Origin of the sequence: Streptomyces griseoflavus, assembly GCF_014649995.1 — a bacterium.
Lineage (GTDB): Bacteria > Actinomycetota > Actinomycetes > Streptomycetales > Streptomycetaceae > Streptomyces > Streptomyces griseoflavus.
On the sequence record NZ_BMUC01000001.1, the window covers coordinates 1 to 57671 of the forward strand.

Annotated in this window: 43 protein-coding genes, 1 other RNA gene and 2 pseudogenes (1 of these 46 running past the window's edge); 29 read left to right on the forward strand and 17 right to left on the reverse strand. The window is 73.5% G+C overall.

All coding sequences use genetic code 11. The features are described 5' to 3' along the window. Window positions 1–199: pseudogene (locus IE172_RS00005) on the reverse strand (ABC transporter permease); the annotation flags it as partial. Window positions 200–333: 134 nt separating this feature from the next. Here IE172_RS00005 and IE172_RS00010 point away from each other — a divergent pair. Beyond that, the gene (locus IE172_RS00010; protein WP_190094940.1) at window positions 334–978 is read left to right on the forward strand and encodes a TetR/AcrR family transcriptional regulator; all 645 of its coding nucleotides are present in this window, start codon (window positions 334–336) and stop codon (window positions 976–978) included. 54 nt (window positions 979–1032) lie between these two features. Here IE172_RS00010 and IE172_RS00015 read toward each other — a convergent pair whose 3' ends face one another. The 3 genes from IE172_RS00015 to IE172_RS00025 form a co-directional block, all read right to left on the reverse strand. Beyond that, window positions 1033–1962 carry an ADP-ribosylglycohydrolase family protein gene (locus IE172_RS00015; RefSeq protein ID WP_190094941.1) on the reverse strand — a complete coding sequence of 310 codons (930 nt, stop codon included), beginning with the start codon at window positions 1960–1962 and terminating at the stop codon, window positions 1033–1035. 42 nt (window positions 1963–2004) lie between these two features. Continuing rightward, window positions 2005–3630 carry a glycosyltransferase family 2 protein gene (locus IE172_RS00020; protein WP_190094942.1) on the reverse strand — a complete coding sequence of 542 codons (1626 nt, stop codon included), beginning with the start codon at window positions 3628–3630 and terminating at the stop codon, window positions 2005–2007. A gap of 72 nt (window positions 3631–3702) precedes the next feature. Further along, window positions 3703–4197 (reverse strand): MarR family winged helix-turn-helix transcriptional regulator, encoded by a 495-nt coding sequence (locus IE172_RS00025; protein ID WP_190094943.1) that lies wholly within the window; start codon window positions 4195–4197, stop codon window positions 3703–3705. A 126-nt stretch (window positions 4198–4323) separates the two neighbouring features. Between IE172_RS00025 and IE172_RS00030 the strand changes: the two genes are divergently transcribed. Then, window positions 4324–4737 carry an organic hydroperoxide resistance protein gene (locus IE172_RS00030; protein WP_190094944.1) on the forward strand — a complete coding sequence of 138 codons (414 nt, stop codon included), beginning with the start codon at window positions 4324–4326 and terminating at the stop codon, window positions 4735–4737. A 51-nt stretch (window positions 4738–4788) separates the two neighbouring features. Here the strand turns inward: IE172_RS00030 and IE172_RS00035 are convergent, their stop codons facing one another. The 8 genes from IE172_RS00035 to IE172_RS00070 all read right to left on the reverse strand — a co-directional run bounded on the left by IE172_RS00035 (window position 4789) and on the right by IE172_RS00070 (window position 18450). After that, window positions 4789–6348: a hypothetical protein gene (locus IE172_RS00035; protein WP_190094945.1), complete on the reverse strand. Its 1560-nt coding sequence runs from the start codon at window positions 6346–6348 to the stop codon at window positions 4789–4791. Window positions 6349–6446: 98 nt separating this feature from the next. Beyond that, the gene (locus tag IE172_RS00040) at window positions 6447–7712 is read right to left on the reverse strand and encodes a hypothetical protein (RefSeq protein WP_190094946.1); all 1266 of its coding nucleotides are present in this window, start codon (window positions 7710–7712) and stop codon (window positions 6447–6449) included. After that, complete coding sequence (locus IE172_RS00045; RefSeq protein ID WP_190094947.1) at window positions 7709–9922, reverse strand: bifunctional glycosyltransferase/CDP-glycerol:glycerophosphate glycerophosphotransferase; 2214 nt, start codon at window positions 9920–9922, stop codon at window positions 7709–7711. The genes IE172_RS00040 and IE172_RS00045 overlap by 4 nt, the downstream gene beginning before the upstream one ends. A gap of 1 nt (window position 9923) precedes the next feature. Further along, window positions 9924–12128 carry a bifunctional glycosyltransferase/CDP-glycerol:glycerophosphate glycerophosphotransferase gene (locus IE172_RS00050; RefSeq protein WP_190094948.1) on the reverse strand — a complete coding sequence of 735 codons (2205 nt, stop codon included), beginning with the start codon at window positions 12126–12128 and terminating at the stop codon, window positions 9924–9926. Between the two features lie 152 nt (window positions 12129–12280). Then, complete coding sequence (locus IE172_RS00055) at window positions 12281–14542, reverse strand: bifunctional glycosyltransferase/CDP-glycerol:glycerophosphate glycerophosphotransferase (RefSeq protein ID WP_190094949.1); 2262 nt, start codon at window positions 14540–14542, stop codon at window positions 12281–12283. Window positions 14543–14689: 147 nt separating this feature from the next. Further along, window positions 14690–15580, reverse strand: coding sequence for a carbohydrate ABC transporter permease (locus IE172_RS00060; RefSeq protein WP_190094950.1), 891 nt, complete (start codon window positions 15578–15580; stop codon window positions 14690–14692). Window positions 15581–15671: 91 nt separating this feature from the next. Further along, window positions 15672–17021, reverse strand: a complete 1350-nt coding sequence (locus tag IE172_RS00065) for a carbohydrate ABC transporter permease (protein WP_190094951.1) — start codon at window positions 17019–17021, stop codon at window positions 15672–15674. A gap of 7 nt (window positions 17022–17028) precedes the next feature. Further along, window positions 17029–18450, reverse strand: coding sequence for an ABC transporter substrate-binding protein (locus tag IE172_RS00070; protein ID WP_190094952.1), 1422 nt, complete (start codon window positions 18448–18450; stop codon window positions 17029–17031). Window positions 18451–18653: 203 nt separating this feature from the next. Between IE172_RS00070 and IE172_RS34255 the strand changes: the two genes are divergently transcribed. Further along, window positions 18654–19280, forward strand: coding sequence for a hypothetical protein (locus IE172_RS34255; RefSeq protein ID WP_229885722.1), 627 nt, complete (start codon window positions 18654–18656; stop codon window positions 19278–19280). A gap of 15 nt (window positions 19281–19295) precedes the next feature. Here IE172_RS34255 and IE172_RS00080 read toward each other — a convergent pair whose 3' ends face one another. Next, window positions 19296–23045: an FHA domain-containing protein gene (locus tag IE172_RS00080; protein WP_190095959.1), complete on the reverse strand. Its 3750-nt coding sequence runs from the start codon at window positions 23043–23045 to the stop codon at window positions 19296–19298. A 488-nt stretch (window positions 23046–23533) separates the two neighbouring features. Between IE172_RS00080 and IE172_RS00085 the strand changes: the two genes are divergently transcribed. The 4 genes from IE172_RS00085 (at window position 23534) to IE172_RS00100 (ending at window position 28705) form a co-directional block, all read left to right on the forward strand. Next, on the forward strand, window positions 23534–25207 hold the full coding sequence (locus tag IE172_RS00085) for a serine/threonine-protein kinase (protein ID WP_190094953.1): 1674 nt from the start codon (window positions 23534–23536) through the stop codon (window positions 25205–25207). 109 nt (window positions 25208–25316) lie between these two features. After that, window positions 25317–26561, forward strand: coding sequence for a serine/threonine-protein kinase (locus IE172_RS00090; RefSeq protein WP_190094954.1), 1245 nt, complete (start codon window positions 25317–25319; stop codon window positions 26559–26561). Window positions 26562–26667: 106 nt separating this feature from the next. Next, complete coding sequence (gene prfB / locus IE172_RS00095; RefSeq protein WP_190094955.1) at window positions 26668–27774, forward strand: peptide chain release factor 2; 1107 nt, start codon at window positions 26668–26670, stop codon at window positions 27772–27774. A gap of 307 nt (window positions 27775–28081) precedes the next feature. After that, window positions 28082–28705, forward strand: coding sequence for a hypothetical protein (locus IE172_RS00100; protein WP_190094956.1), 624 nt, complete (start codon window positions 28082–28084; stop codon window positions 28703–28705). A 99-nt stretch (window positions 28706–28804) separates the two neighbouring features. On the opposite strand, the gene IE172_RS00105 is transcribed toward IE172_RS00100, so the two are convergent. After that, window positions 28805–28996, reverse strand: a complete 192-nt coding sequence (locus IE172_RS00105) for a hypothetical protein (RefSeq protein WP_190094957.1) — start codon at window positions 28994–28996, stop codon at window positions 28805–28807. Window positions 28997–29323: 327 nt separating this feature from the next. Here IE172_RS00105 and ftsE point away from each other — a divergent pair, with 327 nt between their 5' ends. The 5 genes from ftsE (at window position 29324) to ssrA (ending at window position 33242) form a co-directional block, all read left to right on the forward strand. Beyond that, window positions 29324–30013: a cell division ATP-binding protein FtsE gene (gene ftsE, locus IE172_RS00110; protein WP_189561402.1), complete on the forward strand. Its 690-nt coding sequence runs from the start codon at window positions 29324–29326 to the stop codon at window positions 30011–30013. 29 nt (window positions 30014–30042) lie between these two features. Further along, on the forward strand, window positions 30043–30960 hold the full coding sequence (ftsX, locus tag IE172_RS00115; protein ID WP_190094958.1) for a permease-like cell division protein FtsX: 918 nt from the start codon (window positions 30043–30045) through the stop codon (window positions 30958–30960). A 67-nt stretch (window positions 30961–31027) separates the two neighbouring features. Continuing rightward, window positions 31028–32212 (forward strand): S41 family peptidase, encoded by a 1185-nt coding sequence (locus tag IE172_RS00120; protein WP_190094959.1) that lies wholly within the window; start codon window positions 31028–31030, stop codon window positions 32210–32212. A gap of 45 nt (window positions 32213–32257) precedes the next feature. Continuing rightward, the gene (gene smpB, locus IE172_RS00125; RefSeq protein WP_190094960.1) at window positions 32258–32737 is read left to right on the forward strand and encodes an SsrA-binding protein SmpB; all 480 of its coding nucleotides are present in this window, start codon (window positions 32258–32260) and stop codon (window positions 32735–32737) included. A gap of 102 nt (window positions 32738–32839) precedes the next feature. Further along, window positions 32840–33242, forward strand: a transfer-messenger RNA (tmRNA) gene (gene ssrA, locus IE172_RS00130). 73 nt (window positions 33243–33315) lie between these two features. On the opposite strand, the gene IE172_RS00135 is transcribed toward ssrA, so the two are convergent. Together IE172_RS00135 and IE172_RS00140 are read right to left on the reverse strand one after the other, a co-directional pair. Next, complete coding sequence (locus tag IE172_RS00135; protein ID WP_190094961.1) at window positions 33316–34326, reverse strand: LacI family DNA-binding transcriptional regulator; 1011 nt, start codon at window positions 34324–34326, stop codon at window positions 33316–33318. 97 nt (window positions 34327–34423) lie between these two features. Further along, window positions 34424–35740: an MFS transporter gene (locus IE172_RS00140; protein WP_190094962.1), complete on the reverse strand. Its 1317-nt coding sequence runs from the start codon at window positions 35738–35740 to the stop codon at window positions 34424–34426. An 83-nt stretch (window positions 35741–35823) separates the two neighbouring features. On the opposite strand from IE172_RS00140, the gene IE172_RS00145 reads away from it, so the two are divergent. The 13 genes from IE172_RS00145 (at window position 35824) to IE172_RS00205 (ending at window position 52896) form a co-directional block, all read left to right on the forward strand. Further along, window positions 35824–36792 carry a LysR family transcriptional regulator gene (locus tag IE172_RS00145; protein ID WP_190094963.1) on the forward strand — a complete coding sequence of 323 codons (969 nt, stop codon included), beginning with the start codon at window positions 35824–35826 and terminating at the stop codon, window positions 36790–36792. Window positions 36793–36971: 179 nt separating this feature from the next. Then, the gene (locus IE172_RS00150; RefSeq protein ID WP_190094964.1) at window positions 36972–38378 is read left to right on the forward strand and encodes a hypothetical protein; all 1407 of its coding nucleotides are present in this window, start codon (window positions 36972–36974) and stop codon (window positions 38376–38378) included. Then, entirely contained in the window at window positions 38378–40525 is a 2148-nt protein-coding gene (locus tag IE172_RS00155) for a bifunctional polysaccharide deacetylase/glycosyltransferase family 2 protein (protein ID WP_190094965.1), read from the forward strand. The genes IE172_RS00150 and IE172_RS00155 overlap by 1 nt, the downstream gene beginning before the upstream one ends. A 73-nt stretch (window positions 40526–40598) precedes the next feature. Continuing rightward, window positions 40599–41846 carry an acyltransferase family protein gene (locus IE172_RS00160; protein ID WP_190094966.1) on the forward strand — a complete coding sequence of 416 codons (1248 nt, stop codon included), beginning with the start codon at window positions 40599–40601 and terminating at the stop codon, window positions 41844–41846. A gap of 93 nt (window positions 41847–41939) precedes the next feature. Continuing rightward, window positions 41940–42830 (forward strand): hypothetical protein, encoded by an 891-nt coding sequence (locus IE172_RS00165; RefSeq protein ID WP_190094967.1) that lies wholly within the window; start codon window positions 41940–41942, stop codon window positions 42828–42830. 176 nt (window positions 42831–43006) lie between these two features. Next, the gene (locus IE172_RS00170; RefSeq protein WP_190094968.1) at window positions 43007–44365 is read left to right on the forward strand and encodes a nitrate/nitrite transporter; all 1359 of its coding nucleotides are present in this window, start codon (window positions 43007–43009) and stop codon (window positions 44363–44365) included. Between the two features lie 130 nt (window positions 44366–44495). Beyond that, complete coding sequence (locus IE172_RS00175; RefSeq protein ID WP_190094969.1) at window positions 44496–45650, forward strand: uroporphyrinogen-III synthase; 1155 nt, start codon at window positions 44496–44498, stop codon at window positions 45648–45650. 109 nt (window positions 45651–45759) lie between these two features. Next, entirely contained in the window at window positions 45760–46353 is a 594-nt protein-coding gene (locus tag IE172_RS00180) for a CGNR zinc finger domain-containing protein (RefSeq protein ID WP_190094970.1), read from the forward strand. 292 nt (window positions 46354–46645) lie between these two features. Continuing rightward, window positions 46646–47230, forward strand: a complete 585-nt coding sequence (locus IE172_RS00185) for a sigma-70 family RNA polymerase sigma factor (protein ID WP_004930798.1) — start codon at window positions 46646–46648, stop codon at window positions 47228–47230. A gap of 74 nt (window positions 47231–47304) precedes the next feature. Next, window positions 47305–48066 carry an anti-sigma factor family protein gene (locus IE172_RS00190; RefSeq protein ID WP_306432765.1) on the forward strand — a complete coding sequence of 254 codons (762 nt, stop codon included), beginning with the start codon at window positions 47305–47307 and terminating at the stop codon, window positions 48064–48066. Window positions 48067–48126: 60 nt separating this feature from the next. Further along, a complete protein-coding gene (locus tag IE172_RS00195) occupies window positions 48127–50424 on the forward strand; it encodes a HelD family protein (RefSeq protein WP_190094972.1) in 2298 nt (765 codons plus the stop codon). A gap of 380 nt (window positions 50425–50804) precedes the next feature. Next, complete coding sequence (locus IE172_RS00200) at window positions 50805–52214, forward strand: NAD-dependent malic enzyme (RefSeq protein WP_190094973.1); 1410 nt, start codon at window positions 50805–50807, stop codon at window positions 52212–52214. Window positions 52215–52614: 400 nt separating this feature from the next. Then, window positions 52615–52896 (forward strand): HU family DNA-binding protein, encoded by a 282-nt coding sequence (locus tag IE172_RS00205; protein ID WP_004987462.1) that lies wholly within the window; start codon window positions 52615–52617, stop codon window positions 52894–52896. Window positions 52897–53048: 152 nt separating this feature from the next. On the opposite strand, the gene murA is transcribed toward IE172_RS00205, so the two are convergent. Continuing rightward, window positions 53049–54395: a UDP-N-acetylglucosamine 1-carboxyvinyltransferase gene (gene murA / locus IE172_RS00210; RefSeq protein ID WP_190094974.1), complete on the reverse strand. Its 1347-nt coding sequence runs from the start codon at window positions 54393–54395 to the stop codon at window positions 53049–53051. Between the two features lie 255 nt (window positions 54396–54650). On the opposite strand from murA, the gene IE172_RS00215 reads away from it, so the two are divergent. From IE172_RS00215 to IE172_RS00225, 4 genes and pseudogenes are all read left to right on the forward strand, one after another. Next, window positions 54651–55223 carry a YqgE/AlgH family protein gene (locus tag IE172_RS00215; protein ID WP_190094975.1) on the forward strand — a complete coding sequence of 191 codons (573 nt, stop codon included), beginning with the start codon at window positions 54651–54653 and terminating at the stop codon, window positions 55221–55223. Window positions 55224–55253: 30 nt separating this feature from the next. Continuing rightward, window positions 55254–55547, forward strand: coding sequence for a DUF3039 domain-containing protein (locus IE172_RS00220; protein ID WP_190094976.1), 294 nt, complete (start codon window positions 55254–55256; stop codon window positions 55545–55547). A gap of 400 nt (window positions 55548–55947) precedes the next feature. After that, window positions 55948–56367: pseudogene (locus IE172_RS34260) on the forward strand (hypothetical protein); the annotation flags it as partial. Between the two features lies 1 nt (window position 56368). After that, window positions 56369–57671, forward strand: the 5' portion of a protein-coding gene (locus IE172_RS00225; protein ID WP_190094977.1) for a beta-N-acetylhexosaminidase. Its footprint extends 356 nt past the window's final position; 1303 of the gene's 1659 nt are visible here — the first part of the coding sequence; its start codon is at window positions 56369–56371; its stop codon lies off the right edge, out of view.

A 57671-nucleotide genomic window follows, 5' to 3' on the forward strand; every position in this document is an offset into this window, starting at 1 on the left:
TGTACTGGGCCGTGAGCTTGGCCTGGGAGAAGGCGAGGATGAAGTGCCGCCGGCCCCAGAGCTGACGGACGTACTCGGCGAGGGACGGCCGGGCGCCGCTGACGGTGAGGCCGTGCCGGGCGGCGAGGGCCGCGAGGTCGTCCTCGCCCGGTACCGGGCGGGCTGCTGCGGGAGGCGGTGTGTGGAGGGCCTGACTCACGTCCGCTGCTTTCGCTAGGGGAAGGGGAGGGCAACGGGGTTCGACGTCGGGACGGGACCGTATCGTCGTCACCGGAGAGTAGGTCGAATACACGTCGGAACGCAACCGTTTCGTCGTGACGGACGCGGCTGCCTATGCTGGTCCGCATGACGACGAACGCAGACGAGCCGCAGCCGCGTCCGCGTCCGCGCCGCCGGGCCCCCGCCGGGGCCGCCGTGCTGCGGGAGGACGTCACGGAGGCCATCCGGGCGGCCGTCTTCGAGGAGCTCGCCTCCGCCGGCTACGCGCGGATGTCGATCGAGGGCATCGCGCGCCGCGCGGGCGTCGGCAAGACCGCGGTGTACCGCCGCTGGCGCTCCAAACTGCACCTGGTCCTCGACCTGGTCTCCGCGATCGCCGTCCAGGGACTCCCCGCACCGGACACCGGCTCCCTCGAGGGCGACCTGCGCCTGCTGTACGAGGTCACCTCCCGCGCCCTGCGCCACCCCGTCGCCTCCCAGATCCTCCCCGACCTCCAGGCGGAGGCCGCCCGCAACCCCGACATCGCCGAGGCCCTCCGCAAGGCCCTGCGCGAGGGGCAGGACGGGGTCGCCAAGGGCATCGTCACGGCGGCGGAGACCCGTGGCGAACTCCGCCCCGGCATCGACCACGCCCTGGCCCTGGACCTCATCTCCGGCCCCCTGTACTGGCGCTCGGTCGTGATCCGCAGCCCCAAGCTCCCCAAGGGCTACCTGGAGTCCCTGACCCGGGCCACGGCGGCGGCGCTGAAGGCCCTCTGAACCGGAGCCGAACCGGCGCGGTGCCGCACCGTGGCCCGCCGGGCGCGGGCCGGTTCAGCGGCACAGGCGCCGGGTGAGAGCGGTCAGGTCGGCCGTGGACAGGACCCGTCCGGCGAAGCCCGGCAGCGGGACGTGCAGGGGCCGCGTCCAGCGGGCGGGTATCGCGTCGATGCCGTGCACCGCTCCCGCCAGGCCGCCCGTGACGGCCGCCACCGTGTCCGTGTCGCCGCCGAGATCGATCGCCGCGCGTACGGCGTCCTCGTAACCGTTCGTCGTGCGCAGCGCCCACACCGCCGAGCCGAGGCAGGGCCACACCGCGCCGTTGAACTCGGTGGCCAGGTCCGGGTGCCAGTCGGGTGCGAGGACGGTGGCGTACCGGTCGCGGTGTTCGGGGTGCACGGCGCCGAGCGTGCCGGCCACGGCGGCGAGCGGGTCCTCACCGGCCAGGGCCACGCGCACCAGTTCGTGGAAGACGGCCGTGCCCTCCCACGCCGCCCGGTCGCCGTGGGTCAGCGCGGCCAGCCGGCGGGCGGCGTCCATGGTGGCGTCACGGCCGAGCGGCGCGAAGTACACGGCGGAGGGCGCGGCCCGCATCAGCGCGCCGTTGCCCGCCGCGCGCTGATGCGTCCGGAAGTGCAGCGCGGCGGCCAGGTCCCAGGGGTCGCCGCCGCTCAGCACCGCCTCCGTCTGGAGGCCGATGTCCTTCGGTTCCGCGGCGGCCCACCGCCGGAAGCGGTGGAAGACGTCGGGGAGTTCCAGGCCGCCGCACTCCACCAGCGACTCGGCGACGAGTACCGCCATCTGCGTGTCGTCGGTCGCCTCCCCCGGGTCCCAGCCGCCGCCCCCGCACATCTCCCCGCCGTGCCCCGCCGCCGGGAAACGGGCGGAGAAGGCGCCTTCGGGGCCGAACTCGAAGGGCGCGCCCAGGGCGTCGCCGACGGCGGAACCGACGACGGCACCCAGCGCGCGCTGGAGGAAGGTCATCCGGGCAGGCTAACCGGCATGGCAGGGCGACCGCACCGGTCCTCAGGGCAGCAGGCGGCGCAGCCGGGCGCGGAGTATCGGGGCGAGGCCGCGGGCGCCGGCCGCCACGCGGAGGGCGAGGGAGCCGGAGTGGGTGGCGTAGGGGTGGACGAGGACGATGCCGTGGCGGGCGCTCGGCAGGGCGAGGCGGCGCAGCAGGCCGGGGCCGGCGAGGGCGTGGGCCGTGACCGGGCGGGTGGAGCCGTCCCGGAAGCGCAGCCGCAGCCGCAGGTCCCAGGCGCCGGAGGCGAGGTCCGCCAGCCGGTCCGGGCGCAGCGGGGTCTCCGCCGTCCAGGTGCCCGCGGACGACGCCCGCCACGGGACCGTGCGGCGCACGGCCACCCCGTCCCGGTCCCGGTGGCGCCACTCCAGCTCCACCTCCGTCGGGCCCGCCTGTGCCGTCCTGCCGTACAGCTCGTGCAGGCGCAGCCGCAGGCGGCCCGCGCGGGGGCGCAGTTCCGCGTCGACGGCGAGGGGGAGCCGGTGCGCGGGGCGGGTCAGCAAGGGCTCCAGGGTGATCCCCGGCAGGGCGGACGACCAGCAGGGCGTGCCGTCCGGCGCGCGGGCGTAGGGCGGGCGGAGCCGGGCCGGCCGGGCCGCCAGCTCCCGCAGCCGGGGCAGGTCGCGCGGCTCCGGGCCGGCCAGCACGACCCGCGCGATCAGCCGGCCCGGGGCGACCGGGTCGAGGGTCCAGTCGGCGGCGTCGTAGTCCGCGAGGAACGCCCGCGTGTGCGTCCACCACTCCCGCCGGTAGGCGGCGTCCCGCAGGGGCAGTTCGCGGGCGTACATGCGCAGCTCGTGGTCGAGGAACTTGGCCCGGACCCGGCGTGCCAGCAGTTTCTCCCCGGCGTCCAGCAGGACGGCGTGGGCGGTGCGGCAGGCGTGGGTGCGGGAGCGCCAGTTGTCGATGCCGGCGCGGGCCAGCGAGATCGACAGCTGCCGGGCGGAGCGGCGGACGTGCCAGACGTACACCCGGTCCGGGACCAGCGCGACGCGCGGGGCGGCGGCCCACACCCGCGCCGTGAAGACGATGTCCTCGTAGGGGAAGCGGCCCTCGGGGAAGCGGATGCCGTGGGCGCGCAGGAAGGCCGTGGCGTAGAGCTTGTTGACGCAGAGCGTGTCGTACGTCAGGCGCGGGCGCCGGGCGGGGTGGGCGAGGACGGCGGGGGCGGCGTACAGGCCGGGCTCCCACGGCACCTCACGGCCCGACGGCAGCTCCCGGCGTACGCACAGGCCGCCGGCGACCTCGGCGTCCGCCCCGGTGGCGGCGGTGAGCAGCGCGTCGACCGCGCCGGGCGGCAGGACGTCGTCGCTGTCCAGGAACATCACGTACGGCGCGGTCACCGCGTCGAGCCCGGTGTTGCGCGGGGTGCCGCAGCCGCCGCTGTTGACGGGGAGGCGGATCACCCGCAGCCGGGGCTCGCCGGCGGCCAGCCGGTCCAGCAGGCCGGCGCTGCCGTCCGTGGAGCAGTCGTCGACGGCGACGACCTCCCGCACGGCGGGGCCCTGCCCGAGCGCCGAGCGCACGGCGTCGGTCACGTGGAGGGCGTCGTCGTAGCCGATCACGACGACGGCGACGGCGGCGGTGACAGCGGTCGGGGAGTGCGGGGGGTGCTGTGGGGGGTGCATGACGTCCTCGGGCGCGGTACGGGCTGGTTCATACCCTTTGCCCGCCCGGGTGCGTCTCCTACCCGCCGCGTGTCACGCCCCGCTCGCCGCCGCCCTGTCCAGCGCGGTGGTCAGTTCGTGCAGGCGGGCGCTGAGGGAGCGCACCTCGTCGCCCTCGAAGCCGGTCGCGGCGAGGATGCGCCGCGGCACCTCCCGGGCCCGTTCGCGCAGCGCGGTGCCCTCCTCGGTGGGCCGGACCTCCACCGACCGCTCGTCGCGCGCGCTGCGCTCCCGGCTCACCAGTCCGGCCGTCTCCAGGCGCTTGAGCAGCGGGGAGAGCGTGCCGGAGTCCAGGCGCAGGTGTTCGCCGAGCTTCTTCACGGGCAGCGTCCCGTGCTCCCACAGCACCAGCATGACCAGGTACTGCGGGTAGGTGAGCCCGAGATCCTTCAGCACCACCCGGTAGACGCCGTTGAAGGCGCGGGAGGCGGCGTGCAGGCCGAAGCAGATCTGCTGGTCGAGGCGGAGCCAGTCGTCCGCGGCGCCCGGCAGCGGGGGCGTCGCGGGTGGGTTCGGAGTGGCGGTCATGGCTCCAGGGTAGCTCTCGCGGGCTATTTGGTTGCGCGCAATTTAATTGCGTGCTCTACTGGTGTGCGTCAGGCGGCCGGAACCCTTGCGGCTCCGGCCCGGCCACCACTCGAGAGGGGTCTCCCCATGGACGCGCTCTACACCGCCGTCGCCACCGCCACCCACGGCCGCGAGGGCCGCGCCGTCACCTCCGACGGGAAGCTGGACCTCGGTCTGAGCGCCCCCGTGGAGCTGGGCGGCAGCGGTCAGGGCACCAACCCCGAGCAGCTGTTCGCCGCCGGTTACGCGGCCTGCTTCGGCAGCGCCCTCGGCGTGGTCGGCCGGGCGGCGAAGGTCGACGTCAGCGACGCCGCGGTGACCGCCGAGGTCGTCCTCGGCAAGCAGGGCGAGGGCTTCGCGCTCGCGGTGACGCTCCGGGTCGAGCTGCCCGAGGGCATCGAGGAGGAGACCGGCCGCAAGCTGGTCGAGCAGGCCCACCAGGTCTGCCCCTACTCCAACGCCACCCGCGGCAACATCCCCGTCGACCTCGTCATCGAGTAGCCCCGCCGCCGGCTCCGCCCACGACGTCCTCCCCGCGCGGAGCCGCGCCGCTCACCCGCCGACCCGTGCCAGCACCTCCCCGGTCCGCCGGCTCCACGTCACCACCACCGCCTCCTCGGGCACCGGCTGCCAGGGCGTCAGCAGCAGCCAGCGCGCGTCGTACCGGCGGACGACCGCGGCCCGCTCGGCGCGGGTCGAAGCGGGGTCCAGGTAGGCCCGCACGTCCTCCGCCCGCCGCAGCCGCTCCCGTTCGTCCAGCGCCGGGTCCGGCCAGGCGGGCGCCGCGAGGTTCGGCCCGTACCCGGCGAGCGCGTGGACGGCGTGATAGCCGTCGGCGATCACCACCTCGCCCCGGCCGACATAGCGCGCGGCCCAGTCGTACGACGGCCAGTCGGGCGGCTGCTCGAAGCCCACCGGGTCCGCCGCGCGCGGCACCACCGCCCCGGCCTGCACGGTCAGGAACCCGGCGCAGGCCCCCGCGGCCGCCACCCCGCCGAGCAGCCGCCGCCACACCGGCCACGGCCGGGGCGCCGCCAGCTCCACCGCGAGCGCGAACTGGAGCGGCACCAGCGTGAGCCCCAGGATCCTGCCGTACGTGTAGTGCCCGCTGACCCAGCCGTACGCCACCACCAGGCAGTCCAGGACGAACATCAGCACCAGCGGATCGCGCCACGAGGTGCGCCGCGCCCGCAGCCACAGCACCGGCAGCCCCAGCAGCGCCAGCCCGAACTGACCGGCGAGGTCCAGGTACAGCCGCCGGTGCATCGCGTCCACACTGCCGTTCCCGGCCAGCGCGAAGACGTCGAAGTACGGCCAGCACGCCGCCACCGACAGCGCCACCGACCCCGTCAGCGCCCAGCGCCCGGCGACCGCCGCCGTCCACCCCCGCTGCCCTCCGGCGACCAGCGCCACCGCCCCCAGCGCCGCCGCGACCGCCGTGATCGGGTGCACCAGCAGGATCAGCCCGTACAGCGCGCCCAGCGCCGCGTACCCCGGCAGCGGACGCAGCCCGCCCGGTCCCACGTACCGCACGGCCGCCGCGTCCCGGGCCCGCGCCCCCGTCAGCGCCCAGGCCCAGAAGGCGAGCCCGATCGCGAACGCCGACGGGTAGGAGAGATTGCCCGTCATCGACATCAGGTTCAGGTAGCCGCTCCACCAGGCCCGCTCCAGCCCCCACAGCAGCGTCATCGCGGCCAGCGCCAGCACCGGCGCCCACGGGCGCGGCGACAGCACCCGCACGAACCGCCCGATCCCGGTGAGCAGCACCAGCAGGTTCAGCGGCCCGGTGAGCTTCAGCACCTCCCAGCCGCCCAGACCGGTCAGCCGGGCGAGGACCCCCTGCGCCAGGGCGAACGGCGAGTAGTACGGGCTGCCCGCGCCCGGCAGGTCCGCCATCGGATGCCGGGGGCGCAGCAGATCGTCCTTGAGGCGTTCGACGACCGCCGCGTGCTGGCCGGCGTCGCAGCACAGCGGCACCCTCCAGTACGCCAGTGACATCACGAGCCAGAACAGGAAGCCGAAGAGCTGGTACGGGGTGGGGCGCCAGGCCCCGCCGCCGCGCAGCGCCGTGGCACCGCTCACGGACCGCCGTACGAGGACTCCGGCGCTCATCGGGTGACGCGGAAAGAGGACATGCGGAACATCTGCCGTATGTTCCCCCAGGCGTCACACGCTTGACCTCTTGTCACCTTTTCGAGTGACCGCGGGGGTCAGTGCACGGGTTCCAGCGGGGCCCCTTGCGCCGGCACCACGAGCCGCCGCACCGCCGGCTCCAGCAGCAGCGGCACACCCAGCACCGGCAGCAGCCAGGCCAGCGTGATCAGCCGGTCGCCCCAGATGGCGATGTCCGGGTGCCCGGCCTGGTTGAGAATCCCCGTGCAGGCCGCGGCGACCAGGAACGCACCGAACGCCGGCCGCCGCCGCGCGCCCAGCACGCCCGCCGCCAGGGCGGCCACGAACAGCGGCTCCCACAGCTGCCGGCGCAGCCACTCCATCCAGAAGTTCCCCTGGAGCTGGAAGAACTCCGCCCAGGGACGCTCCCGGTCGGGGTGGGCGAAGTGATCGGTCAGCAGGTCCTGCACGCTCTCCGACACCGACGGATAGTGCAGCAGCCGGGCCAGCACCACCGTGCCCAGCATCCCCGCGCACCCCACCGCGGCGAGCGCCGGCACCCCCCGCCCCGCGGGCAGACCCTTCCGGCGGCGCCGTACCGCGACCGCCGCGCCCGCGGCCGCCAGGCACAGCCCGAGGAACAGCGCCTGCGAGTGCTTCACGGTGAACAGCGCGGCCAGCGAGGCGCACACCAGCACCGTGCCCGCCCGCGTCGCGCGCCCCCGGAGCACCAGCGCGCAGCCCCACAGCGCGGCCAGGGTGAGGGCCAGCAGCAGCCCCTCCGTCATCGGGCGCATCGCCGTCGTCCCGCACGGCAGGACATGGAAGAGCACCTGCCCGGTGAGCGCGAGCGGCACCGGCACCGACAGGGTGCGCAGCACCAGGAAGGCCAGCACCCCGCCCGCGCAGGTGATCACCACGCCCGCCGCCCACAGACCCCAGGTCGCCCCGAACAGGCTGACGAACGGCAGCAGGAACAGCGGGTAGCCGGGACGCACCTCGAAGATCCGCATGAACCGCTCGGACATGAACGGCACGGTGTGCCCGCCTGTCTGCCCGGCCGCCAGCCCGGCCTCGACCGCCCGCCACTCCTGTTCCCGGCACTCCCGCAGGACCCGCGGGGCGGGGTCCGGGGCGTGGAAGCGCACCACGTCCACGTTCTGGTCGCGGTGGGCGATCGCCGCCCGGCCCGCGCAGTAGTGGTCGATGGTGACGGCCGCCGCCTCCCGCTTGCCGGCGCCGCCCAGACTCAGCGCGTAGGAGAGGTAGTTCTTGCTGTCGGGGGTGTCCCGGCCGGAGACGTTCGCCAGTTGCAGCACCGCGAAGACCGCGGCCAGGACCAGCACCCAGGTGCGCGGCCTCACGACGTGGTCAGCCGGCCGCGGTCGGCCTGGGCGGGCAGCCGGGCGGGACCCGGCGGGTGCTCCGGCATCGGCTCGCCCAGCATCAGCGTGCGCACCACCCGCTCGGCGGCCCGGCCGTCGTCGAACTCGCAGTACCGCTCCCGGAACGCCGACCGCAGCCGGTCCGCCTCGCCGTCCCGCCACGTCCCGGAGTCGAACAGCCACGCCAGTTCCCGGTAGGAGCGCGCCACATGGCCGGGCGCCTCGGCGGTGATGTCGACGTAGGCGCCCCGGCTCGCCCGGAAGGCGTCCCAGTCGTCGGCGTGCAGCACGATCGGCCGGTCCAGGTTGGCGTAGTCGAACATCAGCGCCGAGTAGTCGGTGACCAGGACGTCGGCGGCGAGCAGCACCTCCTGCACCTCCGGCTCGTCCGTGGCGTCCACCAGCACGCCCCGCCGGTGCAGTTCGGCCAGGCCCAGCCCGCGCGCGGGCCCGTCGGCGAGCGAGGGGTGCAGCCGCACCACGAGGGTGCGGCCCTCGCCCAGGTCGGCGGCGAACCGGGCCAGGTCGATCCGTTCCACCAGGCCGTCCCTGCGGTAGTCGCGGCGGGTCGGCGCGTACAGCACCACCGTGTCGCCCTCCGGGATGCCGAGCCGGGCGCGGACCGCACGGCCGCTGTCCGGGCCGGCGCCGACCAGGACGTCGTTGCGGGGGCTGCCCGAGCGCAGGGAGGTGAAGTGACAGGGGAAGGCCCGCTCCCACACCAGCTCGGAGTGCCGGTTGGCGACCAGGCTGTGGTCCCAGCGGTCGGCGCGGCGCAGCATCTGCGGTACGTCGAAGCCGTGCCGGGCGCCGGGCTTGCCGAGCAGATCGGCGCCCATGAACTTCAGCGGGGTGCCCTGATGGGTGTGGACGTGCACGCTCCCCGGGCGTTTGACCAGCGCGCCCGACCAGTTGACGTTGTTGACGAAGTACGTGGCCCGCTCGACCGCCCTGCGGTAGCCGGGGGAGTCGAGGAGCACGTACTCGGTGTCCGGCGGCAGCCCGGCCGCCCTTTCCTCGTCGGCGACCACCCACACCCCCCTGATGTGCGGGGCGAGTTCGCGCGCCGCGCGGTGGATCGCGGCCGGGTCGCCCAGCACGCCCCGGTGGGAGAACGCCGAGTACACGGCGAGGTCAGGGTCCAGCGGGCGGCGCAGCGCCGCCCGGGTCCGCACGGCCCGCGCCGCCGCCGCGGTACGGGCCTGCCGGGCCCGCCGGCCCAGCTCCCGGCCGGCTCGCCCGGCCTGCCGCCGCAGCACGTAACCGGCGTAACTCCCCTGAAGGACCCGCAGTTCGGCCGGGACCCGGGCGCCCTCCGGCCGGTGCGCGTGGAACATCTCGGCCGTGCGGCGGAAGAACTCGCCCCGGTCGGACGGCGGCAGCCGGTCCGGCTTGGAGAGGATGTCGAGACAGTGCTCGCCCATCTTGCCGTGCAGGAACGGCCGCCAGTGCGCGAGCGCCGGGCGGGCGTCGACGAAGCGGAACACCCGCGCGTACTGCTCGTGGACGTCGAAGTGCTTGCGGCTGGTGGTGGACAGGATGCTGCCCTGGCGGCGCTGCCGGTAGTACAGGCAGATCCGGTCCAGGGTGGCGATGCGCTCCGCGCTGAGCAGCACCGGGAACGTCCAGGGCGTGTCCTCGTAGTAGCCGGACGGGAAGGTGAAGCCCTCCCGTTCGACGAAGTCGCGCCGGTAGGCCTTGTTCCACACCACCATCAGCAGGTCGAGGATCTCCGGACGCCCGGCGGCGGTGAAGGTGTCCCCGGCGTTGTCCGCCAGGATGTGGGCCAGCACGTTGCGGCGGGTGCCGCCCCACCAGTAGGTGCGGGCGTAGTCGAAGACCAGCACGTCCGGGTCGCCGGTCTCGTCGAGCCGGTCGGCCAGGGCCCGCAGCGCGCCCGGGGTGAGGGTGTCGTCGCTGTCCAGGAAGAGCAGGTAGTCACCGCTCGCGTGCGGCATGCCCGCGTTGCGGGCCCGGCCGAGGCCCACGTTCTCCGGCAGGTGCAGCACCCGGACCCGCTCGTCACGGGCCGCGTACGCGTCGAGGATCGCGCCGCAGCCGTCGGGGGAGCGGTCGTCGACGGCGATCACCTCGATGTCGCGGTACGACTGCCCGAGCACCGAGTCGAGACAGGCGTGCAGGTAGCCCTGCACCTTGTGGACGGGGACGACGACGCTGAAGCGGGGCACGTCAGCTCCTCACCGGGGTGGCGGCGGCCGCGGGGGCGGGGACGCGCTCCGCGAGCGGGATCACGGGCGGCAGCGCCTCGGGCGGCTCACCGAGCAGCACCCGGCGGACCACCCGTTCGGCGGCCCGCCCGTCGTCGAAGGCGCAGAAACGCTCCCGGAACCGGGCCCGCAGCGCCGCCGACTCCGCTCCCGCGTACGAGCCGTCGCGGAACACGCGGGCCAGCTCGTCCGGGGTGCGGGCGACCGGCCCCGGCGGCCCGTCCATCAGGTCGAAACAGACGCCCCGGGTCTCCCGGTAGACGTCCCAGTCGTCGGCATACACGACGATCGGCCGGTCCAGGACGGCGTAGTCGAACATGATCGACGAGTAGTCGGTGATCAGCGCGTCGGCGGCCAGGCACACGTCCTCGGAGGAGCGGTGCGCGGTGACGTCGACGACCCGGCCGCCGTACCCGCGCCCGCCCCGGTCGTAGAAGTAGTGGGCGCGCAGCAGCACCACGACGTCCTCCCCGGCCGCCGCGCAGAACGCCTCCAGGTCGAGGCCGGGCTCGAAGCCGGTGTGGTGGTCGCGGTGGGTCGGCGCGTACAGCACGGCCCTCGCGCCCTCGGGGACGCCCAGCTCCGCGCGGATCCGGGCCACGTCGTCGGCCGTGGCGGTCAGGTACACGTCGTTGCGCGGATAGCCGTACTCCAGCTGCTCGTAGGTGCCGGGGAAGGCCCGCTCCCACACCCGGGTGGAGTGGGGGTTGGAGGAGAGGTTGTAGTCCCAGCGGTCCACCCGGCCCAGCAGCTTGCCGAAGCTGCCGGTCGTCGCGGCCACCACCGGGTACGTGGACTGGTCGACGCCCATGGTCTTCAGGGGGGTGCCGTGCTGCGTCTGGAGGTGCACGCTGCCGGGGCGTTTGACGACGCCCTCCGCGAAGTTGGCGTTGTTGACCAGGTACTTCGCGCGGGCCAGCACCTCCCAGTAGCGGTGGCTGCCGATGACCGCGTACTCGACGCCCTCCGGCACGGTGTGCGCCTGGTCGGCCTCCACCAGGAACACCGAGCGGATGTGCGGGGCGAGTTCCCGCGCCTTCGCGTGGATCGCGGCCGGGTTGCAGGTGTAGCCGCGGCCCCAGTACGCGCAGTACACGGCGAGGTTCGCGTCCAGCGGGCGGCGCAGCTGCGCCCGGTACCACAGCCGGGTGCGCAGACCCCGGGGGCGCGGCACCGCCGCCACCGCCCGGGACACCCCGCGGCGGGCGGCGCGCAGGGCGGCGAACGCCGGGTACGAGCCGGCCGCCAGCAGCCGGTGCTGCACCCCCGGGCTGCCGCCGGGGGGCCGGTAACCGGCGGGGTGGTGCCGGCGGTACAGGGCGCTCGCCCGGCGGAAGAAGGCACGGCGGCCCGTCGTGAGCCGCCGGGGGTGGGCGGCCGTCTTCAGCACGGTGGCGAACAGCTGCTCGAACAGCGGTCCCGTACGGGCCGGGGGCACCTCCAGGTCGGCCGCGCGGGAGAGCACCAGCTCGACCTGGTCGAGCAGATCGGCGTGGTGCCCGCCGGGCAGGTTCAGCCGGCTGCCCTGACGGCGCGCCTGATGCCGTACGACCACCGCGCGGAGCACCGCCACACGCTCGGCGCCCAGCATCGCCAGTCCGGCCCAGCCGACGTCCGTGAAGTGCCCCCGGGGAAAGGCCAGGCACTGCTCGGCGGCGAAGGCGCGACGCCAGGCCGCGCTCCACGCCGGGAGGCGCACGCCGGTGTGGTGCGGGGCGCGCTCGGGCGCGAAGGCGCCGTCCGGGGTGTTCGCCAGCAGCGGCGCGGCCGGGTTGGTGGTCTCGCCCTCCCACCAGGGCACCCGCTCGTGTTCAAAGTGCAGCACGTCCACCTGCCCGGTCTCCGCCAGACGTGCGTCCAGGGCCCCCAGCGCGCCCGGGACCAGCACGTCGTCACCGTCGAGGAACAGCAGGTACGTCCCGGTCGCCGCCCGCATCCCCGCGTTGCGCGCCCCCGCCAAACCCTCCGACGGGGGCGCGTGCACGGGCGCCACCCGGGAGTCCCGCTCGGCGTGCCGGGCGGCCACCTCGGCCGCCGGGGAGTCGGGGGCGTCACAGACCGGGATCAGCTCGAAGTCACCGAAGGACTGGGCGAGGACGGAGTCCAGCGCCTGACCCAGCCGACCTGCGACCCCGTGGGACGGGACGATGATGCTGAAGCGGGGCATGCTGCTCTTTCCGTAGGGGATGGCGTGGCGCCGGCCGTCTCAGCGTGCGGGGCGCCGGCCGGGACGCCCCGCCGGCCGCCGGGTGGGCGGCCGGGCCGGGGTGGGCCGCGACGAGCCGAGGGACATGGGAACTCCCGAGGGGGGAACGACGGTCAGCCGCCGTCGGTGACGGTCAGCAGTCCGGCGGGCCGCCGCGCTGCCGGTGCCGGGAGCGACGGCACGTCGATCGCGGCGGCCGCCGGGGGCGCCGGGAGGCGCTCGTCCAGCGGCACGACCGGGGGCAGCGCGGTCTCCCCGAGCAGCACCCGGCGCACGACCCGTTCGGCGGCCCGTCCGTCGTCGTGCGGGCAGAAACGGTCACGGAACGTCGCGCGCAGCCGCGCGGAGCGGGCTCCGCACCAGTGCCCGGAGGCGAAGATGTCGATCAGCTCGTCCTCACCGCCCGCGACCGCGCCCGGCGGGAAGCACCGCGGATCGAAGTAGAGGCCGCGGGCCGCCTCGTACGCCTCCCAGTCGTCGGCGTGCAGGACGACCGGCCGGTTCAGGACCGCGTAGTCGCACATCAGCGGGGAGAAGTCGGTGACCAGGACGTCGGAGGCCAGGCACAGCGAGGCCACGTCCGGGTGCCCGCTCACGTCCAGCACCCGGTCGGAGGCGGCCTCGGCCGGCCCGTCGTGGGGGTGGTGGGCGCGGGCCAGGACGACGAACCGCGGGCCGAGCCGGCGCACCACGCGCTCCAGGTCGAGCAGCCGGGGCTGGGTGCGCAGGTAGTCGCGGCGGGCCGGCGCGTAGAGGATCGCCACCGAACCCCTCGGGATGCCCAGTGACTCCCGCAGCGCGGCGACGTCCGCGCCGGTCGCCGTGTGGAAGCGGTCGGCGCGCGGCCTGCCGTACTCCAGGGTGGTGTAGCCGCCGGGGTGGACGCGTTCCCAGGTCAGGGTGGAGTGGCGGTCGGCGGAGACGACGTAGTCCCACTGGTCGACCTCGCGCAGCAGCCGTGCGAAGTCGGTGCCCCGGGCCACCGCCGGACGCTCCTGGAGGTCCAGGCCCACGTGCCCGACGGGGGTGCCGGTCTGCACCCGCACCAGGATCTGGCCCGCGCGCTTGACCAGACCGGGCTCCGTGTCCGTGTCGGTGATCAGGTACGCGGACCGGGCGAGCGCGGTCCAGTGGGCGGCCGTGCCGGGGACGAGACGGCGGGTGCCCGGGGCGAGGGTGTGGTGGTGCTCGGGCCCGGCCGCCCAGGCGGTGCGGATGTGCGGGGCGAGTTCGCGCACCGCGGACTCCAGGGCGGCCGGGTCGCCACCGCGGCCGGCGCGGGCGGTGAACAGGGCGTGGTCGGCGCGCAGCGGGAGCATCCGCTGGCAGCGGTAGTGGGCGCGCAGGGCGGCGTGACGCAGGGCGCCGGGCAGCCGGCCGGCGCGCCGGGCGGCCCCGCGGTACAGGGCCGCCGCCAGTCTCAGGGTCCGGTAGGTGCGGTGCAGGCCCAACCGGACCAGCGTGTGGTGGACGCGGGCGCGCGCGGGGACGGGCGCGCCGGGGGCGCGGTGGCGCCGGTAGTGGGACCGGGCCCGGCGCAGGAACGCCGCCCGCGAACCGCGCGGCAGCCGGTCCCGCCGTGTGTACACCGTCACCAGGTGGTCGACCATGCGGCGGAACAGCACCGGGCGCCAGCGCTCCAGTTCGGGCCGCGCGTCGAGGAACGCGAAGACGCGGTCGTACTGGTCGAAGACGTCGAAGTGCCGGTCACTGGTGGTGCGCAGGATGCAGCCGGCCCGCCGCTGCCGGTAGTGCACGCACACCCGGTCGAGCGTGGCGATCGACTCCGCCGTCATCAGCGCCGGGTACGTCCACGGCGTGTCCTCGTAGTAGCCGGGCGGGAAGACGAGCCCCGCGCGGCGCACGAACTCCCGCCGGTAGGCCTTGTTCCAGGCCACCATCAGCAGGTTCAGCAGCCCCGGCCGGTCGGTCAGCCGGAACGGCGCCGGCCCGCGTTCGGTGAGCTCGGCGGCGACCCGGTTGCGCACCGCCTCGCCCGACCAGTACGTCCGCGCGTAGTCGTAGACCAGGACGTCCGGGTCGCCGGTCTCCTTCAGCCGGTCGGCGAGGGCGAGCAGCGCGTCCGGGGTGAGGGTGTCGTCGCCGTCGAGGAACAGCAGGTAGTCGCCGGTCGCCCGCTCGATCCCGGCGTTGCGGGCCCGCCCGAGCCCGGTGTTCTCCGGCAGGTGCACCACCCGTACACGAGGGTCACGGGCCGCGAACTCGTCGATCACCGCGCCGCAGGCGTCCGGCGAGCAGTCGTCGACGGCGATCAGTTCCAGATCGGGGTACGACTGCGACAGCACCGACTCCAGGCACTCGTGCAGATACGCCTGGACCTGGTACGCGGGGACAATGACACTGAACCTGGGCAAGGGGCATCCAACGGTCGGTGCGGGCGTTCTGCCCGGCAACGGCCGCTGGGCCGACTTGGTTACGCCCCCTGGGGCATCCGGGGGACGCCCGTCACACGAAGGGGCGGACCTTGCCGGTCCACCCCTTCAACTGTTGCTTCACATCTGCTACTTGACCGCTCCCGCCATCACACCGGACACGAACTGCCGCTGGAACGCGAAGAACACCACCAGCGGGATCACCATCGAGATGAACGCGCCCGGCGCCAGCACGTCGATGTTGTTGCCGAACTGCCGTACCTGCGTCTGCAGGGCGACCGTGATCGGCTGGCTTCCCGAGTCGGTGAAGATCAGCGCGACCAGCATGTCGTTCCACACCCACAGGAACTGGAAGATGCCGAGCGCGGCGACGGCGGGACCGGCGAGCGGCATCACGACCCGGACGAACAGACGCAGCTCACCCGCGCCGTCCAGCCGGGCCGCCTCCAGCAGCTCCCTCGGGATCTCCGCGAAGAAGTTCCGCAGCAGGAACACCGCGAACGGCAGCCCGAAACCGACGTGGAAGAGGATCACACCGGTCAGCGAGCCGAAGATGCCCAGGGAGCCGAAGAGTTCGGCGATCGGAATCAGCGCCACCTGCACCGGCACCACCAGCAGCCCCACGACCGCCAGGAACCACCAGTCGCGGCCCGGGAACTCCATCCAGGCGAAGGCGTAGCCCGCGAGCGAGCCGATCACCACGACCAGCACGGTCGCCGGGACGGTGATGTACACCGTGTTCAGCAGCGAGCCGGTGATGTCGTCGTTCCCCAGCAGCGTCTCGTAAGCGCCGAAGGTCAACTCCGACGGCTCGGTGAACACCGTCCACCAGCCGTCGGCGGCCATGTCCCGCGGGGTGCGCAGGCTGGCCAGCAGCAGCCCGACCGTCGGCACCAGCCAGAACAGGCCGACGACGATCAGGAAGACACGGACCAGGCCGCCGCTCACCACCCGGCTCAGCCTGGCGCCGAGCGGCTCCTTGGCGGCGACGGGCGCCGCGCCCGCTTTGGTGGCACTCATCGCCTGACCTCCCGCCGCAGCCGCCGCACGTCACCGCGTCCACCCGGGGGGCGACCCCCGGACCCCCAGCAGGGCCTCGGCCGACGTCGCTTCATCGCCTGACCTCCCGCCGCAGCCGCCTCACGTTGAACCACATCACCGGGATCACCAGGAGCAGCAGGAACACCGCGATGGCGCTGGCGATGCCCGGCTGGTCCGCCGAGAAGCCCTGGCGGTAGAGCTCCAGCGCCAGGACGTTGGCGTCGTCCTGGGAGGAGCCCGGGGCGATGATGAAGACCAGGTCGAACACCTTCAGCACGTTGATCATCAGGGTGACGGTGACCACCGCGAGGACCGGCGCCAGCAGGGGCACCGTGACCCGTCTGAACACCTGCCACTCGTTGGCGCCGTCCACCCGCGCGGCCTCCAGCAGCTCCCGGGGCATGCCCGCGAGCCCGGCCGCGATCAGCACCATCGCGAAGCCCGCCCACATCCAGATGTACGAGCCGATGATCGCGGGGGTGACCAGCGACGGGCCGAGCCAGTCCAGGCCGTTGTACGGTGCGTCGAAGTTGCCGGCCGGGAGCCGGAGTCGTGCCCCGTCGGCCTTCGACGACAGGGAGAACGTGCCGTCGTCGCCCGCCGTGGCCGTCTCCACCACCTTGCCGTCCTTGACGGCTTCGATCCGCATCCCCGGATAGCCGAGCTCGGCGGCGTCGACCTGGTTCAGCGTGCCGACGCCCTTGCCGCGGGTGAAGTCCTGCCAGGTGGTGCCGGTGATCCGGTCGCCGTCCGGCGTCGCCGCCGCCGCGGGTTTCGCGTCGTCCGGCATCAGGTCCGGGGCGACCCCGACCAGCGGCAGCGAGACGGTGTCACCGGCGCTCACCGTGCCCTTGGTGACGAACGCGCCCCCGCCGGCCGGCTCCAGCGGCGACTCACGGCCCGGGTGCGCCTTCGGGAACGCCGAGGACTGGGCGAAGGTGTCGTGCACCCCCACCCACACCGCGTTGGCGACGCCCTTGTCCGGGTCCTGGTCGTACACCAGGCGGAAGATGATCCCGGCGGCCAGCATGGAGATCGCCATCGGCATGAAGACGACCAGCTTGAACGCCGTTCCCCAGCGGACGCGTTCGGTCAGGACCGCGAAGACGAGACCGAGCGCGGTGGCGATCGTCGGCGCGAACACCACCCAGACGACGTTGTTCTTCAGGGCGGTGCGGATGCCGTCGTCGGTGAACAGCGCCCGGTAGTTGTCGAGTCCGGCGAAGCCGTCGCCGGACTGGTCGTAGAAGCTGCGGATGACGGAGTACCCGATCGGGTAGACCACGAGCGCACCGAGCAGCACCAGCGCGGGCAGCAGGAACAGCGCCGCGACCGCTCTGCGGGTGCCGGTGACGCTCTTGCGCGACCTGGGAGCCGCGGGGGCCGCCTTGACGGCCCCCGCGGCCTTGTCCGACGCCATCGCCGGATCAGTTCCCGTACGCCGCGGCCGCGTCGGCCTCCAGCTTCGCCTGGGTGCCCGCGACGTCCTCCGGGTTCTTCAGGAAGTCCTGCAGCGCCTTCCACTCGCCCTTGCCGGGCGTGCCGCCGAAGGCCTGCGGGGCCTGGTCGGACATGTCGAAGCGGAAGTCGTCACCGGCGTCGAGCAGCGCCTTGGCCATCTTCCGCTGGACCTCGTTGGGGTACGCCGAGTTGGGCACGTTCTTGTTGGGCGAGAGGTAGCCGCCGAGCTTCGCCTGGACGCTCGCCGCGTCCGGGGAGGCGAGGAAGGTCGCCAGCGCCTGCGCCGCCTCGGAGTCCTTCAGGATCACAGCCGCGTCGCCGCCGGACACCACGGGCGGGTCGTCACCGACCGCCGGGAACGGGAACACCTTCGCGTCCGTGCCCACCTCGGCCTCGGTCTCGCCGATGTTCACCTGCACGAAGTCGCCCTCGTAGACCATGCCGGCCTTGGGCTGGTCGCCGCCGGTGAAGGTCTGGGTCACGGACGCCGGGAACTCCGTCTGGAGGGCGCCGGACGCGCCGCCCGCGACGTAGTCCCGCTTGCCCCAGATCCCGGCGAGCGTGGTGAGCGCCTCCTTGACCGAGGGGTCCGTCCACTTGATCTCGTGCCGGGCGAGCTGGTCGTACTTCTCCGGTCCGGCCTGGGAGAGGTAGACGTTCTCGAACCAGTCGGTCAGCGTCCAGCCGTCGGCGCCGCCGACCGAGAAGGGGGTGACCCCGGAGTCGTACACCGTCTGCGCGGTGGTGAGCAGTTCCTCCCACGTCTGGGGCTCGGCCGCGCCGGCGTTCTCGAAGACCTGGGCGTTGTACCAGATCAGCGACTTGTTGGCGGCCTTGTAGTAGACGCCGTACTGCTTGCCGTCGACCTTGCCGATGTCCTGCCAGCCCTGCGTGTAGTTCTCGGCGAGCTCCTTGGACGCCTCGGTGCCGAGCGGCTTGGCCCAGCCCTTCTCCACCGCCTGCTTGATGGCGCCCGGCTGCGGCAGCAGGGCCACGTCCGGCGGGGCACCGCCCGCGATCTTGGATCCGAGGAAGTTGATGATCGGGTCCTGGGCGGGCACGAAGGTCACCTCGGCGCCGGTGCGCTTCTCGAACTCCGCGAGGACCTTCTTGAAGTTCTTCTGCTCGGTGCCGGTCCACACGGCGGCGACCTCCAGGGTCTCGCCGTCCAGCTTCGGCAGGGTGACGGTGGTGCCGGTGTCGCCTCCGGTCCTGCCGCCCTTGTCGTCGTCACCGCCGTCGTCGTCGCCTCCGCAGGCGGTGAGCGAGACCGCCAGCACCCCCGCGGCGAGCGCGGCGGCGGCTCTCACGGCCCCGCGGGAGCGGGGGGTCGTCAGGGGGGTGTCGGGCGACCTGCGTATGCGGATGGTCCTGCTCGTCCTGCGCATCACTACCCCGTTCTTCGTACTCCGTCGTACTTCGCCGAACGTTCGAGCGCTGTCCCGTGCGCTCTGGTCTACGCCCGGCGCATGGGGGTGGCAAGAGCGCGTCCCGTGTCAAGTCCGCGATCGTGACCGCGTCGTGACCGGGCGTCACGCGGGTGAGTACCCCGACTCATGACGCGCGCACGTCGAGCGGGAATGCTGGGGACATGCTCATCGGACGATCAGTCACCGCGGCCGCCCTCCTGGCGCTCACCACGGCGGCGTGCGGGACGCAGCCGGGCGGCGAGCGGACGGCACCGTCGCAGAGTCCTCCACCGTCGGCCGGCGCCCAGCCGTCCTCCGGCCCGTCCGCCGAGGCGTGGCCGGCGTGCGCGCAGCCGGCCGAGGCGCCCACCGTGCCGCCGTCCGCCACCGCCTCCGCGTCCCCGCCCGCCGGCCCGGACGGCCGGCCGGAGCAGCACGGGGACGGCGCGCCCCACTACGCCGAGAACCACGCCTACCGGATGCAGGCGTCGCTGACCCCGGAGAAGCGGGCCTGGGGAGCGGCGTCGGCGAAGCTCGTCCGCGCGGAGCTGGAGAAGGTGCGGGAGGCGGGCGGGGCCGGTGCGTACGGCGCCTTCCCCGAGGAGCGGGTCGTCGCGGCCCTCGCCCGGCTCGGCTGCGGCGAGGAGCACGGGGTCCACATCAGCGACGGCTTCTACAGCCTCCACACCGGGACGGTCTGTGTGTCCGGCCGGGTGACGCGGGACGAGCTGACCACCGAGGTGCACGGCGCGTACGCCGAACCGCAGCCCGGGACCGGACCGTGCGTGGAGAACCGGGGAGGCCACTGACCGGCCTCCCCGGGGTCACAGGAGGGAGGGGACCTCCGCGGCCGAGACCTGACGGGCCGCCCGCTCCAGGGCGCTGGCCAGCAGCGCCAGGTCGGTCGGGCCGTTGCCCAGCTCGCGGACCGGGCGGCGGGCCGGGGGGTCGCCCATGCGGTGCCACTCCAGGGGGACGACCGTCGGCCGCAGGGTCGCCGTCCGCGGGATGCGGCCGGTCACCCGGCCGCCCTGGAACGCCGTCTCCGGTCCGTCCGGGCCGGCCAGCCGGCCGCGGCCCGGTGCCGGGTCGTCGGGACCGCCGCCCGGCACGGGTGCCTCCAGCGCGACGCGCAGCGTCGCCTGCCGCGCGGGCTCGGTCTGCGCCGTCCGGGCACACGGGCCGGTGGCCGTCACCAGGTGCACGCCCAGCCGTTCCCCGTCCCGCGCCACCGCCTCCAGGGCCCGCATCACCGACCCGGCGGCGGGCCGCCCCGGTGAGCCGAGCGCGGGGGAGACCAGCGCGTCCAGGTCGTCCACGACCACCACCAGCCGGGGCAGCGCGGGCGGGGCCTGTGTCCTGCGCCGGTCCGCCGCCGGCCGCAGCCGCAGCGTCGACGAGGGCGGGCCGTCCAGGTCGCCGTTCTGCTCGCCGCCTCCCGCGCGGGAGGCGGCCGTCCGCTGGGCGACCATACGGTCCGACAACTCGCGGCCGGTGTGCCACTCCGCGAAGTCCGAGCGGCCCAGCAGCTCCCCGCGCCGCTTCAGCTCGGCGCTCAGGGACTGCGCGAACTCCCGCATCCGCACCGGGTCGTTGGCACACAGATGCGTCGTGACGTGCGGGACGTCCGTACACACCCGCAGGCCGTCGCCGTGCCCGGGGCCCGGCGCGGGGCCGCCCCTGCCCTCGACCAGCACGATGCCCAGCCGGTCGGGGCGCTCGGCGGCGGCCAGCGAGGCGACGACCGCCCGCAGCAGTTCCGTACGGCCGCTGCCGGGCGGGCCTTCGATCAGCAGGTGCGGTCCGTCGGCGGCGAGGTCGGCGACGACCGGGCCGCGCGGCCCGGCGCCCAGGACGGCGGTGACCCGGCCGCCGAGGGCCCGGGTGTCGTCGGCCGCGTCCGCCCAGCGGGCCATCAGCGAGGCCGGGGTGGCCCGGGCCAGGCCCAGCTCGTCGAGGAGCCGCGCCGACCGGGGCAGCGGAGCGGACACGCGCGCGTGCCGTTCGGCCGGGGCGCCGTCGGTGCGCAGCGGCGCCAGCGCCCGCGCGAACCGCTCGGCCCAGGCGGGGGAGACCGCGTCGACGGTGGCGAGGGTGCCGTGGCCGACGGGCCCCGGAGGCGTGCCGGAGCCGCTCCCGGCCACCCGCAGCAGTCTGAGCGCGGTCGCCACGTCACCGCTGAGCAGGGCGACCGCCCCGCACGCGCGGAACGGCGGCGTCACCGCGCAGGCTGCCTCGTACGTCTCCGTCACCGGCGACGCGGGGGAGGCGGCGGCCGTCTCGGCGAGGCACACGACGTGGATCGCGGCCCGTGGGCCCTCCAGGGCCAGCCGCGCCACCGCCTCGCGGGCGTCCGCGCCGCCGGGGTCACCGTCCACGACGAGCACGGTGTGGGGGCCGTCGCCCGGTGGTGCGGGCGCGGCCCGGTGGTCCCGGTCGGCCAGGCGGCGCAGCAGTTCGTCCGTGCGGGCCGTGGCCTGCTCGTGGTCGTGCGCCAGCAGCAGGCGGCAGTCCTGGCCGTGGCCCGGGCGCAGGTGGGGCAGCCAGCCCAGCCAGGACCACTCCGCGGTGCGCTCCGCCAGGGGGCGGGAGGGGTCCGCGGCGATCAGGACGATCTCCAGGCAGTCGGGGGAGTGCAGCGCGGCGAGCTGGGCCAGGACCGCGCGGGCCAGTCCGGCGAGACGGTCGCGCGGGCCGGCCAGTCCGAGCGCGCCCACCTCGCGCAGGTCCGACGTCACCGGCACGGCGGGCAGCAGGCCCGAGCCGTTCGGCGCGGCCCGGTCCGTGGTGCCGAGCCGCACCGTGAGCGTCTCGGGATGGCCCGGCCCGCGCTCCCACAGCCGGGGGCCGGGGCCGAGCGCGGTCAGCAGCAGGGTGGCGGGGTCCGGCCAGGTCTCGGGCTGGGCGGGGGCGGCGAGGGGCGGCTGCGGCGCGGGCCCGTCCGGCGACGGGGCGAACCCGCCCGGCGCGTCCGCCGTGGCCTCCCGCTCCTGCCGGCCTCCGGTCAGGCGGCGGGCCCAGGCCCCGATGCCGCCCCGCTTGCGCCCGCCGGGAGGCTGGGGGAGGTCGGTGCCGCGCAGGGGGGTGCCCTTGCGGGAGCCCTGGGCGTCGGTTCCGTGGAGGGTGTCGGGGCCGGAGCCGTCGTCGTACCGTCCGTCCCGCACCCGGCCGGTGGTGCTGCCGGTGGGGCCCTGGGGGGCGCGGGGGGAGCCGGGGTGCCCGCCGGGCGTGGTGCCGGCCGCGTGGTGGGGGCCGGCGTGGGGATCGACGCCGTGGCGCCCGTCCCGCACGGCGTCGGCCGGGTGGTCGGCAGTTTGGGAGGAGTCGTATGCGGGGGGCGTCGCGCCCGGTGCGCGGTGGTCCTCGCGTGGCCGGTCGGCCGTGCGGGGGGAGTCGTGGTGTGCCGCGGGGGGTGCTCCGGGTACGGGGGAGGCGCCGTCGCGCCCGCCGGGTGCTTCGCCGGAGGCCCGGAGTCCGGGGCCGGCGGGGTGAGAGGGGGAGGAGGGGGTGGTGCCGGAGCCGTCGGCGAGGGACCCGTGCCCCGCGTGGGTCCCGCCCGCGGCCGGACCCGGCTGCGAGACGCGCCGCCCCTTGGGCACCCGGGGCACATCGCCCCGCGCGGCCACCCGCAGCGTGCGCCCCCCGGGGCCGTCTCCGCGCCGGCCGGCCCCCGGTGTCCCGCCCTGCCCCGGCACCAGTGGCCCGGAACCCCGCGCGGCTCGCTCCCCGTCCGGCTCCCACCCGTCGGCGGCCCGGCTGCCGTCCCCCGCGGCCGGGCTCGCCGAGCCGTAGGCGTGGTGGGTCGGCCCCCGGGGCGGATCGGCCGGTGCCACGCGCGCGTCCGGGCCGCCGGACGTCCCGGGCCGCGCGGCGGACGCGTCCCCGGCCCCTTCACCCGCCCGCGGCCCCGGCACCCGGACGTGTCCCTCCCCGTCCGGTGTCGTCGCCGCCCGCGCGTCCGGTCCCGCCGCCGGTGTCAGGCGCAGCGCCGACTCGCCGATGCGCAGCAGGGCGCCCGGGGTCAGCCGGACCGGGCGGGGGCCCACGCGCCGCCCGTCCAGGGTCGTGCCGTTGGTGGAGCCGAGGTCGGCGACCGAGACGCGGCCGTCGGCGGCGACCGTCACCGCGCAGTGCAGCCGGGAGACGTCCGGGTCGTCGAGCGGTACGTCGGCGTCGGCGGAGCGGCCTATGCGGATCTCGCCGCCGTGCAGCAGGTGCACCCCGCCCGCGTCGGGTCCGGCGACGACGTGCAGCCGGGTCGGGGCCTCGTCCAGCTCGGGGTGCGGCTCGGGCTCGCCCGGGGCGCCCACCGCCAGCACCGCCCCGTCGATCAGCGGCGGCTCGCCCAGCGTGCAGCGCTGGGCGTCGAGCCGCAGGTCACCGGCGTACAGCACCGGCGCGCCCGTGGAGCCGGACGTGCCGTCGCCGCCGGAGACCGCCGAGGCCAGTGCGGAGGCCACCGCGGCCAGGGCCGTGCCCGCGGGCGCCGTGACCAGCACGTCGCAGCTCACGGCCCGCTCCCGCGCGGGGGAGGAGGGGCCCTGCGGGTCTACGACGGTCAGCCGGATCTGCATCGCCGTCAGCGGTCCCTTCTGCGCGGGCGCCCGCGACACGGGGGACGAAGCCGCCCCGCGGTCCCCCACCGCGGACTTCCCCCACCGCCACACGCGCACGTACGGCCAGTACTGCACGCATCCTCGCACCTGACACCGACAACGCGCCCGCCGCCCGACAGCGAATGATCTTGATTGGTCGGCTCTGCCCGCAAAAATGCCTGACCAGTGACCGGCCGATGATCGTCGCCGGGTCACTTGAGATCGGTCACGTCCGCGGTGCGGCAACCAACGGACCGGGTGGAGCGTCTTTCCCGCCGACCGTCGAACACCGGCGGAACCCGGTACGTAAGACCCATGCGGAGGGGCGACGGCCCGGCGACAGGAGAGGCGGCGGCGAAGACGACCGGCCGGTATCCCGTGCGGCGGCACTACAGTGGGTCGGAACATTCCGCAGCAGGGTGGACCACGGTGTACGCCAGCCAAGCAAGCAGCAGGGAGCGCATGACGTGCGGCCGGTAGGGAGCAAGTACCTGCTCGAGGAGCCGCTCGGTCGCGGCGCCACGGGCACCGTCTGGCGCGCCCGCCAGCGGGAGACCGCGGGCGCCGAGGCGGCCGTGCCGGGGCAGCCCGGCGAGACCGTCGCGATCAAGGTCCTCAAGGAGGAGCTCGCGAGCGACGCCGACGTCGTGATGCGGTTCCTGCGCGAGCGCTCGGTCCTGCTGCGGCTCACCCACCCCAACATCGTCCGGGTCCGCGACCTGGTGGTCGAGGGTGATCTGCTGGCCCTGGTCATGGACCTGGTCGAGGGCCCCGACCTGCACCGCCACCTCCGGGAGAACGGGCCGTTCACCCCGGTCGCCGCGGCGCTGCTGACCGCGCAGATCGCCGACGCGCTCGGCGCCAGCCACGCCGACGGCGTGGTGCACCGGGACCTGAAACCGGCCAACGTCCTGCTGAAGCAGACCGGCGGCGAGATGCACCCGATGCTGACCGACTTCGGCATCGCCCGCCTCGCCGACTCCCCGGGCCTGACCCGCACCCACGAGTTCGTCGGTACGCCCGCGTACATCGCGCCCGAGTCGGCCGAGGGCCGCCCGCAGACCTCCGCCGTCGACATCTACGGCGCCGGCATCCTGCTGTACGAGCTGGTCACCGGCCGCCCGCCGTTCTCCGGCGGCTCCGCCCTGGAGGTGCTGCACCAGCACCTGAGCGCCGAACCCCGCCGTCCCTCCACGGTCCCCGATCCGCTGTGGACGGTCATCGAGCGCTGTCTGCGCAAGAACCCCGACGAGCGGCCCGGCGCGGAGAACCTCGCGCGCGGCCTGCGCGTCGTGGCCGACGGCATCGGCGTGCACGCGAACTCCGCGCAGATCGGCGCCGCGGAGAACGTCGGCGCGCTGCTCGCCCCCGACCCGGCGCCCGCGCAGGTGCCGGACGCCCCCGGTGCCGCGGACCCCACGCAGATGCTGCCGCACGGCGCGGGCGGCTACGACCCCAACGGCGCCACCAGCGTCCTGCCGCAGACCGGCGGACCGGCCGGCGCCGCCGACCCCACGGCCGTCCTGCCGCCGGTGCCCCCCGGGCAGCCGGGGCAGTCCGGCGGTCCGGGCCCCGAGGACCCGCACCCCTGGCAGAACCAGCTCCGCGCGGCCCGCGACCGCAACGAGCAGACCCAGGTCCAGTACCTCGACCCCCACCAGGACCCGCTGCGCCGCCGCCCCCAGCGGCAGGTCGCCCGGCCGCAGCAGCAGCCCCCGCAGCAGCCGCCGCAGCGTCAGCCGCAGCCCGGCCCGGGATACGGCTACCCGCAGCAGCACCAGCCCCAGCCGCAGCGGTACGCGCCCCCGCCGGAGCCCCAGCGGCGGCAGCAGCCCCAGCCGCAGCGGTACGCGCCGCCGCCGGAGCCGCAGCGTCCCGCGCGGGAGCCCCGGGCACCCCGGCAGCGCAGCGCCAACCCGATGCGCATCCCCGGTCTCGGCTGCCTCAAGGGGTGCCTCTTCACGGTCGTCATCCTGTTCGTCGCGGGCTGGCTGATCTGGGAACTGAGCCCGCTCCAGGACTGGATCGGCACCGGCAAGGGCTACTGGGAACAGCTCAGCGACTGGTTCGGCTCGGTGACGGGCTGGATCGAGGACCTGGGCGGCCCCGACGAGCCCTCGGCACCCTCCGGGACGAACTGAGCGTGTCTGTTGATGTGTCGACATCCGGGGGTCGATTTCCGTATCCCCGGTGAAGCCCGGCTGCCCGGACGCGTAGCTTTGGCGACAACACGCGTCGGTAGGAGCAGTCTTGGCACGGAGAATCGGCAGCCGGTACACCGCCCATCAGATCCTCGGGCGGGGCAGCGCCGGCACGGTGTGGCTGGGCGAGGGCCCCGACGGGCCCGTCGCCATCAAGCTGCTGCGTGAGGATCTCTCCTCGGACCAGGAACTCGTCGGCCGTTTCGTGCAGGAGCGGACGGCGCTGCTGGGCCTGGAACACCCGCACGTCGTCTCCGTGCGCGACCTGGTCGTCGACGGCAACGATCTCGCGCTGGTCATGGACCTGGTCCGGGGCACGGACCTGCGCACCCGCCTCGACCGGGAGCGCCGGCTGGCCCCGGAGGCCGCGGTGGCGATCGTCGCCGACGTCGCGGACGGGCTGGCGGCGGCGCACGCGGCCGGGGTCGTCCACCGGGACGTGAAGCCGGAGAACGTGCTGCTGGACATGCAGGGTCCGCTCGGACCCGGCGGCTCGCACCGCGCCCTGCTCACCGACTTCGGCGTGGCGAAACTCATCGACACCCCGCGCCGCACCCGGGCCACGAAGATCATCGGCACGCCGGACTACCTGGCTCCGGAGATCGTCGAGGGCCTCCCGCCGCGCGCCTCGGTCGACATCTACGCCCTCGCCACGGTCCTGTACGAGCTGCTCGCCGGCTTCACCCCGTTCGGCGGCGGCCACCCGGGCGCCGTGCTGCGCCGCCACGTCACCGAGACGGTCGTCCCGCTGCCCGGCATCCCGGACGAGCTGTGGCAGCTCCTGGTGCAGTGCCTGGCGAAGGCCCCGGCGTCCCGGCTGCGCGCCTCCGAGCTGGGCGCGCGGCTGCGGGAGCTGCTGCCGCTGCTGGCGGGGATGCCCCCGCTGGACGTGGACGAGCCGGACACCGGGCCGGAGGAGGACGCGGGCGAGGCCGTCCCGGCGTCGGGCCCCTCCCGGTCCGCCGGCGAGCCCGTGCGGCGCCGGGGCGCGGTCCCGCTGGTGCCGGGTGCGAAGCCGTCCGACTCCAACCGTGACACGCACACCTCCATGAGGGTGCCCGCCCCCGACGAGCTGGCCGGCGGTGCCCGCGGCACGGCCCGCGCGCCCCGCGCGTCCGGCGCCCCCCGCCCCGGGTCGGCGCGCAACCGCGCGGTCACCCGCAGGCGCCGTCTGACCGTGGCCGTCGCGGCGGTGCTCCTGGCGGCGGCCGGCGCCGCCACCTGGCTCGCCGCTTCCGACGACACCGCCGCCCCACCCGAGGACACCCACACCTCCACCCCGGCCGTCCCCTGACACTGCCCCTCGGGGGCGCGGGGAACCGCGCGCCCACGGCCGCCCGGCAGGGGCTGGAGCGGCCGCCCGGCATGGCCCACCGCGGGAAACCGTTACGCTGGAGGGCGTGGCAGTCGTCGATGTATCCGAAGAGCTCAAGTCCCTCTCCTCGACCATGGAGTCGATCGAGGCCGTTCTGGACCTCGACAAACTGAGGGCAGACATCGCCGTGCTCGAGGAGCAGGCGGCCGCGCCGTCCCTCTGGGACAACCCGGACGAGGCGCAGAAGATCACCAGCAAGCTCTCCCACCTCCAGGCCGAGGTGCGGAAGGCCGAGACGCTGCGCGGCCGGATCGACGATCTCGCCGTGCTCTTCGAGATGGCCGAGGAGGAGGACGACCCGGACACCCGCGCGGAGGCCGAGTCGGAGCTCGAGCTCGTCAAGAAGGCGCTGGACGAGATGGAGGTCCGGACGCTGCTCAGCGGCGAGTACGACTCCCGCGAGGCGCTGGTCAACATCCGTGCGGAGGCGGGTGGCGTCGACGCCGCCGACTTCGCCGAGAAGCTCCAGCGCATGTACCTGCGCTGGGCCGAGCAGCACGGCTACAAGACCGAGCTGATCGAGACGTCGTACGCGGAGGAGGCCGGCATCAAGTCGACCACCTTCTCCGTCCAGGCGCCGTACGCCTACGGCACCCTCTCCGTCGAGCAGGGCACGCACCGCCTGGTGCGCATCTCGCCGTTCGACAACCAGGGCCGCCGCCAGACCTCCTTCGCGGGCGTCGAGATCCTGCCCGTGGTCGAGCAGACCGACCACATCGAGATCGACGAGTCCGAGCTGCGGGTGGACGTCTACCGCTCCTCCGGCCCCGGCGGCCAGGGCGTGAACACGACCGACTCCGCGGTGCGCCTCACCCACATCCCCACCGGCATCGTGGTCTCGTGCCAGAACGAGCGCTCGCAGATCCAGAACAAGGCCACGGCGATGAACGTCCTCCAGGCCAAGCTGCTGGAGCGCCGCCGTCAGGAGGAGCAGGCCAAGATGGACGCCCTCAAGGGCGACGGCGGCAACTCCTGGGGCAACCAGATGCGTTCGTACGTGCTGCACCCGTACCAGATGGTCAAGGACCTGCGCACGGAGCACGAAGTCGGCAACCCCGAGGCCGTGTTCAACGGTGAGATCGACGGCTTCCTGGAGGCCGGGATTCGCTGGCGCAAGCAGCAGGAGAAGTAACTCCCCGAGCGCACCGACGATTTGTCGACAAGGCAACTGCCGCCCACTGGGCGGCAGTTGCCTTTCCGTGTCGGGGATGCGCGGGTTTCACGTCACAGTTGCGGATTCTTCGTCCCGCAAAGCGCGCGTAGCCGGACATCGCGCACGCAACGGCCTTGACGTTCTTTTGGAAAGTGGGAAGGGTGAAGCGTGGCATGCGTATCTCCGGGGCGCATGTGAACCGGGGGGCTTTCACCACAGCAACCCCCGTCGATCACGGCCCCGTACGCCGCCTCACTGACGATGAGCTACTGGGGGTAGCAACCAGATGACCAAGAAGACGCGGATCCGTGTCGCTCGGATCGCGGCCGGCGCCGTGATCGCGGCCGGCGCCTCGCTGACGGCGGCCGGCGCCGCTTCGGCGCTCGAGTTCGGTGTGAGCGCCGAAGCGGGCGAAGGCGGCCTGAACGTCGGCGTCAACGCGGAGCTCGGGGACGAGGACCCGGAGAACCCGGAGAACCCGGAGATCCCGACGGAGCCGGAGGAGCCGACCGAGCCCGAGGAGCCGACCGAGCCCGAGGTTCCGACGGAGCCTGAGGAGCCCACCGAGCCCGAGGAGCCCACCGAGCCGGAGCAGCCCACCGAGCCCGAGGAGCCCGTCGAGGAGCCCACCGAGAAGCCGACCACCCCGGGTGGCGGCGGTGGTGACGACTCCGGCCCCTCCCCGGACGGCGGCGGCACCTCGCCGCAGGACGAGGGCTCCTCGGCCCTCACCGAGACCGGCGACGAGGCCCCGGCCACCTCGGTCCAGGGCAACGGCAAGGAGCTCGCCGAGACCGGTGCCGCCGAGATGACCTTCCTGGTCATCGGCGCCGCCACGATGATCGCCGGCGGTATCGGCTTCCGGGTGCTCCCGCGCCTGATGACCGGCCGCGGCGGTGCCGCCGCCTGACGGTGGCGGCACGCGTACGCACCGTACGCATGACGTAGGGCGAAGGGCCCGGAGCGCGACCGCGCTCCGGGCCCTTCGTCACATCCCTGCTCCCGGGTGTCAGGCGGTGTGCTGGGCGAGCAGCGCCACCGCCGCGATCAGCACCGCCAGCAGGGCGATCAGCGCCACCGGGTTCAGCCCGCCGAAGAAGTTGTCCTGCTGCAGCCGCTCGCGGTTCGCGCGGCACACCGGGCACCGGCCCTCGCTCACGGGCGCGGCGCAGTTCGCGCACACCAGCCGGTCGTACGTCATGCGCTCGCCCTCCTCGCACCTGTTCCAGTCACACAACGCCCACGGCCGCGTGAACGTTCCCCCCTTCCACTGTGCCAGGTTCCCGCGGAAGCCGCGCCGGGTCGCCGAGACAGGGGTGGCTCGGCCGGAATCGCGGCCGCGGCGCCGTGGGGGCCGGTCGCGCCCACGGGGCGGAGCCGCACATGTCACAGCCCCGCGCCCCCGGGGAGTTCTCGTCACCCGGCACAAAGGGCGCATCTCTTCCGCAACCCCCTCCGGTGACTGCGCTCGGCTCTCCGGGTCGCGTAAGGTCACGCTCATCTACCCCCGGCTACCCGTGGTGCATCCGTGATCCGATTCGACAACGTGTCCAAGGCCTACCCCAAGCAGAACCGCCCCGCACTCAGGGACGTCACCCTGGAAGTGGAGAAGGGCGAGTTCGTCTTCCTCGTGGGGTCCTCCGGCTCCGGAAAGTCCACCTTCCTGCGGCTGATCCTCCGCGAGGAGCGGGCCAGCCAGGGGCAGGTGCACGTCCTGGGCAAGGACCTCGCCCGTGTCTCCAACTGGAAGGTGCCGCAGATCCGGCGCCAGCTGGGGACCGTGTTCCAGGACTTCCGCCTGCTGCCGAACAAGACGGTCGCCGAGAACGTCGCCTTCGCGCAGGAGGTCATCGGCAAGTCGCGCGGCGAGATCCGCAAGTCCGTGCCGCAGGTGCTCGACCTCGTCGGGCTCGGCGGCAAGGAGGACCGCATGCCGGGCGAGCTCTCCGGCGGTGAGCAGCAGCGCGTCGCCATCGCCCGGGCCTTCGTCAACCGGCCCAAGCTGCTCATCTGCGACGAGCCCACCGGCAACCTCGACCCGCAGACCTCCGTCGGCATCATGAAGCTGCTCGACCGGATCAACCGGACGGGCACCACCGTGGTGATGGCGACGCACGACCAGAACATCGTGGACCAGATGCGCAAGCGCGTCATCGAGCTGGAGAAGGGCCGTCTCGTCCGCGACCAGGCACGCGGCGTCTACGGCTACCAGCACTGACGCTCCACGGAAAGGCTTGATCAGACGCCATGCGCGCCCAGTTCGTCCTGTCGGAGATCGGCGTAGGTCTCCGCCGCAACCTGACGATGACCTTCGCCGTCGTCGTCTCCGTCGCCCTGTCGCTCGCCCTGTTCGGCGGGTCGCTCCTGATGAGCGACCAGGTCAACACCATGAAGGGCTACTGGTACGACAAGGTCAACGTCTCCATCTTCCTGTGCAACAAGAGTGACGCCACGTCCGACCCCAACTGCGCCAAGGGCGCGGTGACCGACGACCAGAAGGGCCAGATCAAGGCCGACCTGGAGAAGATGTCGGTCGTCGACACGGTGTCCTACGAGTCGCAGGACGAGGCGTACAAGCACTACAAGGAGCAGTTCGGCGACTCGCCGCTGGCCAGCTCCCTCACGCCCGACCAGATGCAGGAGTCGTACCGCATCAAGCTGAAGGACCCGGAGAAGTACCAGGTCATCGCGACCGCCTTCGACGGGCGTGACGGCGTGCAGTCGGTGCAGGACCAGAAGGGCATCCTCGACAACCTGTTCGGGCTGCTGAACGGCATGAACTGGGCGGCCCGCGCGGTGATGGCCCTCATGCTGGTCGTCGCCCTGATGCTGATCGTGAACACCGTGCGCGTCTCCGCGTTCAGCCGCCGCCGGGAGACCGGCATCATGCGGCTGGTCGGCGCGTCCGGCTTCTACATCCAGGCGCCGTTCATCATGGAGGCCGCGGTCGCCGGACTCATCGGCGGCACCCTCGCCTGCGGATTCCTGCTGGTGGCGCGGTACTTCATCATCGACCACGGACTCGCCCTGTCCGAGAAGCTGAACCTGATCAACTTCATCGGCTGGGACGCCGTACTGACGAAACTCCCGCTGATCCTCGCGACGAGCCTGCTGATGCCGGCGTTGGCCGCGTTCTTCGCGCTGCGCAAGTATCTGAAGGTGTGACTCTTGCCAAGAGGGGCGCACGGTCAACGGCCCGTGCGCCCCTTCGCGTTGTCCTAGACTCACCGGCATGTCAGGTCGTGCCCTGTTCTGTCAGCCCCGCCGCATCGGCCGCGGGGTCGCCCTGACCTTGGTGTTCGCGAGCGTGCTGGTCGCCGGTGCGGCCACCGGCAGCCTGCCCGGCACCGACCGCGACACCGCGGCGGACAGTGCGCCGCAGGCCGCTCCCGTGGGCCACCACGCCGACGTCGCCCGGGCGGCCGAGCAGGCCGCCGCCGACGGCACGTCCCCCATGGAGGCCGCCGAGCGGGCCGTCAGCCGCAGCGGGGACCGCTGGGCCGCCGTCTACTCCCCGGGCGAGTACGAGGAGTTCGAGGACGCCCTGGACGGCCGCTACACCGGCGTCGGCCTGTGGGCCCGCGAGCGGGACGGCCGCATCGAGGTGACGAAGGTGGGCCGCGACACGCCCGCCGCCGAAGCGGGCATCCGTGCCGGGGACCGGCTGCGCAGTGTCGACGGGGAGCGGGTCGACGGCCGGCCCGTCACCGAGGTCGTCTCCTTGCTGCGCGGCGGCACCACGGGCGGCGACGGCGCCGGCACCACCGTCCGCCTCGGTCTGGAGCGCGGCACGCGCGCGTGGAGCGAGACCGTGCGGCGGGTTCGGCTCTCCCGCGACACCGTCACCGTCCGCGCCCTGGACGCCGACGTCACCGTCGTCGAGGTCGCCGCCTTCACCAGGGGCACCGGCGACGAGGTCCGCACCGCCGTGCGGCGGGCACCGGCCGACTCCGGGATCGTCCTCGACCTGCGGGGCAACTCCGGCGGACTGGTCGCCGAGGCGGTCACCGCGGCCTCCGCCTTCCTCGACGGCGGCCTGGTCGCCACCTACGACGTCGACGGCGAGCAGCGCGCCCTGCACGCCGAGCCGGGCGGCGACACCACCAGACCCCTGGTCGCGCTCGTCGACGGCGGCACGATGAGCGCGGCCGAGCTGCTCACCGGCGCCCTCCAGGACCGCGGGCGGGCGGTCGTCGTGGGCTCCCGCACCTTCGGCAAGGGCTCGGTCCAGATGCCGACCGAGCTGCCCGACGGCTCCGTCGCCGAGCTGACCGTCGGCCACTACCGCACCCCCTCCGGCCGGGGCGTCGACGGGCACGGCCTCACCCCCGACGTCGAGGCCGACGGGGACGCGCTCCGGCGGGCCGGGACGGTCCTCGGCGGACTCGGCGCGCAGGGCCCGTCCGGCGGCAGTTAATCGGCTTCCCGCCGACCCCCTCCGTAGTGCGAAAATGGCGGCACTATGGCTAAGGAAAAAGGGCGCAAGCTGATCGCGCAGAACAAGAAGGCGCGGCACGACTACCTCATCATCGACACCTACGAGGCGGGCCTGGTCCTCACCGGCACCGAGGTGAAGTCCCTGCGTCAGGGGCGGGCGTCCCTCGTGGACGGCTTCGTCCAGCTCAGTGACGACGAGGCGTGGCTGCACAACGTGCACGTGCCGGAGTACAGCCAGGGCACCTGGACCAACCACAGCGCGCGGCGCAAGCGCAAGCTGCTGCTGCACCGCGCGGAGATCGACAAGCTGGCGTCCAAGTCCCAGGAGACGGGGCACACCATCGTGCCGCTCGCCCTGTACTTCAAGGACGGCCGGGCGAAGGTGGAGATCGCGCTGGCCAAGGGCAAGAAGGAGTACGACAAGCGGCAGACGCTGCGGGAGAAGCAGGACCGGCGCGAGACCGACCGGGCGATCTCGGCGGCCCGCAGGAAGCAGCGGGCGTAGCCCCGCGCCGAGTGCCGGGGAATACGCTGGCACCGACCCGCGTTGGTCACGTACGATGGCGACAGCACTCCACAGCGGGTGCGCACCTTGAGAAAAAAACATGGGGATGATCGGTTTCGACAGCGGCTGTCGAAGCAGGGGAAGCGTGTCGAGGAAGCGGCCATGATCTCGTAAACCACAGGCCGAAAAAAACAATCGCCAATTCCAAGCGATCTGTCTCCCAGGGCGAGCTCGCCCTCGCTGCCTGATTTCAGGTAGCGAGCAGCGGCTCCCCTACTAAAGGGAGTGTCAGCCCGGGGATGTTCCCGACCCGGATCCTGGCATCAGCTAGGGGACTAAACCTTGATCCCGGTCACGGGGTGAAGAGGGAAACCTAACAGTGACTGAGCCCGTCGGAGACTTGTCGACGTGATCTCCGGGGCCGAGAAAAGCACAGTCGACTGCACACGGAGAAGCCCTGGTTCCGCACCGTTGGACGCGGGTTCGATTCCCGCCATCTCCACTCATCCCATGTGGGCACAGGCCCCGTCGCTCCGAGCGGCGGGGCCTGTGTCATGCGCGTCCGTCCGGCGCGGCGGTCACCGGCCTCCCCCGCGTGGTGCCGTGCTCGCCCGCTCCGTCAGGCGCGGCGGCAGCAGGGTGGCCCCCGGTACGGGAGCGCCGGACAGCCTCCGCATCAGCAGACGCACCGCGCGGGCGCCCAGCTCGGCCGACGGGACGTCGACCGAGGTGAGCGGCACCCGGGCCGACGCGGCCACCGGGGCCGGGCAGACGGCGGTGAGGGACAGATCGCCGGGGACGCGCAGCCCCAGCTGCTCGAAGGCGTCGACCAGCGGATCGAGGAGCGGCTCGTTGTGCACCACCACGGCGGTCAGCGCGGGCAGTTCGCGCAGCAGCCGTTCGGCGATCGCGCGGGCGTCGCCCCGGCCCGTCCCGCACGGGTGCACGGCGGAGACGAGCCCGCCCCGGTCCGCGGCCGCCGTGAACCCCTCCACGAGCCGCCGCGCGAACGCGGTCCGCCGCACGTACACCTCCGGCGGCGAACCGACCAGCGCCACCACCCGGTGCCCGAGCCGCGCCAGATGGTCCACGCACAGCTCACCGGCCGCCCGGAAGTCCAGATCGACGCAGGTCAGCCCGTCCGGTTCGGCGGGTACGCCGACCAGTACGGACGGCAGTGAGTGCGCGCGCAGCAACGGCAGCCGGGGGTCGTGGAGCTGTACGTCCGTCACGATCACCGCGTCCGCGAGACCCGCCTCGGCGACGCGCCCGATGCCCTCCTCGCCGTCGCCGTGGGTGAGCAGCAGCACGTCGTGGTCGTGGGCCCGGGCCGCGGCGGCCACCGACACCGCGAAGCGCGTCGTCACCGGCAGGTGGATGCCGGAGCGCATCGGGACGGCCAGGGCCAGCACCCGCGAGCGCCGTCCGGCCTGGGTGCGGCCGGCGTCCGCGCGGTAGCCCAGTTCGCGCACGGCCGCCTGGACCCGGCGCCGCGTCGCGTCGGAGATCGGACGCTTGCCGCTGAGCGCGTACGAGACCGTGCTGGGGGAGACCCCGGCGCGCCGGGCCACATCCGTGATCTTCACCATCGGGAGTCCTCGTCTGCACCGTCCGGGGGAGCGGGAGCGGTCGGCGCCGTGGTCGAAGCGCTTCGACGGGTGAAGGTAGGTGCGGGGCCTGTGGCCGTCAATGGGGTGAGCGTGAATCGGTGGAGCGATTCGACGGACCGAACGGGAGGAGGGTGCACAGGGCGAGGAGGAGGGCGGTCGCGGACGCCGCCACGGGCACCCCGAAACCGGCCGCCGCCGAGACGTGCTCCACGGTCCAGCCGCCCGCCGCGCTGCCGGCCGCGATCCCGCCGAGCAGACCGGTCACCGCGAGCGTCATGCCCTCGTTCAGCCGGCCCTCGGGGGTGGACGACTGCACCAGGGTCATCGTGGTGACCATCGTCGGGGCGGTCGCCATCCCGGCGACCAGGAGCGCCCCCGCCAGCACCCACAGCGAGCCGGTGAGGCCGGCCGCGAGCAGCGGCAGGGTCATCAGCGCGGCCATCGCGGCCAGACACCACGGCAGCAGGGACCGCGGGGACCCGGCCGGGCGCACCGCCCCGTACAGCAGTCCCGCCGCGCAGGAGCCGCCCGCCTGGAGCGCGAGCACGACGCCGGCCGCCGCGCGGTGCCCCTGCGCGTCCGCGAACGCGATGGTCACCACCTCCATGGAGCCGAACACCGCACCCGTCGCCAGGCACACACCCAGCAGCGGGCGCATCCCGGGCGCCCGGAACGGCGCCCGCCCGGTGGAGCGGCGTACGGCCGGCGGCTCGGTCGACCGCTGGGCGGTGAACAGGGCGACGCCCGTCAGCAGCAGCACGGCGCCCACCAGGGTGCCGGCTTCCGGGAAGAACGCCGTGCACAGGAAGGCCGCGAGGACGGGGCCGAGCATGAAGCACAGTTCGTCCGCGGCCTGTTCGAAGGAGTTGGCGGTGTGCAGCGCCTCGCGGTCCCCCTTCAGCAGGTGCGCCCAGCGGGCCCGGGACATGCCCCCGGTGTTGGGCGTGGTGGCGGTGGCGGCGTAGGAGGCGAACAGGGCCCAGTCGGGGGCGCCGTGACGGACGCAGAGCAGCAGGGCGAGCGAGCCGAGCACGGCGACCACCGCGGCGGGCAGGGCGACGCGGGCCTGCCCGTGGCGGTCGACCAGGCGCGCGGTCCACGGCGCGACCACCGCCGTCGCCGCCAGTCCCGTCGCGGTGACGGCGCCGGCCAGCGCGTACGAACCCCGCGTCCCGGCGATCATGATGACCGCGCTCACGCCGAACATGCCCATCGGCAGCCGGGCGATCAGGTTCCCCGCCGTGAAGGCGCGGGCACCGGGCAGGGCGAAGAGGCGGCCGTACGGGCCCCGCGGGCGGGGCGTGCCACGGGTGCGCGGGCCGAAGTCGACGGCGACCAGGGTGTCGGCGGTGACCGTGAGCAGGGGAGTGTCCCGGGAGGTGGGCTGAGGCATGACACCACCGTCGCCGCCGGCCGCACCGCCGGTCCAACACCTTCTCGGTGCCGATTCACGCGGCCGTGTTGTAAGTTCGCGTGATGTCCGCCCCCGCCCACCTCGACCCGCGCCTGCTCCGCGCCTTCGTGACCGTCGCCGACGAACTGCACTTCACCCGTGCCGCCGCGCGCCTCTACGTCGCCCAGCAGGCGCTCAGCCGGGACGTACGGCGGCTGGAACGGGAGCTGGGCAGCGAGCTGTTCGTGCGGACCACGCGCCGGGTGACGCTCACCGCCGACGGCGAACGGCTGCTGCCGTACGCCCGTGCGGCGCTCCAGGCGCAGGACGACCTGCTCGCCGCGGCCGGGCAGGCGCGCCCCCTGCTGGTCGACCTCAACTCCCCGGGCCTGCGGACGCCGCGCCGCGTGCTGCACCGGGCCCGTGAACTCGCCCCGGCGCACGAGCTGATGGCCCGCTACGAGAGCGGGCTCACCTGGGCCGCGGGGGAGCTGCTGGCGGGACGCCTCGACGCCTCGTTCGGGCGGTTCGCCGGACTCGCGCCCGCGCTGCGCTCCGGACTCGACCAGCAGCCGGTGCGGTACGAGCCGATGGCGGTCGTGCTGCCCGAGGACCACCCGCTGGCCCCCCTGCCCGAGGTGCCGCTGGCCGCGCTGTCCGGCGAGACGGTCTACGCCGGGGCCGGGAACCCCCGCACGCCGGAGTGGACCGACTTCGCCCGGCAGCTCTTCCACGGGCGGGACATCGCCCTGGCGCCGCCCGCGCCGCTGGCGGTCGGGGAGGAGGAGTTCCAGCGCGTGATGGCCAGAACGCGTCACCCGATCCTCGCCGTCGTGGACTTCCCGGCGATGCCGGCGACCGTGCTGCGGCCCCTCGTGCAGCCGGTTCCGCTGTCACCCGTGTCCCTGGTGTGGCGGAAAGGGCTGATCCATCCCGCTCTGTCGGCACTTCGGCGTGCCGCGGCCGTCGTCGGCGCGGAGGAGGGCTGGCTGCGGATGCCGGAGGAGGGATGGATTCCGGCCAGCGACTCTGTCGTCATGGCGTCCGCGTGATGTCTCGCCTTTGACACGAAGGGCCGCGTGGCAAACACAGAACCTCCTCGTGCGCTACATTCAATGCCCGAGCACAGTGTGATAAACGGGGCGCTCGGAGCGGGTGGGGGCCCGGTCCGACGGCGAGTGCTCAGGTCGTACGCGCACCCGGAACTGTCCCTGGGGGGAAGTGCGTGCGCGTGGAGAAGTGGCGAGAAGACGCCCAACCCGGAGAGCTCGAGGACGCAACGGCGGCCGAGGAACTCCGGGTCACTGACGAAGACGGGGGCTCCCCGGAGCCCGGGGCGATCGAGGACCGCTGGGCGCGCCTCGGGGCCTTCCCCGCCGTGACCGGCCGGCCCCCGTACGAGTCCGACCGGAACGCGGACCGCACGGTGTCCCTTCGGGGCGGCCGGGAAGGGGCGGCGCGCCACGGCGACCGCGCGGACACCGACGGTCCTCCCGACCCGCGCCGCGAGCCCGCGGACGCGGCACCGGACCGTGCCGGCGCGCCGCGTGCCGCCGGCGCCGACGCCCCGCGCGACCGGGACCGCCGCTTCCGCCTCGGCGAGCGGCCCACGACCGCCCCGCGCGAGCGGCGGCCCGAACCGCGTGACGGCCGCGCGGACGCCGGGGCACCCGCCGCGTTCCGCGAGGAGCGGCCCGCCGCCCCCCGCACCGGTGACCGGACGGCCGTACTCCGCGGGGGCGAGGACCCGGAGCGGACCACGATGCTGCGCAGTCCCGCCGCCGCGAAGAGCGGCTGGCCGGTGCCGTCCGCGCCGGCCGCCACCGGTGCCTCCGTGCGGGACCCGTGGCAGGAGGAACCCGCCGGTGAGCCCGTCGCGGTCACCCACGATCCGCACGAGGTGACCGTCCAGCTCGACGCCGTGCAGTTCGGCGCCGACGGCGTCCTGCGCACCGCCACCGCCAAGCCGGGCGGAAGCCAGGAGAGCGCCGACGGGCCCGTGTTCGTCGACGAGTCCGGCCGCCGCAGCCGCAGGTACCGCCGTATCGGCCTGGCCGTCGGTCTCGCCTGCGCCGGCTACGCCGCCGTCATCGTCGCCACCCTGGTGTCCGGCAACTCCGACGCCCCCTGGCTGCCCGTCCCCGGACAGCAGCAGGAGCGGCCCGCGGGGAAGGTCGAGACGTCCCCGCGGCCCGACGGGACGGACACGGCGCCCGGCTCCGGCACCGGCCTCCTCCCCGGGGACTCCCCGAGCGACGGCGCCACCGGCCTCCCCGAACCCGGCGCGAGCGTTCCCGCGCCCGGCGCGACCGCGGGCCGGGACGAGCCCGGCGCGAGTGCCGACCCGGAACCGACCGCGACCCGCAGGAGCCGGCAGCCGGGCAGCGCAACCGGCACCACCCCCGCGCCGCAGGCCTCCGAGCAGCCGGCGACCACCCCGCCGCCGGCCTCGCCCCCGCCGGCCGACGACCCCGCCCCCGTGACCAGCGCCCCGGCGGGTGACGGCGGAGCCGCCCCCGCCGCGGACCCCGTCGCCGCGCCCGCCGCCGACCGGCCGGTCGCCGCCGAGAACGCCGGCGCCGAGCCGGCACCCACCGCCACGTCCGCCGCAGCACCGTCCCCGGAGTACGTCCTCTGATGGCATCCCGAACCCGCCGTCGCCGCGTTCCCCTGCGGCTGCTGCTCCCGGTGCTGTTCCTCGTCGCCCTGATGGCGATGCTGATGCTGCGCGGCTACGTGCACAGCGAGATCCTCGCCGACCACCGCGTCCAGTCGCCCGTCGCCGCCGACCGGGTGCCGGAGAAGGTCCTGGAGGGCGGCCCGGTCATCGACACCAGGGGCGGCCGCGCGGAGACCCTGCGCGTGCCGGACCGCCACGTCGTCCTCACCTTCGACGACGGCCCCGACCCGGTCTGGACGCCCCAGGTCCTCGACGTGCTGAAGAAGCACGACGCGCACGCCGTCTTCTTCGTCACCGGGACGATGGCCTCCCGCTACCCCGACCTCGTCCGCCGCATCGTCGACGAGGGCCACGAGATCGGCCTGCACACCTTCAACCACCCCGACCTCTCCCTGCAGTCGAAGGACCGCATCGACTGGGAGCTGTCCCAGAACCAGCTCGCCATCACGGGCGCCGCGGGCATCCGCACCTCCCTGTTCCGGCCGCCGTACTCCTCCCAGGCCGGCGCCATGGACAACGCCTCCTGGCCGGTCGCCCAGTACATCGGCGACCGCGGCTACATCACCGTCGTCAACACCCACGACAGCGAGGACTGGCGCAAGCCCGGCGTCGACGAGATCATCCGGCGCTCCACGCCCGAGGACGGCGAGGGCGGAATCGTCCTGATGCACGACTCCGGCGGCGAACGCCACCAGACCGTCCGTGCCCTCGACCGGATGCTGCCCGAACTGAAGGACAAGGGCTACGCGTTCGACAACCTCACCGAGGCCCTCGCCGCGCCCAGCGCGCACTCCCCGGTGACCGGCGTCGAGCTGTGGAAGGGCAAGGCCTGGGTCTTCCTCGTCCAGATCTCCGACAACATCACGGCCGTCCTGGTCGCCGGCCTCGCGGTCATCGGGTTCCTGGTCATCGCCCGCTTCGGGCTGATGCTCGTCCTGTCCGCCGTCCACGCCCGCAAGGTGCGCCGCAAGGGCTTCGCCTGGGGGCCGCCGGTCACCGAACCGGTGACGGTGCTGGTGCCGGCGTACAACGAGGCCAAGTGCATCGAGGACACGGTGCGTTCCCTGGTGGCGAGCGACCACCCCATCGAGATCATCGTCATCGACGACGGCTCCAGCGACGGCACCGCGCGGATCGTGGAGTCCCTGGGCCTGCCGGGCGTCCGGGTGGTGCGCCAGCTCAACGCGGGCAAGCCCGCCGCCCTCAACCGGGGTGTGGCCAACGCCCGTTACGACATCATCGTGATGATGGACGGCGACACGGTCTTCGAGCCGACCACCGTCCGCGAACTGGTGCAGCCCTTCGGCGACCCGCGCGTCGGCGCCGTCGCGGGCAACGCCAAGGTCGGCAACAAGGACAAGCTGATCGGCGCCTGGCAGCACATCGAGTACGTGATGGGCTTCAACCTCGACCGCCGCATGTACGACGTCCTGCGGTGCATGCCCACCATCCCCGGAGCCGTCGGCGCCTTCCGCCGGGCCGCGCTGGAGCGGGTCGGCGGCATGAGCGACGACACGCTCGCCGAGGACACCGACATCACCATGGCCATCCACCGCGACGGCTGGAAGGTCGTCTACGCGGAGAACGCCCGCGCGTGGACCGAGGCCCCCGAGTCGGTGCAGCAGCTGTGGTCCCAGCGCTACCGCTGGTCCTACGGCACCATGCAGGCGATCTGGAAGCACCGCCGCGCGGTGATCGAGCGCGGCCCCTCGGGCCGCTTCGGCCGGGTCGGACTGCCGCTGGTCTCGCTGTTCATGGTGCTCGCCCCGCTGCTGGCCCCGCTCATCGACGTGTTCCTGATCTACGGCCTGATCTTCGGCCCGACCGGCCCGACGATCCTCGCCTGGTTCGCGGTCCTCGCCCTCCAGGCCGCCTGCGCGGCCTACTCCTTCTTCCTCGACAAGGAGAAACTCACCCCGCTCCTGTCGCTGCCGCTGCAGCAGATCCTCTACCGGCAGCTGATGTACGTCGTGCTGCTCCAGTCCTGGATCACCGCGCTCACCGGCGGCCGGCTGCGCTGGCAGAAGCTGCGGCGCAAGGGCGGCGTCGCCGCCCCGCCGGGAGTCTCCGCCCAGCAGCCCCTGGACGGCAGCCCGGTCGCCTAGGCCGGGCCCTCTGGCCACCCTCCGCCTGGCCGGCGGCCCCGCCGCCGGCCACGCACCAGGAAGACGCACCCACGTGAGCGCACCTCTCCTCCCCACCGGCACGGACACGACGGACCCGGCGGACAATTCGGACGACCCGTCCCGCACGGCAGGGCCCGAACCGGCCGGACGCCCGCCCGCGCGGGACCGCTACTTCGACCTGCTGCGCGCGGTCGCCCTGTTCCGCGTCGTCCTCTACCACCTGATGGGCTGGGCGTGGCTGCCCGTCCTCTTCCCGTCCATGGGCGTGATGTTCGCCCTGGCCGGCAACCTCATGGCCCGCTCCCTGAAGCGCCCCGCCGTTCAGGTCGTGCGGGGCAGGATGCGCCGGCTGCTGCCGCCGCTGTGGCTGCTCGGCGCGATCGGCGTGTCCGGCATGCTCGCCCAGGGCTGGAGCCCCGACGACGACGGCCACCCCGGCTGGTGGTTCCTCCACCTGACCTTCTGGGTGCTGCCGCTGAGCGACCCGCCCTACGCGGAGGGCCTCGCCGGGATCCAGGGCGTGCTCGGCGAGGACTGGGCGGCGGAACTCGCGGGCCCGCTCTGGTACATCCGCGCCTACCTCTGGTTCGTCCTGCTCTCCCCGTTCCTGCTGAAGGCGCTGCGCGCCCTGCCGTGGGCGACGATCGCCGCGCCGCTCGTGCTCTCCGGGGTCCTGCACCTCGGCTGGTTCTCCCTGCCCGGTGAGCGGATCGACTCGGCGCTCACCGACTTCGGCACCTTCGGCGCCTGCTGGATCCTCGGCATGGCCCACCAGCAGGGCGTGCTCCAGCGCCTCCCGCAGTACGTCGTGCCGTCCCTCGCGCCGATCGTCGGCGCCTTCGGCCTCTGGTACGCCTTCCACGAGGGCTTCCGGGGCGGTCACGACCTCGACTCGATTCCCTTCGCGCAGGCCGTGTGGTCGTTCGCGACGGTGCTGCTGCTCCTGCACCTCAGCCCCTCGTGGGCCGAGTGGCCGAGGCGGCTGCGCCGCTTCGACCGGGTGATCACGCTGCTCAACTCCCGCGCGGTGACGATCTACCTGTGGCACAACGTGTGCATCCTGGTCGCCGCCGGCCTCTACGACCGGCTGTGGGGCTTCGAGACGCTGGAGCTCACCGTGCCCTGGCTGCTGGAGAGTCCCTGGCCGGTGCTCGTCCTGGTGTGGATCCTCATCTCCGGGTGCGTGCTGGCCTTCGGCTGGGCGGAGGACCTCGCGGCCCGGCGCAGGCCCCGGCTGTGGCCGGACGGCTCGGCGGGCCGCGGCGGGAGCGGGAAGCGGCGGGCACGGGCGCGCGCCTGATCCGCCGGTACCGCCCGGCGCGCACGCGTGCGAGACTGCCCCGGTTGCGGTGGTGAACCGGGGCGACCGGTTGACACGGGGGAGCGGGTGCGGATGGGCAAGCGGCAGACACAGAGGATGCTGCGGCTGATGGCGAGCGGGGAGCCGGTCGAGCTCACCAGCGCGATGGCATCCGTGAAGAAGCTCGCCCGACTCGCCTTCATCGCCCAGCAGTTCGGCTACGAGTACGCCGACGTGCGGCAGGGCGGCGCCAACAACAGCCAGCTGAGGATGCTGATCGTGCCCGATCACGGTCCGCACGCCCGCGCCCGTGCCGCGCAGAACCGGGCGCAGTACCCGAACGCCGGCGACGGCGTGTCGGTGCCGCCCCTGGTCCCGGACGCCTTCGAACTCCTCAAGGCCCGCATCAACTTCGACCTCACCGGCAAGAGCGCCGAGAAGCGGATGGGCTACGCCGCCGTCGGTGTCACCATCGGCTGCGCGGTCATCGCCCTCCGGCTCGGGGGCGCGTCCGAGCACATCGGCATCGCCGCCGTGATCTGGCTGCTCCTCATGGCCGTCCTCGGGCTCGGCCTGGTCGTCACCCGCAAGCGCAACGCCAGGTACGCGGCCCGGCTCCAGGCGGCCGGCTTCGCCCCGGTGACGGACGAGACCGGCCGGCTCCGCTACCTGCCCCCGGGCGGGCTCGCGGGCCACGGCAACCCCTTCGGCGGGGGCCCGTACGGCGCCCCGGCCCCCGGTTACGGGTACCAGCCCCAGCAGCCGCCGGTGCCGTACGGACAGCCCCAGCAGCCGCAGCCGCCGTACGCCCAGCCCCAGCAGCCGCAGCCGCCGTACGCCCAGCCCGCCCCCGGCCCGTACGGCACCCCGGCCCAGGCTCCCGGCCCCTACGGCCGGCCCCAGCCCCCGTACGGCCGGCCCGCCCCGTACCCCCAGCCGCCCCAGCCCCAGCAGAACCCCCACTGGCAGCCCCCGCGCCCCTGAGCCTCACCGCGCCGCCCGCGCCCGCCGGCGGACACCTCTCACCCCGTCCCCGCCGCGGGTGAGAGCAACGTTCCCTGCCGGTCACCGCGTGCCACAGCGCGGAAACGCTCCCTCCCTACCTTCGGGACCAACCCCTCGCGGCACCCGTCCGCGCCCCGGAGCACAGTGGAGGCCCCATGACAGCCCCCAGCGGTCGCTGGATCGAGCAGTGGGACCCGGAGGACGAGACCTTCTGGAACCGGACCGGAGAGCGGATCGCCCGCCGCAATCTCCTCTTCTCCGTGCTGTCCGAGCACATCGGCTTCTCGATCTGGACGATGTGGTCCGTGCTGGTGCTCTTCATGGGCCCGGAGTACGGGCTCACCCCGGCCGACAAGTTCCTGCTGACGTCGATGGTCACCCTGGTCGGCGCCGTGGTCAGGGTCCCCTACACCTTCGCCGTCGCGGTGTTCGGCGGACGGAACTGGACGGTGATCAGCGCGGCGCTGCTGCTGGTGCCCACCGTCGCCGCGTTCGCCGTGATGGAGCCGGGCACCTCCTTCTCCACGTTCCTGCTGGTCGGCCTGCTGGCCGGCATCGGCGGCGGCAACTTCGCCTCCTCCATGACCAACATCAACGCCTTCTTCCCGCTGCGGAAGAAGGGCTGGGCGCTCGGCCTGAACGCCGGCGGCGGCAACATCGGCGTCCCGGTGATCCAGATCGCCGCGCTCGCGATCATCGGCGCGAGCGGCGGACCGAGGGTGCTGCTCGGCCTCTACATCCCGCTGATCGTCGCCGCCGCCGTGCTCGCCGCCCTGTACATGGACAACCTCGCCTCGGTGCGCAACGACACCGGTGCCGCCAGGGACGCCGCGCGCGACCCGCACACCTGGATCATGTCCTTCCTCTACATCGGCACCTTCGGCTCGTTCATCGGCTACAGCTTCGCCTTCGGGCAGGTGCTCCAGAACCAGTTCGACCGCACCCCGCTCGAAGCCGCCTACGTGACCTTCGTCGGTCCGCTGCTCGGCTCCCTGATCCGCCCGGTGGGGGGCAGGCTCGCCGACCGGTACGGCGGTGCGCGGATCACGCTGGGGAACTTCGTCGCCATGGGCGCGGCGACGGCGGTGCTGGTCGTCGCCTCCATGCAGAAGTCGCTCGCGCTGTTCACCGTGGCCTTCGTGGTGCTCTTCGTGCTGACCGGCCTCGGCAACGGGTCGACGTACAAGATGATCCCCGGCATCTTCCAGGCGAAGGCACACGCCGTCGGGCTGCGCGGCGACGCGGCGGACGCGTACGGGCGGCGGCTGTCCGGGGCGGCCATGGGGCTGATCGGCGCGGTCGGCGCGCTCGGCGGCGTCGGCATCAACCTGGCGTTCCGCCAGTCCTTCCTCTCCCACGGCTCCGGCACCGGCGCGTTCGTGGCGTTCCTCGCCTGCTACGCCGTCTGCTTCGCGGTCACCTGGGCGGTATACCTTCGACGCCCGGCGGCCCGTACGGGTGACACCGTCCCGGCTCGGGAGGAGAAGTCGCAGCTCAGCTACGCCGACGTGTGACGCGTCATGACGTAACACTGGTGACATGCGGCCGAACCGAGCCCGTCACGCATCGTTGACAGGCTCGGCCGGCAGGGAGGTGGAGCCGCACCTCCCCGCGGTACGCCGACTCGAGCGCGGGACGAGAGCCATGGACGACGAACAAGAGCAGCCACCGGAGCACGGTCCCCTCGCGGGGTTCACCGTGGGGGTGACCGCGGCGCGCCGTGCCGACGAGCTGGGCGCGCTGCTGGAGCGGCGCGGAGCGGCGGTGCTGCACGCCCCGGCCCTGCGGATCGTGCCGCTGGCCGACGACAGCGAACTGCTGGCCGCCACGAAGGACCTCATCGGGCGGGTCCCGGACATCGCGGTCGCCACCACCGCCATCGGCTTCCGGGGCTGGGTGGAGGCCGCCGACGGCTGGGGCCTCGGCGAGGACCTGCTGGCCCGGCTGCGCGGGGTGCGGATCCTGGCGCGCGGGCCGAAGGTGAAGGGCGCGATCCGGGCGGCGGGACTGACCGAGGAGTGGTCCCCGGCGTCGGAGTCCATGGCCGAGGTACTCGACCGGCTGCTGGAGGAGGGCGTCGACGGGCTGCGGATCGCCGTCCAGCTGCACGGTGAGCCGCTGCCCGGCTTCGTGGAGTCGCTGCGGGCCGCGGGAGCGGAGGTGGTCGGGGTGCCGGTCTACCGGTGGCTCCCGCCGGAGGACCTCGGCCCGGTGGACCGTCTCGTCGACGCCACCGTCGCCCGCGCCCTGGACGCCGTCACCTTCACCAGCGCGCCCGCGGCCGCGTCCCTGCTGTCGCGCGCCGGGGAACGCGGGCTGCTGGACGACCTGCTGGCCGCCCTCGGCCACGACGTGCTGTCCGCCTGCGTCGGCCCGGTCACCGCGCTGCCGTTGCAGGCCCGCGGCATCGACACCGTGCAGCCCGAACGCTTCCGGCTCGGCCCGCTGGTGCAGTTGCTCTGCCGGGAACTGCCCGCGCGGGCGCGCGCCCTGCCCGTCGCCGGGCACCGGATCGAGATCCGGGGGCACGCGGTGGTGGTGGACGGCGCCCTCAGACCCGTACCGCCGGCCGGGATGTCCCTGCTGCGGGCGCTGTCCCGCCGGCCCGGCTGGGTCGTGCCCCGTGCCGAGCTGCTGCGCGCCCTGCCGGGCGCGGGCCGCGACGAGCACGCGGTGGAGACCGCGATGGCCCGCCTGCGCGCCGCCCTCGGCGCCCCGAAACTGATCCAGACGGTCGTCAAGCGCGGCTACCGCCTCGCCCTGGACCCGGCGGCCGACACCAAGTACGGGGACGGCTGAGCGCGGGGGGTTCCGGGGGCCGTGGCGGGCGGGCACTGTGGGAGGAGAACGGATTCCCGGATCGCTCACCGGCCCCGCGCGCGGGGCGACCCTAGGCGGTGGCAGGAACATGGCACTGGGCACGGTCACGGCGTCCCACGAGCTGAGGTTCGACACCGGGCGGGTCTGCCTGGATCTGCTCGCGACCACCCATCCCGAGGAACGGCTCGACTCCGCGGCGGTGCTGCGCGCCTGGATCGCCGGCTCCGGACTCGTGCCCCAGGGCACCACGCTGGCCCACGCGGACGGCTCCTGGCTGCCGGCCTTCCGTGAACTGCGCGGGCTGCTCGTGACGTTGGTGCGCGGCCGGCCCGCGCCCGGCGTCCCCTCGTACGACCTCGCGCTCGCCCGGATCAACGAACTCGCCCGCGCCGCGCCCCCGGCGCCCCGCGCCGTGCCCGCCGAGGACGGCACCCTGGTGCGCCGCCTGGCCGGACCGCCCGGCCGGGCCGCGCTCCTCGCGGCCCTCGCGCGGGACGCGGTGGACCTGCTCACCGACCCCGCCGCCCGCGCGAGCCTCAGGCAGTGCGAGGGCGACAACTGCCCCATCGTCTACGTCGACACCTCCCGCGGCCGCAGGCGGCGCTGGTGCTCCAGCGAGGTCTGCGGGAACCGGGAACGCGTGGCCCGCCACCGCCGCCGCGCGGCCCTCGCCCGCGCCTGACGGAACGTCCGGTTCAACTTCACCGCCGTGCCTGCGGCTTCCGCGTGCCGTGCGGACGGACATCGCCGAAGTGACGTCCGTTACACCTCCGTTCACTCCCGCCGCTCCCCGGCTCGGGACATCACTCCTGTCGCTGTGTCGGAAATGTAAAGAAGTGGCGGGGGGAATGTGGGCTCATGTCCCGGTCGGGGCGCCGGCCCGCAGAAAACCGCCCTCTTTCTTTGAACACCCCACCCCCGCCGTCCGTACCGGTTGTCGAGCGACCGACTGGGGGATCCCCCGGACACCGGAGGTGGGCGTGCGCAAGGATGCGGCCGTGGCCAATGAACGTGGAGCGAGGGCCCGACATCGCATGTCCTCACAGCCCTCGGAACCCGACGAGGAGCTGATGCGTGCGCTGTATCGCGAGCACGCCGGACCGTTGCTGGCCTACGTCCTGCGGCTGGTCGCCGGAGACCGGCAGCGCGCCGAGGACGTCGTACAGGAAACGCTCATCCGTGCCTGGAAGAACGCCGGTCAGCTCAATCGGGCCACCGGTTCGGTACGCCCCTGGCTGGTGACGGTCGCCCGGCGCATCGTCATCGACGGCCACCGCAGCCGGCAGGCCCGGCCGCAGGAGGTCGATCCGTCGCCGCTGGAGGTCATCCCCGCGGAGGACGAGATCGACAAGGCGCTGTGGCTGATGACGCTGTCGGACGCGCTCGACGACCTGACCCCGGCTCACCGGGAGGTCCTCGTCGAGACGTACTTCAAAGGGCGTACCGTCAATGAGGCGGCACAGACACTCGGCATACCGAGCGGCACCGTCCGTTCCCGGGTGTTCTACGCCCTGCGGTCGATGAAGCTGGCTCTGGAGGAGCGGGGGGTGACGGCGTGATGAGTGTGTACGGGGGAAACCAGGGATTCGGCACGGGCGGTACGGGTATGTCTGGTGCCATGGAGGGATCACCGGTGCCGAACGAGCACGAGACCGTCGGCGCCTACGCCCTCGGCATCCTCGACGACGCCGAAGCCACCGCCTTCGAGGCGCACCTCGCGTCCTGCGAGTGGTGCGCCCAGCAGCTCGACGAACTCGCCGGCATGGAACCGATGCTGGCCGCGCTCGCGGACCTGCCCGGCACCGGGACGCCCGCGCTGGGCGAGTCCCTGTCCGCCAAGCCCTCGCCCCGCGTGGTGGAGAAGCTGGTCGACGAGGTCGCCGAGCGCCGCGCGCGCAAGCGCCGCCGCAACTTCTACATGGTGGCCGCCGCGGGCGCGCTGATCGTCAGCGGTCCGTTCGTGGCCGTCGCCGCGAGCGGCGGGGACAGCGAGGGCGGAGGCGGGAGCGGCACCAACCGGACGCTCGCGGCGGACTCCGCCAAGGACGCCTTCGACGGCATCTCCGACAAGATCTCCGCGACCGACCCCGGCACCAAGGTCACCGCGACCGTGGCGCTCCAGGAGAAGACCTGGGGCACCGGCACGGTGCTGGAGCTGAAGAACGTCACCGGGCCGCTGAAGTGCTCGCTGATCGCCGTCGGCAAGAACGGCGAGCGGGAGACCGTCACGTCCTGGTCCGTCCCGGAGTGGGGCTACGGCATGCCGGACGCCACGTCCGACAAGGGCAGGCAGCCGCTCTACATCGAGGGCGGAGCGGCCTTCGACCCGAACGACATCGACCACTTCGAGGTCAGGTCCTTCGGCGGCGACGTGCTGGTCGAGGTCGACGCGTAGCCGTCCGGTGCCCCCTTCGCGTACGGTTGACGGCTGCCCAGCACGTCAGAAGGGGGCCCGGTGGCCGCTCAGGCTCAACAGGAAACCGCGGTCGAAACGGTTCACGACTCCGTTCGGGACCGCGAGATCCGAGTCGAACAGGAACACCTGGACCGGGTGTACCGGCGCCTCGAGGAGAAGATCCACGAGGCGGAGTTCCTCATGGCCGACGCCGCCCGGCGCGGTCACGTCGGTACGCCCGGCGCCCTCGCCGAGCGGGACGCCCAGGTCTTCCGGGCCGGCATCCACCTCAACCGGCTGAACAACGAGTACGAGGACTTCCTCTTCGGCCGGATCGACCTGCTGCCCGGCAAGGACGGCAAGAAGGGCCCGGACGGCGCGTACACCGCCGTCGAGCCCGCCGACGGGGCCATCAGGGACGACAACACCGCCGACATCGCCGAGACGCTGCACATCGGCCGGATCGGTGTCCTCGACGAGGACTACGCCCCGCTGGTCATCGACTGGCGGGCCCCCGCGGCCGCGCCGTTCTACCGCTCCACCCCGGTCGACCCCGGCCGCGTCGTGCGGCGCCGCGTCATCCGCTCCAAGGGCCGCCGGGTGCGCAGCGTCGAGGACGACCTGATGCGCCCCGAGCTGAAGGCGTCCCTGGACGGCCGCGAGCTGCCGGTGATCGGCGACGGCGCCCTGATGGCCGCGCTCGGCCAGGCCCGTACGCACACCATGCGCGACATCGTCGCGTCCATCCAGGCCGAGCAGGACCTGGTGATCCGCGCCCCCGCCGCCTCCGTGACGTACGTCGAGGGCGGCCCCGGCACCGGCAAGACCGCCGTCGCCCTGCACCGCGCGGCCTACCTGCTCTACCAGGACCGGCGCCGGTACGCGGGCGGCATCCTGATCGTCTCGCCCACCCCGCTCCTGGTCGCCTACACCGAGGGCGTGCTGCCCTCCCTCGGCGAGGAGGGCCAGGTCGCCATCCGCGCCATCGGCTCCCTCGTCGACGGCGCCGAGGCCACGCTGTACGACTCCCCGTCGGTGGCCCGCGCCAAGGGCTCGTACCGCATGCTCAAGGTGCTGCGGAAGGCCGCGCGCGGGGCGCTGGAACGAAACGATCCGCCGCGGCGGCTGCGGGTCGTCGCCTTCGGCCGCCGCCTGGAGCTGGAGGGGGAGGAACTGGACGCCGTCCGCCGCAGCGCCCTCGGCGGCACCGCCCCCGTCAACCTGCTGCGCCCCCGCGCCCGCAAGCTGCTCCTGGACGCCCTGTGGGCACGCTCCGGCGCCGCGGGCCGGCACACCGACCCGGAGCTCGCCGCCGAGCTGCGCTCCTCCTTCGACGAGGACATCACCTCCGAGGACGACTTCACCGCCTTCCTCGACGCCTGGTGGCCCGAGCTGACCCCGGCCGCCGTGCTGGACGCCATGGCCGACGAGCGGCGCCTCGGCCGCTGGGCCCGGCGGATCCTCAACCCGGGCGAGGTCCGCAAGGTCGCCCGCTCGCTGAAGCGGGAGGGGCGGACCGTGCACGACATCGCGATGCTCGACGAGCTCCAGGCGCTCCTCGGCGCCCCCGCCCGCCCCCGCAGGAAGCGCGAGCTCGACCCGCTGGACCAGCTCACCGGCCTGGAGGAGCTGATGCCGGTGCGCGAGGAGACGCAGCGCGAGCGGGCCGAGCGGCTGGCCCAGGAACGCGTCGAGTACGCGCACGTCATCGTCGACGAGGCGCAGGACCTCACGCCGATGCAGTGGCGCATGGTCGGCCGTCGCGGCCGGCACGCCACCTGGACGGTCGTCGGCGACCCGGCCCAGTCGTCCTGGTCCGATCCCGACGAGGCCGCCCAGGCCCGCGACGAGGCCCTCGGCAGCCGCCCCCGCCGCCGTTTCGAGCTCACGGTGAACTACCGCAACCCGGCGGAGATCGCCGAGCTGGCGTCCAGGGTGCTCGCCCTCGCCATGCCCGGTTCCACGTCACCGAGGGCCGTACGGTCCACCGGTGTGCGGCCGCGGTTCGCCGTGGTGGACCAGGCGCTGGGGGAGACGGTGCGCGCGGAGGCGGCCCGGCTGCTGGACCGGGTGGACGGCACGGTCGGCGTGGTCGTCGCCATGCAGCGCCGCGAGGAGGCCGCCCGCTGGCTGGAGGGGCTCGGCGACCGCGTGGTGGCGCTCGGCAGCCTGGAGGCCAAGGGTCTGGAGTACGACGCGTCGATCGTGGTCTCCCCCGCGGAGATCGCCGACGAGTCCCCGGCCGGCCTGCGCGTGCTGTACGTCGCCCTCACCCGGGCCACGCAGCAGCTCACGGTGGTCTCGGCGGACCGCGACGAGCCCGACGCCGACGGGGTGCCCGATCTGCTGAGGGACTGACGCCGGAGGTCCGCCCGGGCACCCCGGAAAAGCGGTTGTGCCACGGGAATGGTCACACGGCATCCGTTTGTTAGCCTGGACGTGGCACCGGCCCGATCCAAGCCCCCGGGCCCAACCTTCGTCGCTACGAGCGACCACTTGCCGCGAGGCGAGCATGGCGGGTCGGTGTCACCAGCGTTCGAGAGGTCCACGTCACGTGAAGTGACGTGGACCTCTTTCGTTGCCACCCCACCACCCCTTGGGTGGAAAATGGTTTCCGTCATACGGTAACCGTCGGTGAACAAAACGTCCGCAATCCAAGGCGGCTACCGCGTACTCAGCGGTAGGTGCGACGATCGGACAGCACATTCGCGACACGGTAAAAGCAGAGGAAGTCGGCCATGGCAACGGCGCCCAGCGTCTCCTACTCGATGACCATCCGGCTGGAGGTGCCCGCGGGTGGAACCGCGGTCTCCCAGCTCACCGGGGCAGTCGAGTCCCACGGAGGCTCGGTGACCGGCCTCGACGTGACGGCGTCCGGCCACGAACGGCTCCGCATCGACGTCACCATCGCCGCCACCTCCACCGCACACGCCGACGAGATCGTCGAACAGCTGCGCGGCATCGAGGGCGTCACCCTGGGCAAGGTCTCCGACCGTACGTTCCTGATGCACCTCGGCGGCAAGATCGAGATGGCGTCGAAGCACCCCATCCGCAACCGTGACGACCTCTCCATGGTCTACACGCCCGGTGTGGCCCGGGTCTGCATGGCGATCGCCGAGAACCCCGAGGACGCCCGCCGCCTGACCATCAAGCGCAACTCCGTTGCGGTCGTGACGGACGGCTCCGCCGTGCTGGGCCTGGGCAACATCGGCCCCAAGGCCGCGCTGCCGGTGATGGAGGGCAAGGCCGCCCTGTTCAAGCGGTTCGCCGGCATCGACGCCTGGCCGCTCTGCCTGGACACCCAGGACACCGACGCGATCGTCGAGATCGTCAAGGCCATCGCCCCGGGCTTCGCCGGCATCAACCTCGAGGACATCTCCGCGCCCCGCTGCTTCGAGATCGAGGCCCGGCTGCGCGAGGCGCTCGACATCCCCGTCTTCCACGACGACCAGCACGGCACCGCGATCGTCGTGCTCGCCGCGCTCACCAACGCGCTGCGGGTCACCGGCAAGCCGATCGACGGCATCCGCGTCGTGATGTCCGGCGCCGGCGCGGCCGGCACGGCCATCCTGAAGCTGCTGCTCGCCGCCGGTGTGAAGAACGCCGTGGTGGCCGACATCCACGGGGTCGTGCACGCGGGCCGCGAGGACCTGGTGGACGCCGCCCCCGGTTCCGCCCTGTGCTGGATCGCCGACAACACCAACCCCGAGAACCTCACCGGCACGCTGAAGGAGGCCGTGCGCGGCGCGGACGTCTTCATCGGCGTCTCCGCGCCCAACGTTCTCGACGGCGAGGACATCGCGGCGATGGCCGACGGTGCGGTCGTGTTCGCGCTCGCGAACCCCGACCCCGAGGTCGACCCGGCAATCGCCCGTCAGACTGCGGCCGTTGTGGCCACCGGCCGCTCCGACTTCCCCAACCAGATCAACAACGTGCTGGTGTTCCCGGGTGTGTTCCGCGGCCTGCTGGACGCGCAGTCCCGCACCGTCAACACGGAGATGATGCTGGCCGCCGCGAAGGCGCTCGCCGACGTGGTGACCGAGGACGAGCTGAACCCCAACTACATCATCCCCAGCGTGTTCAACGACAAGGTCGCGGGCGCGGTCGCCGGTGCGGTGCGCGACGCGGCGAAGGCCGTCGGAGCCTAGACACCCGGCGGTGCGCGGGCTGTGAGGATCACCACGGCCGTTTCGAAACGGCGCGTCGTGGAACCCGTACGTCCTGGCTGCCCTCTATCGTGGGCGGCCAGGACCCGGGCTGTGGCGGCCCCTCGCTGTCCGCTGCCGAAAGCGGACGGAGCGTCACCGCTCACCGCCCGTGGTGCTTTTCGTGTGACTCCCTCGGGTGTTCTCACGATTTCCTGCGGGTGCCGGATTGGCATTACCGCCGCAGGTAGGGGCAGGATGCGTCCCTGGGCGCGAGGGTCTGACGACGGACCCGGGTCCGGGGACTCACCGAGGAACCTGGCAGCATCGGCTTCGCCGTGCCCTGCATGCGGCTCCGCCGCGTGGCACGCCTCAACGGCAAGAAGAACACGGGAGTAAGAACATGAACCGCAGTGAGCTGGTGGCCGCGCTGGCCGACCGCGCCGAGGTGACCCGCAAGGACGCCGACGCCGTGCTGGCCGCGTTCGCCGAGGTCGTCGGCGACATCGTCTCCAAGGGCGACGAGAAGGTCACCGTCCCCGGCTTCCTGACCTTCGAGCGCACCCACCGGGCCGCTCGTACCGCGCGCAACCCGCAGACCGGTGAGCCGATCCAGATTCCGGCCGGCTACAGCGTGAAGGTCTCCGCGGGCTCGAAGCTCAAGGAAGCGGCCAAGGGCAAGTAAGCGCTCCGCTGAGAACGCGGTGGGCGACTGCGGGTCCGTTGTGGCCGGCCGCGCGCTTCCCCGCGCCCCTCGCGGATGTTGCCGCCTACGCCGATGGGGCGGTCACCCGGAACCGGGTGACCGCCCCATCGGCGTAGGCGTGGACGGTTCCGTCAGCCGAGGGCCTTGCCGGGGAGTTCGACCTTCGCGCCGAGCTCCATGAGCTTGTCCATGAAGTTCTCGTAGCCGCGGTTGATCAGGCCGATGCCGTGGACGCGGGAGGTGCCCTGGGCGGCGAGGGCGGCGATGAGGTAGGAGAAGCCGCCGCGCAGGTCGGGGATGACCAGGTCGGCGCCCTGGAGGCGGGTCGGTCCCGAGACGACCGCCGAGTGCAGGAAGTTGCGCTGGCCGAAACGGCAGTCGGAGCCGCCCAGGCACTCGCGGTACAGCTGGATGTGCGCACCCATCTGGTTGAGCGCGGAGGTGAAGCCGAGGCGGGACTCGTAGACCGTCTCGTGGATGATCGACAGGCCCGTCGCCTGGGTCAGCGCGACCACCAGCGGCTGCTGCCAGTCGGTCTGGAAGCCGGGGTGCACGTCCGTCTCGAGCGCGATGGACTTCAACTGCCCGCCGGGGTGCCAGAAACGGATGCCCTCGTCGTCGATCTCGAAGGCGCCGCCGACCTTCCGGTAGGTGTTCAGGAACGTCATCATCGAGCGCTGCTGGGCGCCGTGGACGTAGATGTTGCCCTCGGTGGCCAGCGCGGCGGACGCCCAGGAGGCGGCCTCCAGGCGGTCGGGCAGGGCGCGGTGGGTGTAGCCGCCGAGTTTGTCCACACCGGTGATCCGGATCGTCCGGTCGGTGTCCATCGCGATGATCGCGCCCATCTTCTGCAGGACGCAGATCAGGTCCTCGATCTCCGGCTCCACCGCCGCGTTGGACAGCTCGGTGACGCCCTCCGCGAGCACCGCCGTCAGCAGCACCTGCTCGGTCGTGCCGACGGACGGGTACGGCAGCCGGATCTTGGTGCCGCGCAGCCGCTGCGGGGCCTCCAGGTACTGGCCGTCCGCCCGCTTCTCGATGGTCGCGCCGAACTGGCGCAGCACGTCGAAGTGGAAGTCGATGGGCCGGCCGCCGATGTCGCAGCCGCCCAGGCCCGGGATGAACGCGTGCCCGAGGCGGTGCAGGAGCGGCCCGCAGAAGAGGATCGGGATCCGCGAGGAGCCGGCGTGGGCATCGATGTCAGCGACGTTGGCGCTCTCCACGTGCGTCGGGTCGAGCACCAGCTCACCCGGCTCGTCCCCCGGGAGGACCGTCACGCCGTGCAGTTGCAGCAGACCCCGTACGACCCGCACGTCACGGATGTCCGGGACGTTGCGCAGGCGACTCGGTGCGCTGCCGAGCAGCGCGGCGACCATGGCCTTCGGTACGAGGTTCTTCGCACCGCGGACACGGATCTCGCCCTCCAGCGGGGTGCCGCCGTGGACAAGCAGTACGTCATCGACGTCGTTGACGGTCATGAATCTCGCGTTCCGTGGGGAGGGGGGCAGGGCCTGAATGCCACAGACTAATCGCCCCCGGCCCCCCTTCTGTAAGCCCGTGGACGGAGTGAGAGCGTCATGGCTCTGTCACAACACGCCCAGTTCGGTGACGGCCACGAGCGGTCACCGCGGCCCGCGTGCGCCCGGGCGTGCTCCCGTCTGCCCTGAGCTGCGTTCACTCCCGTACCCCCGTTGCCTCCCCGCGCGGAGGGCGAATGCGGGATCATGTCTGGCATGACCGAGGTGTCCTCGCTCACAGGGCGGCTGCTCGTGGCCACTCCCGCTCTGGCGGACCCGAATTTCGACCGCGCGGTGGTGCTCCTCCTCGACCACGACGAGGAGGGCTCGCTCGGCGTCGTCCTCAACCGTCCGACGCCGGTGGACGTCGGCGACATCCTGGAGGGCTGGGCCGAGCTGGCCGGCGAGCCCGGGGTCGTCTTCCAGGGCGGCCCGGTGTCACTGGACTCGGCCCTCGGCGTCGCCGTCGTCCCGGGCGGGACGGCGGGGGAGGCCGCGCCGCTGGGCTGGCGCCGGGTGCACGGTGCGATCGGGCTGGTCGACCTGGAGGCCCCGCCGGAGCTGCTCGCCTCCGTCCTCGGCTCCCTGCGGATCTTCGCCGGATACGCCGGCTGGGGCCCGGGTCAGCTGGAGGACGAGCTGGTGGACGGCGCCTGGTACGTGGTGGAGTCGGAGCCCGGCGACGTGTCCTGCCCGCACCCGGAGCGGCTCTGGCGTGAGGTGCTGCGCCGCCAGCGCAGTGAGCTGGCGATGGTGGCCACCTATCCGGACGACCCTTCGCTCAACTGATGCCCCTCGCCTTCAGTACCCTTGGCTGTTATGAGCACTCTTGAGCCCGAGCGCGGGACTGGTACGGGGACCCTCGTCGAGCCGACGCCGCAGACGTCCCACGGCGACGGCGACCACGAGCGCTTCGCCCATTACGTCCAGAAGGACAAGATCATGGCGAGCGCCCTCGACGGCACGCCCGTCGTGGCGCTGTGCGGCAAGGTCTGGGTGCCCGGCCGGGACCCGAAGAAGTACCCGGTCTGTCCCATGTGCAAGGAGATCTACGAGTCCATGGGCGCCGGCGGCGACGACAAGGGCAAAGGCAAGGGCAAGGGCGACAAGTAGTCCCCTCGGTCCCCCTCTTCTCGGTCCCCCTCTTCCGCCGGTCCTGACTCTTCCGAGGCCCCCGGGGTGCGTCGCGCGTGCCCTCGGGGCCTTCGTGCTGCCCGTGCGGTGCGCGGGGCGCGTCAGCCGGTCACGAAGTGGTCCAGACCTCTTGTGGCGGGGTGCGCCCGGTCTCTAGCCTCTGATGTGTTGTACGTAGCGAAATCGTCATTGCGCATGGTGCAACGCGTTCGGGTCCGGCGGCCGCGTACCCCCGTTGGCCGTGTCCCCGGTCCGCGTCAGGCCGCCGTGCCAGGGGGAGGAACTGTGAGCCTTGTGGGTCAGGACGGGGAGTCCCGGGTGAATCCTGTGCGCCGGTTCGTCCGGCGGCCGGGGCGGCCGCACGCCGGGACGGCGGCACCGCCCGGCGGGGGAGGCCGAGCCGCGCCCCCGGTCGTCCGAGCCCGCACCGGACTCCTTCCGACGGGTGTTCGGGCAACGGGAATTCGGCCGGTACTCACCGCCGTCACGCGTTTCCGGTGCCGTATGCGGACCACCCCGCCGATCATGTTTCCGAGGGTCCGGACGGCGCCCGTGGAAGCGCCGGCGAGCCCCTTCTCCGCACCGTTCGCGATTTCCCCGTCGGGCACTTTTCCCGCTCGCCCTGACGGGCCCCGTGGCGGCCGGCGAGTTTCCCTTCATCTCCCCCCGGAACGGCTTCTGTCCGCCGAATCGTCCGCCATCGGCGGCGCCCGCCGTGATGACGATTGCGGTACTGGTCTTCTTCGTACTCGTGCAGCGGCGTCCGGTCTGCGGTCCGGGCGGCGCGGTAAAGGACTGACATGACCGACGTGACCTCACCGACGGACCTCGTCCCCGCCCCGCGGGCCGTCCGGGGGCCGACCCGCCCCGGTGTCGAACTGACCCCCGGCACCACGCTGTGGGCCGGCCCCGGCACGGAGACCACCGAACGCTGGCTGCGCTCCACCCTCGGCCCCGCCCTGGGCCTGCCGCTGCTGCCGGGCCCCGAGGACGCCCCCGGCGGCCTGCGGCTGCGGATCGACGGCACCCTCGCGCCCGAGGCGTACCGCCTCGCCGTCGCCGCAGACCGGGGGATCGAGATCACCGGTGGCGGCGCGGCCGGCGTGTTCTGGGGAGCCCAGACGCTGCGCCAGCTGCTCGGCCCCGACGCCTTCCGCAGGGCGCCCGTACGGCCCGGACGCACGCGCGACATCCCGCACCGGACCATCGAGGACGCCCCCCGCCTCCGCTGGCGCGGCCTGATGCTGGACGTCGCCCGGCACTTCATGCCCAAGGACGGCGTGCTGCGCTATCTCGATCTGATGGCGGCCCACAAACTCAACGTCCTGCACTTCCACCTGACGGACGACCAGGGCTGGCGCATCGAGATCCAGCGGTATCCGAGGCTCACCGAGGTCGGCTCGTGGCGCGCGCGCACGAAAGTCGGTCACCGCGCCTCACCGCTGTGGGACGACAAGCCGCACGGCGGTCACTACACCCAGGACGACATCCGCGAGATCGTCGCCTACGCCGCCGAGCGGCATATCAGCGTCGTCCCCGAAATCGACGTGCCCGGACACTCGCAGGCCGCGATCGCCGCGTATCCGGAACTCGGCAACTCCGATGTCGTCGACACCGCCTCCCTGACCGTCTGGGACACCTGGGGCATCAATCCGAACGTACTCGCCCCCACCGACAACACCCTGCGCTTCTACGAAGGCGTCCTCGAGGAAGTCCTGGACCTGTTCCCCGCGGACGCCGGACCGTTCTCGCCGTTCGTGCACATCGGCGGCGACGAATGCGTCAAGGACCAGTGGCGCGCCTCGGACACCGCGCAGAAGCAGCTCGGCAACCTCGGACTCGCCGACGAGGAGGCGCTGCAGTCCTGGTTCGTCGGGCACTTCGACCGGTGGCTCACCGCACGGGGGCGCAGGCTGATCGGCTGGGACGAGATCCTGGAGGGCGGTCTGGCGCCCGGCGCCGCGGTGTCCTCCTGGCGCGGCTACGCGGCCGGGGTGACGGCCGCCCGCGCGGGACACGACGTCGTCATGTGCCCCGAGCAGCAGGTCTACCTGGACCACCGTCAGGACGCGGGCCCCGACGAGCCGGTGCCCATCGGGTACG

Bases quoted from the DNA above. Each gene is read 5' to 3' on its own strand.
- IE172_RS00010 (WP_190094940.1), top strand. From the start codon at position 334: ATGCTGGTCCGCATGACGACGAACGCAGACGAGCCGCAGCCGCGTCCG.
- IE172_RS00015 (WP_190094941.1), bottom strand. From the start codon at position 1,962: ATGACCTTCCTCCAGCGCGCGCTGGGTGCCGTCGTCGGTTCCGCCGTC.
- IE172_RS00020 (WP_190094942.1), bottom strand. From the start codon at position 3,630: ATGCACCCCCCACAGCACCCCCCGCACTCCCCGACCGCTGTCACCGCC.
- IE172_RS00025 (WP_190094943.1), bottom strand. From the start codon at position 4,197: ATGACCGCCACTCCGAACCCACCCGCGACGCCCCCGCTGCCGGGCGCC.
- IE172_RS00030 (WP_190094944.1), top strand. From the start codon at position 4,324: ATGGACGCGCTCTACACCGCCGTCGCCACCGCCACCCACGGCCGCGAG.
- IE172_RS00035 (WP_190094945.1), bottom strand. From the start codon at position 6,348: ATGAGCGCCGGAGTCCTCGTACGGCGGTCCGTGAGCGGTGCCACGGCG.
- IE172_RS00050 (WP_190094948.1), bottom strand. From the start codon at position 12,128: ATGCCCCGCTTCAGCATCATCGTCCCGTCCCACGGGGTCGCAGGTCGG.
- IE172_RS00060 (WP_190094950.1), bottom strand. From the start codon at position 15,580: ATGAGTGCCACCAAAGCGGGCGCGGCGCCCGTCGCCGCCAAGGAGCCG.
- IE172_RS00065 (WP_190094951.1), bottom strand. From the start codon at position 17,021: ATGGCGTCGGACAAGGCCGCGGGGGCCGTCAAGGCGGCCCCCGCGGCT.
- IE172_RS00070 (WP_190094952.1), bottom strand. From the start codon at position 18,450: ATGCGCAGGACGAGCAGGACCATCCGCATACGCAGGTCGCCCGACACC.
- IE172_RS34255 (WP_229885722.1), top strand. From the start codon at position 18,654: ATGCTCATCGGACGATCAGTCACCGCGGCCGCCCTCCTGGCGCTCACC.
- IE172_RS00080 (WP_190095959.1), bottom strand. From the start codon at position 23,045: ATGCAGATCCGGCTGACCGTCGTAGACCCGCAGGGCCCCTCCTCCCCC.
- IE172_RS00100 (WP_190094956.1), top strand. From the start codon at position 28,082: ATGACCAAGAAGACGCGGATCCGTGTCGCTCGGATCGCGGCCGGCGCC.
- IE172_RS00105 (WP_190094957.1), bottom strand. From the start codon at position 28,996: ATGACGTACGACCGGCTGGTGTGCGCGAACTGCGCCGCGCCCGTGAGC.
- ftsX (WP_190094958.1), top strand. From the start codon at position 30,043: ATGCGCGCCCAGTTCGTCCTGTCGGAGATCGGCGTAGGTCTCCGCCGC.
- IE172_RS00120 (WP_190094959.1), top strand. From the start codon at position 31,028: ATGTCAGGTCGTGCCCTGTTCTGTCAGCCCCGCCGCATCGGCCGCGGG.
- smpB (WP_190094960.1), top strand. From the start codon at position 32,258: ATGGCTAAGGAAAAAGGGCGCAAGCTGATCGCGCAGAACAAGAAGGCG.
- IE172_RS00135 (WP_190094961.1), bottom strand. From the start codon at position 34,326: ATGGTGAAGATCACGGATGTGGCCCGGCGCGCCGGGGTCTCCCCCAGC.
- IE172_RS00140 (WP_190094962.1), bottom strand. From the start codon at position 35,740: ATGCCTCAGCCCACCTCCCGGGACACTCCCCTGCTCACGGTCACCGCC.
- IE172_RS00145 (WP_190094963.1), top strand. From the start codon at position 35,824: ATGTCCGCCCCCGCCCACCTCGACCCGCGCCTGCTCCGCGCCTTCGTG.
- IE172_RS00155 (WP_190094965.1), top strand. From the start codon at position 38,378: ATGGCATCCCGAACCCGCCGTCGCCGCGTTCCCCTGCGGCTGCTGCTC.
- IE172_RS00165 (WP_190094967.1), top strand. From the start codon at position 41,940: ATGGGCAAGCGGCAGACACAGAGGATGCTGCGGCTGATGGCGAGCGGG.
- IE172_RS00170 (WP_190094968.1), top strand. From the start codon at position 43,007: ATGACAGCCCCCAGCGGTCGCTGGATCGAGCAGTGGGACCCGGAGGAC.
- IE172_RS00175 (WP_190094969.1), top strand. From the start codon at position 44,496: ATGGACGACGAACAAGAGCAGCCACCGGAGCACGGTCCCCTCGCGGGG.
- IE172_RS00180 (WP_190094970.1), top strand. From the start codon at position 45,760: ATGGCACTGGGCACGGTCACGGCGTCCCACGAGCTGAGGTTCGACACC.
- IE172_RS00200 (WP_190094973.1), top strand. From the start codon at position 50,805: ATGGCAACGGCGCCCAGCGTCTCCTACTCGATGACCATCCGGCTGGAG.
- IE172_RS00205 (WP_004987462.1), top strand. From the start codon at position 52,615: ATGAACCGCAGTGAGCTGGTGGCCGCGCTGGCCGACCGCGCCGAGGTG.
- murA (WP_190094974.1), bottom strand. From the start codon at position 54,395: ATGACCGTCAACGACGTCGATGACGTACTGCTTGTCCACGGCGGCACC.
- IE172_RS00215 (WP_190094975.1), top strand. From the start codon at position 54,651: ATGACCGAGGTGTCCTCGCTCACAGGGCGGCTGCTCGTGGCCACTCCC.
- IE172_RS00220 (WP_190094976.1), top strand. From the start codon at position 55,254: ATGAGCACTCTTGAGCCCGAGCGCGGGACTGGTACGGGGACCCTCGTC.